Source organism: Janthinobacterium sp. CG_23.3, assembly GCF_046115965.1.
Lineage (GTDB): Bacteria > Pseudomonadota > Gammaproteobacteria > Burkholderiales > Burkholderiaceae_D > Janthinobacterium.
On sequence record NZ_JBJXIB010000030.1, the window covers coordinates 1 to 46,082 of the forward strand.

The 46,082-nt window shown below is 64.3% G+C and carries 43 protein-coding genes and 1 pseudogene; 19 read left to right on the forward strand and 25 right to left on the reverse strand.

Annotated features, from left to right (window positions below; all coding sequences use genetic code 11):
* Positions 1–147: 147 nt before the first annotated feature.
* From ACFDR9_RS09835 to ACFDR9_RS09855, 5 genes and pseudogenes are all read right to left on the reverse strand, one after another.
* Positions 148–650: pseudogene (locus ACFDR9_RS09835) on the reverse strand (DDE-type integrase/transposase/recombinase); the annotation flags it as partial.
* A gap of 19 nt (positions 651–669) precedes the next feature.
* Complete coding sequence (locus tag ACFDR9_RS09840; protein ID WP_409030871.1) at positions 670–1,620, reverse strand: amino acid ABC transporter substrate-binding protein; 951 nt, start codon at positions 1,618–1,620, stop codon at positions 670–672.
* A 350-nt stretch (positions 1,621–1,970) separates the two neighbouring features.
* Positions 1,971–2,363 (reverse strand): nuclear transport factor 2 family protein, encoded by a 393-nt coding sequence (locus tag ACFDR9_RS09845; RefSeq protein ID WP_409030872.1) that lies wholly within the window; start codon positions 2,361–2,363, stop codon positions 1,971–1,973.
* The gene (locus ACFDR9_RS09850) at positions 2,360–3,616 is read right to left on the reverse strand and encodes a cation:dicarboxylate symporter family transporter (RefSeq protein ID WP_409030873.1); all 1,257 of its coding nucleotides are present in this window, start codon (positions 3,614–3,616) and stop codon (positions 2,360–2,362) included. Before ACFDR9_RS09850 ends, ACFDR9_RS09845 begins: the two co-directional genes overlap by 4 nt.
* 60 nt (positions 3,617–3,676) lie before the next feature.
* Entirely contained in the window at positions 3,677–4,102 is a 426-nt protein-coding gene (locus ACFDR9_RS09855) for a VOC family protein (protein WP_409030874.1), read from the reverse strand.
* A 143-nt stretch (positions 4,103–4,245) separates the two neighbouring features.
* Between ACFDR9_RS09855 and ACFDR9_RS09860 the strand changes: the two genes are divergently transcribed.
* Complete coding sequence (locus ACFDR9_RS09860) at positions 4,246–5,127, forward strand: LysR family transcriptional regulator (protein ID WP_409030875.1); 882 nt, start codon at positions 4,246–4,248, stop codon at positions 5,125–5,127.
* Positions 5,128–5,472: 345 nt separating this feature from the next.
* Here the strand turns inward: ACFDR9_RS09860 and ACFDR9_RS09865 are convergent, their stop codons facing one another.
* From ACFDR9_RS09865 to guaB, 3 genes are all read right to left on the reverse strand, one after another.
* On the reverse strand, positions 5,473–5,790 hold the full coding sequence (locus ACFDR9_RS09865; protein ID WP_409030876.1) for a DUF86 domain-containing protein: 318 nt from the start codon (positions 5,788–5,790) through the stop codon (positions 5,473–5,475).
* Between the two features lie 345 nt (positions 5,791–6,135).
* Positions 6,136–7,746, reverse strand: a complete 1,611-nt coding sequence (guaA, locus tag ACFDR9_RS09870) for a glutamine-hydrolyzing GMP synthase (protein WP_409030877.1) — start codon at positions 7,744–7,746, stop codon at positions 6,136–6,138.
* Between the two features lie 125 nt (positions 7,747–7,871).
* Entirely contained in the window at positions 7,872–9,335 is a 1,464-nt protein-coding gene (gene guaB / locus ACFDR9_RS09875; RefSeq protein WP_026132707.1) for an IMP dehydrogenase, read from the reverse strand.
* Positions 9,336–9,496: 161 nt separating this feature from the next.
* Here guaB and ACFDR9_RS09880 point away from each other — a divergent pair, with 161 nt between their 5' ends.
* On the forward strand, positions 9,497–10,018 hold the full coding sequence (locus ACFDR9_RS09880) for a DUF4124 domain-containing protein (protein ID WP_409030878.1): 522 nt from the start codon (positions 9,497–9,499) through the stop codon (positions 10,016–10,018).
* A gap of 43 nt (positions 10,019–10,061) precedes the next feature.
* Here ACFDR9_RS09880 and ACFDR9_RS09885 read toward each other — a convergent pair whose 3' ends face one another.
* Positions 10,062–10,355, reverse strand: coding sequence for an RnfH family protein (locus ACFDR9_RS09885; RefSeq protein WP_409030879.1), 294 nt, complete (start codon positions 10,353–10,355; stop codon positions 10,062–10,064).
* 4 nt (positions 10,356–10,359) lie between these two features.
* The gene (locus ACFDR9_RS09890) at positions 10,360–10,791 is read right to left on the reverse strand and encodes a type II toxin-antitoxin system RatA family toxin (RefSeq protein WP_026132709.1); all 432 of its coding nucleotides are present in this window, start codon (positions 10,789–10,791) and stop codon (positions 10,360–10,362) included.
* A gap of 96 nt (positions 10,792–10,887) precedes the next feature.
* On the opposite strand from ACFDR9_RS09890, the gene smpB reads away from it, so the two are divergent.
* Positions 10,888–11,337 (forward strand): SsrA-binding protein SmpB, encoded by a 450-nt coding sequence (smpB, locus tag ACFDR9_RS09895; protein ID WP_017875984.1) that lies wholly within the window; start codon positions 10,888–10,890, stop codon positions 11,335–11,337.
* Between the two features lie 323 nt (positions 11,338–11,660).
* Here smpB and ACFDR9_RS09900 read toward each other — a convergent pair whose 3' ends face one another.
* The 4 genes from ACFDR9_RS09900 to ppsA form a co-directional block, all read right to left on the reverse strand.
* Entirely contained in the window at positions 11,661–11,969 is a 309-nt protein-coding gene (locus ACFDR9_RS09900; protein WP_409030880.1) for an H-NS family nucleoid-associated regulatory protein, read from the reverse strand.
* Between the two features lie 461 nt (positions 11,970–12,430).
* Positions 12,431–13,378 carry an SPFH domain-containing protein gene (locus ACFDR9_RS09905; protein WP_017875986.1) on the reverse strand — a complete coding sequence of 316 codons (948 nt, stop codon included), beginning with the start codon at positions 13,376–13,378 and terminating at the stop codon, positions 12,431–12,433.
* Between the two features lie 105 nt (positions 13,379–13,483).
* Positions 13,484–13,900: an NfeD family protein gene (locus ACFDR9_RS09910; RefSeq protein ID WP_026132710.1), complete on the reverse strand. Its 417-nt coding sequence runs from the start codon at positions 13,898–13,900 to the stop codon at positions 13,484–13,486.
* 195 nt (positions 13,901–14,095) lie between these two features.
* On the reverse strand, positions 14,096–16,456 hold the full coding sequence (ppsA, locus tag ACFDR9_RS09915; protein WP_035788434.1) for a phosphoenolpyruvate synthase: 2,361 nt from the start codon (positions 16,454–16,456) through the stop codon (positions 14,096–14,098).
* Positions 16,457–16,677: 221 nt separating this feature from the next.
* Between ppsA and ACFDR9_RS09920 the strand changes: the two genes are divergently transcribed.
* Positions 16,678–17,526, forward strand: coding sequence for a pyruvate, water dikinase regulatory protein (locus ACFDR9_RS09920; protein WP_409030881.1), 849 nt, complete (start codon positions 16,678–16,680; stop codon positions 17,524–17,526).
* A gap of 179 nt (positions 17,527–17,705) precedes the next feature.
* Positions 17,706–18,233, forward strand: a complete 528-nt coding sequence (locus ACFDR9_RS09925) for a metal-dependent hydrolase (protein ID WP_409030882.1) — start codon at positions 17,706–17,708, stop codon at positions 18,231–18,233.
* Between the two features lie 29 nt (positions 18,234–18,262).
* On the opposite strand, the gene ACFDR9_RS09930 is transcribed toward ACFDR9_RS09925, so the two are convergent.
* Positions 18,263–19,132: a pirin family protein gene (locus tag ACFDR9_RS09930; protein ID WP_409030883.1), complete on the reverse strand. Its 870-nt coding sequence runs from the start codon at positions 19,130–19,132 to the stop codon at positions 18,263–18,265.
* Positions 19,133–19,342: 210 nt separating this feature from the next.
* On the opposite strand from ACFDR9_RS09930, the gene mfd reads away from it, so the two are divergent.
* Both mfd and serB read left to right on the forward strand, forming a co-directional pair.
* Positions 19,343–22,783, forward strand: coding sequence for a transcription-repair coupling factor (mfd, locus tag ACFDR9_RS09935; RefSeq protein ID WP_409030884.1), 3,441 nt, complete (start codon positions 19,343–19,345; stop codon positions 22,781–22,783).
* A complete protein-coding gene (gene serB / locus ACFDR9_RS09940; protein WP_409030885.1) occupies positions 22,783–23,697 on the forward strand; it encodes a phosphoserine phosphatase SerB in 915 nt (304 codons plus the stop codon). Before mfd ends, serB begins: the two co-directional genes overlap by 1 nt.
* 55 nt (positions 23,698–23,752) lie before the next feature.
* Here serB and ACFDR9_RS09945 read toward each other — a convergent pair whose 3' ends face one another.
* Together ACFDR9_RS09945 and ACFDR9_RS09950 are read right to left on the reverse strand one after the other, a co-directional pair.
* Positions 23,753–26,179 carry a penicillin-binding protein 1A gene (locus ACFDR9_RS09945; RefSeq protein WP_409030886.1) on the reverse strand — a complete coding sequence of 809 codons (2,427 nt, stop codon included), beginning with the start codon at positions 26,177–26,179 and terminating at the stop codon, positions 23,753–23,755.
* Between the two features lie 90 nt (positions 26,180–26,269).
* Positions 26,270–26,785: an Lrp/AsnC family transcriptional regulator gene (locus ACFDR9_RS09950; protein WP_017875995.1), complete on the reverse strand. Its 516-nt coding sequence runs from the start codon at positions 26,783–26,785 to the stop codon at positions 26,270–26,272.
* A gap of 130 nt (positions 26,786–26,915) precedes the next feature.
* On the opposite strand from ACFDR9_RS09950, the gene hppD reads away from it, so the two are divergent.
* Together hppD and ACFDR9_RS09960 are read left to right on the forward strand one after the other, a co-directional pair.
* Positions 26,916–27,992 (forward strand): 4-hydroxyphenylpyruvate dioxygenase, encoded by a 1,077-nt coding sequence (gene hppD, locus ACFDR9_RS09955; RefSeq protein ID WP_017875996.1) that lies wholly within the window; start codon positions 26,916–26,918, stop codon positions 27,990–27,992.
* A gap of 66 nt (positions 27,993–28,058) precedes the next feature.
* On the forward strand, positions 28,059–29,252 hold the full coding sequence (locus ACFDR9_RS09960) for an aromatic amino acid transaminase (protein ID WP_409030887.1): 1,194 nt from the start codon (positions 28,059–28,061) through the stop codon (positions 29,250–29,252).
* Between the two features lie 110 nt (positions 29,253–29,362).
* On the opposite strand, the gene ACFDR9_RS09965 is transcribed toward ACFDR9_RS09960, so the two are convergent.
* Positions 29,363–29,791, reverse strand: coding sequence for a PGDYG domain-containing protein (locus ACFDR9_RS09965; RefSeq protein WP_157406527.1), 429 nt, complete (start codon positions 29,789–29,791; stop codon positions 29,363–29,365).
* Positions 29,792–29,839: 48 nt separating this feature from the next.
* The gene (locus ACFDR9_RS09970; RefSeq protein ID WP_409030888.1) at positions 29,840–31,681 is read right to left on the reverse strand and encodes a hypothetical protein; all 1,842 of its coding nucleotides are present in this window, start codon (positions 31,679–31,681) and stop codon (positions 29,840–29,842) included.
* Positions 31,682–31,790: 109 nt separating this feature from the next.
* Between ACFDR9_RS09970 and ACFDR9_RS09975 the strand changes: the two genes are divergently transcribed.
* Positions 31,791–32,111 carry a hypothetical protein gene (locus tag ACFDR9_RS09975; protein ID WP_409030889.1) on the forward strand — a complete coding sequence of 107 codons (321 nt, stop codon included), beginning with the start codon at positions 31,791–31,793 and terminating at the stop codon, positions 32,109–32,111.
* A gap of 281 nt (positions 32,112–32,392) precedes the next feature.
* Here ACFDR9_RS09975 and ACFDR9_RS09980 read toward each other — a convergent pair whose 3' ends face one another.
* Entirely contained in the window at positions 32,393–33,535 is a 1,143-nt protein-coding gene (locus ACFDR9_RS09980) for a DUF2382 domain-containing protein (RefSeq protein WP_409030890.1), read from the reverse strand.
* 34 nt (positions 33,536–33,569) lie between these two features.
* Positions 33,570–33,995 (reverse strand): YsnF/AvaK domain-containing protein, encoded by a 426-nt coding sequence (locus tag ACFDR9_RS09985; protein WP_409030891.1) that lies wholly within the window; start codon positions 33,993–33,995, stop codon positions 33,570–33,572.
* A gap of 190 nt (positions 33,996–34,185) precedes the next feature.
* Here ACFDR9_RS09985 and ACFDR9_RS09990 point away from each other — a divergent pair, with 190 nt between their 5' ends.
* Positions 34,186–34,674 carry a GNAT family N-acetyltransferase gene (locus ACFDR9_RS09990; protein ID WP_409030892.1) on the forward strand — a complete coding sequence of 163 codons (489 nt, stop codon included), beginning with the start codon at positions 34,186–34,188 and terminating at the stop codon, positions 34,672–34,674.
* Positions 34,675–34,694: 20 nt separating this feature from the next.
* Here the strand turns inward: ACFDR9_RS09990 and ACFDR9_RS09995 are convergent, their stop codons facing one another.
* On the reverse strand, positions 34,695–35,840 hold the full coding sequence (locus tag ACFDR9_RS09995) for a JmjC domain-containing protein (RefSeq protein WP_409030893.1): 1,146 nt from the start codon (positions 35,838–35,840) through the stop codon (positions 34,695–34,697).
* 146 nt (positions 35,841–35,986) lie between these two features.
* Between ACFDR9_RS09995 and ACFDR9_RS10000 the strand changes: the two genes are divergently transcribed.
* From ACFDR9_RS10000 to ACFDR9_RS10015, 4 genes are all read left to right on the forward strand, one after another.
* Entirely contained in the window at positions 35,987–36,634 is a 648-nt protein-coding gene (locus ACFDR9_RS10000; protein ID WP_409030894.1) for a TetR/AcrR family transcriptional regulator, read from the forward strand.
* Positions 36,635–36,648: 14 nt separating this feature from the next.
* Positions 36,649–37,545: an alpha/beta fold hydrolase gene (locus ACFDR9_RS10005; protein ID WP_409030895.1), complete on the forward strand. Its 897-nt coding sequence runs from the start codon at positions 36,649–36,651 to the stop codon at positions 37,543–37,545.
* Positions 37,546–37,616: 71 nt separating this feature from the next.
* Positions 37,617–38,105 carry a hypothetical protein gene (locus ACFDR9_RS10010; RefSeq protein ID WP_409030896.1) on the forward strand — a complete coding sequence of 163 codons (489 nt, stop codon included), beginning with the start codon at positions 37,617–37,619 and terminating at the stop codon, positions 38,103–38,105.
* A gap of 45 nt (positions 38,106–38,150) precedes the next feature.
* Positions 38,151–38,582, forward strand: a complete 432-nt coding sequence (locus tag ACFDR9_RS10015) for an HD domain-containing protein (protein WP_409030897.1) — start codon at positions 38,151–38,153, stop codon at positions 38,580–38,582.
* A 92-nt stretch (positions 38,583–38,674) separates the two neighbouring features.
* On the opposite strand, the gene ACFDR9_RS10020 is transcribed toward ACFDR9_RS10015, so the two are convergent.
* Both ACFDR9_RS10020 and ACFDR9_RS10025 read right to left on the reverse strand, forming a co-directional pair.
* Positions 38,675–38,848 (reverse strand): hypothetical protein, encoded by a 174-nt coding sequence (locus tag ACFDR9_RS10020; protein ID WP_409030898.1) that lies wholly within the window; start codon positions 38,846–38,848, stop codon positions 38,675–38,677.
* Between the two features lie 153 nt (positions 38,849–39,001).
* A complete protein-coding gene (locus ACFDR9_RS10025; protein ID WP_327075955.1) occupies positions 39,002–39,169 on the reverse strand; it encodes a DUF6726 family protein in 168 nt (55 codons plus the stop codon).
* Between the two features lie 222 nt (positions 39,170–39,391).
* Between ACFDR9_RS10025 and ACFDR9_RS10030 the strand changes: the two genes are divergently transcribed.
* The 3 genes from ACFDR9_RS10030 to ACFDR9_RS10040 all read left to right on the forward strand — a co-directional run bounded on the left by ACFDR9_RS10030 (position 39,392) and on the right by ACFDR9_RS10040 (position 43,256).
* Entirely contained in the window at positions 39,392–39,832 is a 441-nt protein-coding gene (locus ACFDR9_RS10030) for a hypothetical protein (protein WP_409030899.1), read from the forward strand.
* Between the two features lie 316 nt (positions 39,833–40,148).
* Positions 40,149–41,729 (forward strand): fatty acyl-CoA reductase, encoded by a 1,581-nt coding sequence (locus tag ACFDR9_RS10035; protein ID WP_409030900.1) that lies wholly within the window; start codon positions 40,149–40,151, stop codon positions 41,727–41,729.
* A gap of 120 nt (positions 41,730–41,849) precedes the next feature.
* Positions 41,850–43,256: a wax ester/triacylglycerol synthase family O-acyltransferase gene (locus ACFDR9_RS10040; protein ID WP_409030901.1), complete on the forward strand. Its 1,407-nt coding sequence runs from the start codon at positions 41,850–41,852 to the stop codon at positions 43,254–43,256.
* On the opposite strand, the gene ACFDR9_RS10045 is transcribed toward ACFDR9_RS10040, so the two are convergent.
* On the reverse strand, positions 43,247–45,214 hold the full coding sequence (locus ACFDR9_RS10045) for a TonB-dependent receptor plug domain-containing protein (RefSeq protein WP_409030902.1): 1,968 nt from the start codon (positions 45,212–45,214) through the stop codon (positions 43,247–43,249). The genes ACFDR9_RS10040 and ACFDR9_RS10045 overlap by 10 nt on opposite strands.
* Positions 45,215–45,518: 304 nt before the next feature.
* On the opposite strand from ACFDR9_RS10045, the gene ACFDR9_RS10050 reads away from it, so the two are divergent.
* Entirely contained in the window at positions 45,519–45,947 is a 429-nt protein-coding gene (locus tag ACFDR9_RS10050) for a TOBE domain-containing protein (protein ID WP_017876016.1), read from the forward strand.
* The last annotated feature ends 135 nt before the right edge of the window (positions 45,948–46,082 follow it).

A 46,082-nucleotide genomic window follows, 5' to 3' on the forward strand; every position in this document is an offset into this window, starting at 1 on the left:
GAAGTCGATCCGCCGCTTGGCTGTATCGAGTTCGACTTTGGTCACCGACCACGGCGCTTGCAGGCCCAGCGCGCTTGTAAACAGGGCTTCAACGGGAATACTCATCAGGCGTTCTTCGTCTTCAAAATGGCAGTGCCCGCTATGGTACTAGATGTCAAGTTCCACACGAAACGGCATAGAGCCGAGTTCCGGACGCAACAATAGGTTCGCGTTTCGCCATTGCCGCTCATAGGAGGCGGGAGGCAGATTGCCCAGTACCGAGTTCAATTGCTTGCAATTGTAGAAGCCGACGAAGTAGTCCGTGACGTCGGCCTTGGCCTCGGCGTGGTTGGCGTATTGGCGCTACCAGACGCGTTCCATTTAAGATTCAAGAAAAACCGTTCGGCGACCGCGTTGTCCCAGCAATTGCCTTTCCGGCCCATGCGGCAAACAAAGCCGTGCTCGCTGAGTAGATCCTGGCACAGCTCGCTGGCGTACTGGCTACCACGGTCGGAATGGACGACCAGGCCTGGGCCCGGCTGCCGCTGCTGGATGCCCATATTCAAGGCGTGCAGACCAGTTCAGTTCGGCGGGCATGCTCGACGCCATGGACCAGCCACGACCTTGCGTGCGAACAGGTCGAGCACGATGGCCAGATACAGCCAGCCGGCGCCGGCATGGCCGCTGATGTTATTTTTTCTTCGTCGTCGCCTTCTGAGCTTCGGGCACGGTCGCATAGTCGGCAGGGTCGCCGGAATCGGTCGGCTTGGCCAGTACCGCCTCAATCTGCGGCGACATGGGAAGGCGCAGGTTGATACCCTTGGGTGGGATCGGCGACATGAACCACTTGTGGTACAGGCGCTGCATGTCCTCGCGCGACTTGTAGGCGCGCGTGAGAGCCTCGTCGACCGCCTTCTTGAAGGCCGGATCGTCTTTGCGCAGCATGATGCCGTAGGGTTCGACCGACAGCGCCTCGTTGCTGATCTCGTAGTCGCCGGGTTCCTTGGCGTTGGCGCGCTGGGACACCAGCAAGATGTCGTCGTTGGCCGCGGCCGCGGCGCGGCCGGTCTCCAGCATCAGGAACGTTTCCGGATGGTCTTTGCCGACCATGATGGTCATGCCCAGGTTGCGTTCCTTGTTGAGGATGGTCAGCTGCTTCAGGGTCGTGGTGCCGGCCGTGACCACCAGGGACTTGCCCTTCATGTCCGCCAGCGTCTTGATGTTGGAGGATTTCTTGACCATCAAGCGGCTGCTCACCACGTACATGGTGGGCGCGAACGCGACCTGCTGCTGGCGCTCGAGGTTGTTGGTGGTCGACCCGCATTCCAGATCGATGGTGCCGTTGGCCATCAGCGGGATGCGGTTGGCGGCGGTGACCGGGTTCATCATCACTTTCAGCTCCCCCAGGCCCAACTGCTTTTGCAGCGCCGTCACGACCTTCATGCACAGGTCTACCGAATAGCCCTGGTATTGCTGCTTATCGTCCAGGAAGGAAAACGGCACGGCGCCGTCGCGCACGCCCAGCGTGATGAGGCCGGTCTTCTTGATCTTGGCCAGCGTGCCGGTCAATTCCTGCGCCTGCGCGCCTGCGCCAAGGAACGCGGCGCCGAGCAGCACCGCCGTGAAGGTCGAAAATTTCATTTAATCTACTCCGATACAGTTAGGTAAACGTCGGCCGTCAGCTGACGGCGCCCGCAAGCGGTGGCAAGGTTGGCGCGGGCAGTGCCGCCAACACCCGCCCAAGCCAAGCACCAGCGGGCCGAGGAAACAGAAGGACAGGCCGGCCGCACAGAACCGGGGGCGAATACCCTTCCGGTTGTTTTAGAGTATGGCAGTCAGGCCTGAGTAAAAAAAACGATATTAATTTGTGTTTTACATCAAAAAAATTGATGCAATACTAGCGGTGTGTGGGGTGTGGCCCGTCGGCACAACCCCACCGCCGCAACGCCGCGGCTCTCCTTGCCCAACGTATGGCTAGCCACTCCAAGGTCTCAATGAACGTCCCGGGCTCCGCTCAGGTGCGCATAGTAGATCTTGCTGACGATGACCCACGTGCCGTCGACCTTCAGCAAATTTAAGAAATCGGTGTAGCGATTGCCCGCCATATTGTCGCTGTCGACGCGCGCGCTCGCCGCATTGCCCGCGATGTCGATACGGGCAATGGCCGCACGCGCGCCGGGATACGGCGGCAAGGCGTCGACGGCGTCGTAGAGCTCCTGGACCTCCGGTCCAAACACTTCCTGGCCGTTCTGTCCGAAGATCGTCGCCTGCGGGTGAAACGCCGGCTTCACCAGCACACTGCCGGCCATCGCGTTGCCTTCAATGTAGTGGCGCAACACCGCGACGATGGCGCCGTGCTCCTCGACATAGCGTGCTTCGCTCATTGCATGATTCCTGATGGGCGTGGTTGTTGACACACTATGTTCTCCTTTTCCCAGCGGGCGATCACCAAGGGCGCCACGGCATTGCCCAGCACATTGAGCGTCGTCGTCCCGCTATCGATAATCCTGAAGATTCCGGCAATCAACGCCACGCCGTCCAGGGGTAGCCCGGCCGATGCCAGGGTGGCGGAAAGAATGATGATGGCGAAGCCGGGAACACCGGCGGCGCCCTTGGATGTCAGCACCATGGTGATCACCAGCAGCGCCTGCTGCGTCGCGCTCAGGTCGATGCCATACAATTGCGCGATGAAGATGGTCGCCACGCCCAAGAAGATCGCGGCGCCGTCCAGATTGAAGGCGTAGCCGACGGGGACAACAAAACTGACGATACGGCGCGGCACGCCATAGCTCTCCAGCTTGGCCATCAGTTGCGGCATGACCGCCGCCGACGCCGCGCTGGAAAACGCGAGGAGCAGTTCGTGCCTGAAATAGCGGATCAGCTTAAACAAATTTTCATCGATTAGATAGCAGATGCCGCCTAGCACGACCACGGCAAAGATGATGAGCGCCAAGTAGACCACGCCGATCAACTTCAACAACGGCAGCAGCGAGGCGAATCCGAAGGCGCAGACGGTGGCGCCTATCATGCCAAAGACGCCGACCGGCGCGTAGGCCATGACGATGCCCACCACCTTGAACATCGCATCCAGCACGCCCTGCAGTACCGCCACCACCGGCGCGCTCCTTTCCCTCGGCAGGGAGTTCAGCGACAGCCCGAACAGCACGGCAAAAAACAGTATGGAAAGCAGCTTTCCCTCCGACAGCGCCACGAAGATGTTCTCCGGGACAATGTTCTGCAGGATGACCAGCGCCCCCTTGGTCGGCTCCATCTTCAGCGCCGACCCGCCATGCGCCATCCCCGAGATGTCGGTGCCGACCCCGGGCTTGAACACATTCGCCAGCAGCAGGCCGACGACGATCGCCAGGCTGCTGATGACGAAGAAATAACCCAGGGATTTCGCCCCCATGCGGCCAAATGACTTGTTGTCGCCGCCGGCGATCCCCAACACCATGCAGCACAGGACCATGGGCACCACAACCATCTTCATCATCCTGATGAAGATGTCGCCCAGCGGCTTCAATATTTCCGCGCTCACCCATGCTTGGTGCAGCGGGTGCGTGTTGAAATGCCATCCGACCAGGATGCCGAGCACCAGCCCGATGACAATTTGATTAACCAAAGAAATCCGTTTCATGCCTGTCCCCCGTATTATTTTGTAGTGGAGTGGCACGGGCCGCAGCCCGCGCCGCGCGCGTCACTTCGCGAAGAGCTGGCCGATGTCCTGGAAGGCCTTGAACTCGAGGGCGTTGCCACAGGGATCGAACAGGAACATGGTGGCCTGCTCGCCTACCTGGCCCTTGAAGCGGACGTAGGGTTCGATCACGAACTTGGTGCCGAACGATTTCAGGCGCTCGGCCAGCGCTTCCCACTGGCCCCAGTCCATCACGACGCCGAAGTGGGGCGCCGGTACATCATGTCCATCCACCGGGTTGGAATGCGCCTGTTCCTGCGAAGCCGTTTTGGGGTGCTCGTGTATCACCAGTTGATGGCCGTAGAAATTGAAGTCCACCCATTGGGCGCTGGAGCGCCCCTCCTCCAGCCCTAAGACTTCGCCGTAAAAGCGGCGTGCGGCTGGCAGGTCGTACACTGGAATGGCCAGGTGGAAAGGCGAAAGTTTCATGAGGAATCTCCTGTTTGACGGTTGTGATGGTTGTACGGCGGCGACATCCGAAGATGTCCACACCCTGACGCAGGCATTGTAAAATGCCGAAAACCAAAAGAAAATCAATATATATTTTTGAAAAACACAAACAGGAATGATGAATGATACGCGAGCTGAAAACACTGGTCGCCGTCGCGCGGGAGGGCACTTTCGCCGCAGCCGGCGACAAGATCGGTTTGACACAGGCGGCCGTGAGCGCCCAGATGCAGCGCCTGCAGGCCGAACTCGGCTTCCCCCTGTTCGACCGCGCGGGGCGCTCGGCGCGCCTCAACAAGATGGGCCACCAGATCCTGGAACAAACGCAGGTATTGTTACTGCTCTACGACAACCTTGGGTCCGCGACGGCCGGCGTGCCCGCCAGCGTGGTGAACATCGGCGCCATCGCCTCGGTGCAGCGCTCCGTGCTGCCGGACGCGCTGGCCGCGCTGCACCGGCAATGTCCGGGCTGCAGGACGCGCGTCCTGCCGGGCTTGTCGATGGAGTTGCTCGACATGGTCGATGCGGGGGAGATCGACATGGCGGCCATCATCCGTCCCCCCTTCTCGCTGCAAAGCGACCTGCTCTGGACCACGCTGGCGCGCGAGCCGTTCCGGCTGATCGTCCCGCGCGATACGCCGGGCGACGACTGGGTCGAGTTGCTGTCGCAACAGCCGTTCGTGCGCTACGACCGCGCTTCGTTCGGCGGGCGCCAGGTTGACCGCTTCCTGCGGAAAATGCATCTCCCGCTGCGGGAAATATGCGAAGTCGACGAACTGGACGCCATCGTCAAGCTGGTGGCCAACCGCGTGGGCGTGGCATTGGTACCGCAAACGGCGGCGCAGCGGCGCTGGCCGGCTGCGGTACGCGCAATCGATCTGGGGCAACACACTTTTCATCGGGACATCGGGCTGGTGCACCGGTCGCTGGCCAGCCTGAGCGGCCCCGCGCACATGCTGCTGCAACTGATCGCAGGCCAAGTCCAGGGACTCCAGCCGGCGCGGTAACGCAGCGAGCTGGCGTGATGTACGTGCTACACGGACCCGGCATTGCCGATACACTCGGCCTCCCCGCACGGCGTCCACGAGAACCAGCGCCAGAAGCTGGCGGCCCCTCTGCTGACGACCTTCTTCCGCTCGACCGCGGCGATCCCCATCGGGGAGGCCGCACCCGGAGCGCTCGGATCGAGCAGCGCAGGTCGCTCAAAGCATCCGCATCCCAGCAAGCCATTCCAATACGCAAAAGCCCTCACCAATGGCAAGGGCTTTTGCGGTTTTTCAGCAGTCTGAACCCTCTGAAAACAGGGCTTCGATATTCGTGCTCGCACATTCAGAAACAGCTCGGGTTCATGCTTACGCCAAGCCAGCAACGACATTTTGCACCTGGACATGCAGCATGGGAAGGTCCGCCTGGATGGTCTTCCAGACGATTTCGTAATTGACATTGAAGTAGCCATGGGCCACCGCATTGCGGATCTGACAAGCGAATGCCAGCGGCAATTCCGGATGCTTCGCGGCGAACTCCGGATAGTGTTTTTGGACGTTATTGCTGGCTTCGCCAAGTATCTCGAGGTTGCGGATTACGGCATCCTGCACCAGCTCGTTTTGCAAAAAAACGACTTCATCCAATTCCTGGGTGTAACGACCGGTCCGCTCCATCGCCTGCAGCATATGCGCCAGTTAATCAGCCAAGCGCCGCTGGTCCTTGCTCATACCGCGATGACTTCAGCCAACACGGCTGCTCGGAATTTTTCCGGCAACGCCTTCGGGCTCAGGACGTCGACCGGCACGCCTAACAGTTGCAGGAGCTCGTGAAGGACCCGTTGCCGGGGTCATCACGCACCGCTGCTATGCGTTCAACAAGCTATGCTGCAGCGCAAGGACGCTTGGCCAAAGACTCACCGCCCTTGCCGCAAAAGCCCGCCATTTACGCTCGATCAGGCAGCCGATACATTCATCGGCCAGCAACGACTCATCCGATTTCACATCTGAGGGGATAACGTTCCTTCAGGAAAGTTATTCCCACTCGATGGTCGCGGGTGGCTTGCCGGAAATATCGTAGACCACGCGGTTGATGCCGCGCACTTCATTGATGATGCGGTTCGACACTTTGCCCAGCAGCGAGTGCGGCAGGTGCGCCCAGTGCGCCGTCATGAAGTCCTGCGTCTGCACCGCGCGCAGCGCCACCACGTACTCGTAGGTGCGGCCGTCGCCCATGACGCCGACCGACTTCACCGGCAGGAACACGGCGAAGGCCTGGCTGGTGCCGTCGTACCAGTTCCGCGGCGCCTGCTCAGGGTCGAGGCCCTCGCCGCCGACGAATTCAAACGGCGCGTTGCGCAGCTCTTCGATGAAGATCGCGTCGGCGCGGCGCAGCAGGTCGGCGAAGTCCTTCTTCACCTCGCCGAGGATACGCACGCCCAGGCCAGGACCAGGGAACGGATGGCGGTAAACCATCTCGTGCGGCAGCCCGAGCGCGACGCCCAGCTTGCGCACTTCGTCCTTGAACAGTTCACGTAGCGGTTCGAGCAACTTCAGGTTCAAGGTCTCCGGCAAACCGCCGACGTTGTGGTGGCTCTTAATGGTCTGGCCCTTCTTGCCCTTGCCGGCGCTTTCGATGACGTCGGGGTAGATGGTGCCCTGCGCCAGCCATTTGGCGTTGGAGAGCTTGCCCGCTTCGACCTGGAACACTTCGACGAATTCGCGGCCGATGATTTTGCGCTTCGCTTCCGGGTCGACGACGCCGGCCAGGTGGCCCATGAATTGCTCTTCGGCGTCGACGCGGATGACTTTGACGCCGAGGTTCTTGGCGAACATGTCCATCACCATCTTGCCCTCGTCCAGGCGCAGCAGGCCGTGGTCGACGAAGACGCAGGTCAACTGGTCGCCGATGGCGCGGTGGATCAGCGCGGCGGCAACCGACGAGTCGACGCCGCCGGACAGGCCGAGGATGACGTCGTCGGTGCCGACCTGGGCGCGGATCTTCTCGACCGCCTCGGTGATATAGTCAGGCATGTTCCAGTCGGATTTGCAGCCGCAGATTTCATGCACGAAACGGCCCAGGATGGCCTTGCCCTGCATCGTGTGCGTCACTTCCGGGTGGAATTGCACGGCGTAGAAGCGGCGCTCCTCGTCGGCCATGGCGGCGATCGCGCAACTGGCCGAGTTGCCCATCAGCTTGAAGCCGGGCGGCATCTCGAGCACCTTGTCGCCGTGGCTCATCCACACCTTCAGCATGCCGTGGCCTTCGTCGGTGACGAAGTCGGCGATGCCGTCGAGCAGCTTAGTGTGGCTGCGGGCGCGCACTTCGGCGTAGCCGAATTCGCGCACCAGGCCGTTTTCAACCTTGCCGCCCAGTTGCGCGGCCATCGTCTGCATGCCGTAGCAGATGCCCAGCACCGGCACGCCCAATTCGAACACGGCCTGCGGCGCGCGCGGCGCGTCGCCTTCCAGCACTGAGCTGTGGCTTCCCGACAGGATCACGCCGGCGGCGCCGTAGTTGCGCACGAACTCGTCGCTGACGTCGTGCGGGAACACTTCGGAGAACACGCCGGAATCGCGCACGCGGCGGGCGATCAACTGGGTGACTTGTGAGCCGAAATCGAGGATGAGGATTTTAGAATGCATGGAGTGGGCACTTTTCAATGAATACATCGGGGAGCAGGCGCTCTGCCCCGGTGGAAAACGGTGGCGCGCCCCGCCGGTGGCGGGACGGCTGCTGGCGCGACGTTGCCGCGCCAGCCCTTGCAACATCAGTCGCCGGAGCGGTAGTTCGGCGCTTCCTTGGTGATCTGCACGTCGTGCACATGCGACTCGCGCATGCCGGCCGACGTGATTTCCACGAATTCGGCTTTTTCGCGCAGTTCGTCGATGGTGGCGCAACCGCAGTAACCCATCGATTGGCGCACGCCGCCGACCAGTTGGTAGATGATCGCCAGCACGCTGCCCTTGTAGGCGACGCGCCCTTCGATACCTTCTGGCACGAACTTGTCGGCCTTCATGGTGGCGTCCTGGAAATAACGGTCGGCCGAGCCGTCCGTCATCGCACCCAGGCTGCCCATGCCGCGGTAGGACTTGAAGCTGCGGCCCTGGTACAGGATCACTTCGCCAGGCGCTTCTTCGGTGCCGGCGAACATGCTGCCCATCATCACGGTCGAGGCGCCGGCGGCCAGCGCCTTCGAGATGTCGCCCGAGAAGCGGATGCCGCCGTCGGCGATGCACGGCACGCCGGTGCCGGCCAACGCTTCGGCAACGTTGGAAATCGCGGTGATTTGCGGCACGCCGACGCCGGCGACGATACGGGTGGTGCAGATCGAGCCAGGGCCGATGCCGACCTTGACCGCGTCGGCGCCGTATTCGACCAGCGCCAGGGCGGCGGCGGCGGTGGCGATGTTGCCGCCGATGACGTCAACGTGGGGAAATTTGGTTTTGATCCAGCGCACCCGATCCAGGATGCCCTGCGAATGGCCGTGGGCGGTGTCGACCACCAGCACGTCGACGCCGGCGGCGACCAGCAGTTCGATGCGCTCCTCGTCCTTGGCGCTGACGCCGACGGCGGCGCCGACCAGCAGCTTGCCCAGCGAATCCTTGGAGGCGAACGGATGTTCGGTGGCTTTCTGAATGTCCTTGACGGTGATCAGGCCGCGCAGTTCAAACGCTTCGTTGACCACAAGCACGCGTTCGAGGCGGTGCTTGTTCATCAGGCGCTTGGCTTCGGCCAGGTCGGCGCCTTCGGTGACGAACACCAGTTTTTCGCGCGGGGTCATCTTGGCGCGCGCTTCGGCGTCCAGTTCCTGCTCAAAACGCAAATCGCGGTTGGTGATGATGCCGACTACTTCCTTGCCCTGCACCACGGGGAAACCGCTGATGCCGTATTGCTCCGTCAGCGCGATCACGTCGCGGATCTTCATTTCCGGCGGAATCGTGATAGGGTCGCGCAGCACGCCCGCTTCGAAACGTTTGACCCGCGCCACTTCGCGCGCCTGGTCTTTCGGATTCAGATTCTTGTGGATAATGCCGATACCGCCTTCTTGCGCCATGGCGATGGCCAGACGGGCTTCGGTCACGGTGTCCATCGCCGCCGACAGCAGCGGAATATTCAGCGAGATGTTGCGGGTCAGGCGAGTCTTGAGGGACGTATCGACAGGCAAAACGTTGGAGTAAGCGGGGACGAGCAGCACGTCATCGAATGTGAGTGCTTTTTGAAGTAGACGCATAGCATTTCCTATTGGCGCAAAAGTGAATTATACAGACAAAATCCCCTCTCGTCTTTGCATACGGGAAAGACATCGGCAAAATGGTCGACATGCGGTGCCGCGATTGACTTCCGTGTGGAAACATGGCGAAATCTGGGCACAAGGCCAACCGAAAGACGCACATGACGACGAAACAAGCAACACCCTGGCCACGCCTGCTATTCGGCGGCGCGCTGCTGGCCGCGGCGGCGCTGGCGCAGGCGCAATACGTATGGCTCGACGACAAGGGTCTGCGGCAGTATTCGGACCGCCCGCCGCCGCCGGCGGTGCCGGCCAAACGCATCCTGAAGGCGCCCGGCGCCGCGTTGCAGGAGGCGGCCGGCGGCGAGGCCGCGGCGGCCGCATCCATCCCTGCGGCCGGCGCGCAGGCGCCCAAGGCGGAGCCGACCACCGCCGAGCGCAACGCCGACTTTCGCAAGCGCAAAGCCGACGAGGCCGAGAAGGAGCAGAAGGCCGCCGAAGCGGCCAAGCGCCAGGCCGACATCGACAGCAATTGCGCCGGCCTGCGCCAGAGCAAGCAGACGCTGGAATCGGGCCGGCGCATCGGCACCACCGACAAGGCCGGCCAGCCCGGCTACATGGGTGACGAAGAGCGCGCGCAGCAAAGCAAAAAAGTGCAGCGCGCGCTGGCCGACTGCAAATAGCGCGGCGCTGTCACCAATTGCCACAACGCCGAAACCGCCTAAATCAGGTCTTGGCTGGCTTCACGCCGGCGCGGCGGCGCCGCGTTTCCTTCGGGTCCGCCAGCAGCGGGCGGTAGACTTCGACGCGGTCGTGCTCGCGCAAGACGGTGTCGAGCGTTTTTTTCTTGGCGTAGACGCCGACGGCCGCGCTGGCCAGGTTGATTTGCGGCACCTCCAGCAGCAGGCCGCTCAAGCGCACAGCCTGCTCCAGCGTCGTGCCGGCGGGCACCTGCAGATCGCGCAGGAATTCGTAGTCGGGCGTCGCGTAGCACACCTGCACCTTGATCTGCTGAGTCATCGCCTCACCCATACACCGTCTCGGCGCGCTTGCAGAAGGAGTCAACCATGCTGTTGGCGATCATGCCGAACACCGGCCCGATGATTTGCTCCAGCACGCGGCTGGAAAATTCGTAGTGCAAGTCGAGTTCGATCTTGCAGGCGTCGGCCCGCAGCGCCTTGAACGTCCAGACGCCGTCCAGGGACTTGAAAGGCCCGTCCACCAGCTTCATCTTGATGCTGGTGGACGGCGCGTTCTCGTTCGATGTCGTGAAGCTTTGCCGCACTCCGTGGTAATGTATCGCCAGGCTTGCCACAACGGTGTGCTCGCCGCGCTCGCGCACCTCGACACCGCCGCACCAGGGCAAAAATTTGGGATAGTCCTCGACTGCCGCCACCAGCGCGAACATCTGTTCCGCGCTGTATCCCAGGAAAACTGATTTATGTACTACTGCCATTGAAGAACCGTTTGCTATGATGTTGAATATCTCAATCGTTTTGATCGCGCTTGCGCGAGACAGTAGTTTAACCGACCCGCGCACATTTACCATCTCATGACCATAGCTGACAATAAAAAAGCCTTTCACGACTACTTCATCGAGGATCGCTACGAAGCGGGCCTCGTGCTCGAAGGCTGGGAAGTCAAGGCGATCCGCGACGCCCGCGTGCAGATCAAGGAGGCCTACGTCGTCGTCCGGGGCGACGAACTATTCCTGTTCGGCGCCCACATCAGCGCGCTGCCGACCGCGTCCACCCACATCCATCCGGAGGCGGTGCGCACGCGCAAGCTGCTGCTGCACAAAGCCGAGATGAGCAAATTGATCGGCAAAGTCGTCCGTTCCGGCTTTACCCTGGTGCCACTCAACCTGCATTACAAGGGCGGCCGCATCAAATGCGAAATCGGCCTGGCCAAGGGCAAGAAGCAGCACGATAAACGCGCTGCGGAAAAAGACCGCGATGGCAGCCGCGAAGTCCAGGCGGCAATGAAGACGCACCGCCGCTAATAAGCCGCCTCCTCGTCCGCCCCGCCCCAAGCCCGGTCGCGCACCGGGCTTTTTCATGTCCGGGCAATGGAACAAGGCCGCGCCGCGCGGAACATCGCAAGGCCGGGGATAGACGATTATTTGATTGGGGTGATTCACAGCCGGCCACCATCTTGTACTGGCGGTGCGCAAGGGCCGGAGGAGCCATCGCAGACTCGACGCCGCGGGGTGGCCGCGTGCATATACAGACCGGATCAGGCGCGTCGGCGGTTTGTTTCCGCTGGCGCCGGCCGGGTCCGGATGCTTGCGGCAGATAAACTGGCAAGCATCCGAATGAACGGTTCTTAAACCTTCAGCAAATCGCGCGATTTGCCGGAATCAGTCCATTCTTTTACCCATTTCGGTTGACGACCGCGACCCGTCCATTGCTGCGACGTGTCGTTAGGATTGCGGTAACGTACCGCTACGGTGCCGGTCTTAGCGCGGATACCGGTGCCAACCAAGTCTTTGACCGAAACGCCAACGCTCTGCGCGATTGCCAGGATTTGTTCCCGGGCTTTGCTCAGATCGTCTTGTTCGCGCTTCTTCATTTGTTTCTTGATGTCGTCTTGCAGTTTACGCAAATCGGCGAGGGATAAAGTGGATAGATCCATGATGTCTCCTGTGGGTGTATGAACGATGAAGGTTAAGAAAAAAGATTCTATCCAATTGTAACGCGCTTTGCGCGTTTTTTGATATTTTTTACATCTAATTCGACTCGCGGCCTTCGCTATCCCGAAATTATAGCGCCGCCCGGCGCCCACGCGCCATTCAAGCCCATCCAATTTCCACACGCCGCCGCCAATGTCGAACCGGTTCAACCAGCGCTAACATAGATAATGCCGGTACCGGATTGCAATATAGCTTCAATTATCTTGCAATTTTTAATAACAGTAAATAGCAATTCCCCTCTGGAGCGCCCCTGATCCACTGCGCTTTGTTTAAATCGGCACCGGCCGGGCGCCGCCGCATTGTTTTCGACCGCGCCCGCCCTTATCCGGCTTATTCCACAGCATTCCCCGACGTCTATGCATGCCTAGACAACTGTTGTTTTAATGCCATAAGCCGTATCTTTTCAGGCCTGCACACCCTCGCCCGGCAGTTTTTTCTGGGTCTTTACGACTTGCATTGCGGTAGCGATCAAGCCGCTGATATCGCCCATATTGGCGGGAACGATAATCGAGTTATTCGTCTTGGCCAATTGCGCGAAGGCCCCGACATATTGCTCGGCCACTTTCAAATTCACCGCGTCGGCGCCGCCCGGCTCGCGAATCGCCGCCGCCACTTGGCGCAGCGCCTCGGCGTTCGCCTCGGCCAGCGCGACAATCGCCGTGGCCTGCCCCTGCGCCCGGTTAATCGACGCCTGCTTTTCGCCTTCGGAGCGGGCAATCGACGCTTCCCGTTCGCCGCTGGCGATATTGATCTGCTCCTGGCGCCGCCCCTCGGAGGCGGCGATCAGCGCGCGCTTTTCGCGCTCGGCGGTAATTTGCGCCTGCATTGCATGCAGGATTTCCTTTGGCGGCGTCAGATCCTTGATTTCATAGCGCAGCACCTTGACGCCCCAGTTCGCCGCCGATTCATCGATGGCGTTGACGATGGTCGTGTTGATATGGTCGCGTTCTTCAAACGTCTTATCCAGTTCCATTTTGCCGATCACCGAGCGCAGCGTGGTTTGCGCCAATTGCGTAATCGCCGCGATGTAATTCGACGAGCCGTAGGACGCGCGCATCGCGTCGGTGATCTGGAAGTACAAAATGCCGTCCACTTGCAGTTGCGTGTTGTCGCGCGTGATACAGACCTGCGGCGGCACGTCGAGCGGGATTTCCTTCAGCGAGTGTTTATAGGCGATGCGGTCGACAAACGGAATGACGATGTTCAAGCCCGGCCCCAGCGTGGCGTGGTATTTGCCAAGGCGTTCGACCACCCAGGCGTGCTGTTGCGGAACGACGTTGATGGTCTTGAATACAAAGACCAGCGCGAAAATGAAGAAAACGATGGTGACGCTACCGAAACTGATGTCCATATGCTGCTCTCCTGGTGTATTAAATGGTATCGCTGAATTCGATTGGCCGCGTGATATCGGCTTACGCTGGCGCTAAGCCGACCTACGGCCCCCTCTAGCATTGCCCTAGCCGACGATCAGGCGGCTGCCGCGCACTTCCTGAATAATGTAGTTGCCGGCCTCGGGATTGGCGCCGGGCGCCAGTTGCACATCCCATTGCGCGCCCCGGTACATCACCCGCGCTTCGCCGTCGACCCAATGCGCCACGTCAATGCGCTGGCCCACGTCCATATTCACGTTGGCGTCGCGCCCCGCCTCCGACGTCGCCGGCTTGCCGTATTTGCTGCGCCGTAGCAGCAGCGTGGCCAGCACGCCGACCGCCGCCGCCACCAGGGTCTGCACCGGCATCCCCGGCCCGGCCAGCGCCACCAGAGCGCCGGCGGCGATACCGATGGCGATCATCAACAGATAAAAGGTTCCGGTAAATAGCTCCAGAATCACCACCACGCCGGCCACCAGGAACCAGCTCATCCAATCCGACATCACGCCTCCCGTTCAAGTAAAACGACTAAAAAAAACCCCTGCAGCCCGATAAGGGCGGCGAGGGTTTTGTCTTGCGAATGGGTATGTATTAATAGTTTTTGCCAGACTCTTATATGCAGCCAGTCTAACGCACATTACCTTGCCGTCAAAACGACAATGTTCATTGTTTGCTATTTATATCCCATTCCGGCGCCATTATTTCTGCAGCGCCGCCAGTTTTTGCCAGGTGTCGATCACCGAGTCCGGGTTCAGCGACATCGATTCAATGCCCTGCTCCATCAGCCAGACCGCGAAGTCCGGATGGTCGGACGGCCCCTGGCCGCAAATGCCGATGTATTTGCCCTGCGCGCGGCAAGCCTTGATGGCCATCGCCAGCAACGCTTTCACGGCCGGGTCGCGCTCGTCGAAGTCGGCGGCCAGCAAGGCCATGCCGGAATCGCGGTCCAGGCCCAGCGTCAGCTGGGTCAGATCGTTCGAACCGATCGAGAAACCGTCGAAATACTCGAGGAACTGGTCGGCCAGGATGGCGTTCGACGGCACTTCGCACATCATGATCAGGCGCAGGCCGTTTTCGCCGCGCTTCAGGCCGTTTTTACCCAGCAGGTCGACGACTTTCGCGGCTTGGCCCAGGGTACGCACGAACGGCACCATGATCTCGACGTTGGTCAGGCCCATGTCGTTGCGCACGCGCTTCATGGCCAGGCATTCCATCTCGAACGACTCGGCGAAGTCCGGCGACAGGTAGCGCGCGGCGCCGCGGAAGCCCAACATCGGGTTTTCCTCGTCCGGCTCGTAGCGCGAACCGCCGATCAGCTTCTTGTACTCGTTCGACTTGAAGTCGGACAGGCGCACGATGACCGGTTTTGGCCAGAACGCGGCGGCGATGGTGGCGATACCCTCGGCCAGCTTGTCGATGTAGAACGCTTTCGGCGAGGCGTGGCCGCGGGCGACCGATTCCACGGCTTTCTTCAGGTCGGCGTCGATGTTCGGATACTCGAGAATCGCCTTCGGATGCACGCCGATGTTGTTGTTGATGATGAATTCCAGACGCGCCAGGCCGACGCCGGCGTTCGGGATCGACTGGAAGTCGAACGCCATCTGCGGATTGCCGACGTTGAGCATGATCTTCGTCGGCAACGGTGGCAGTTCGCCGCGCGCCTCTTCCGACACTTCCGTTTCCAGCAGGCCGTCGTAGATGCGGCCCTCGTCGCCTTCGGCGCAGGACACGGTGACGAAGGTGCCGTCCTTCAGCAGCTCGGTGGCGTTGCCGCAACCGACCACGGCGGGGACACCCAGTTCACGGGCGATAATCGCCGCGTGGCAGGTGCGCCCGCCGCGGTTGGTGACGATCGCCGCGGCGCGCTTCATGACCGGCTCCCAGTTCGGGTCGGTCATGTCGGCCACCAGCACGTCGCCCGGTTGGACGCGTTCCATGTCGGCCGGATCGTGGATCACGCGGACCGGGCCGGCGCCGATTTTCTGGCCGATGGCGCGGCCCGAGGTCAGCACCGTGCCGCTGCTTTTGAGCTTGAAGCGCTGCTGCGCGTCGGTCGATTTCTGTTGCGATTTGACGGTTTCAGGACGCGCCTGCAGGATGTACAGCTTGCCGTCGCGGCCGTCCTTGCCCCACTCGATGTCCATTGGACGGCCGTAGTGGTTCTCGATGATGACGGCGTATTTCGCCAGCTCCACCACTTCGCTGTCGTTCAGCGAGTAGCGGTTGCGCATTTCAACGGGCACGTCGACGGTTTTCACGGAGCGGCCGGCCTTGGCTTCGTTGGTGAATTCCATTTTCAGCAGCTTGGAGCCGATGTTGCGGCGGATCACAGGCGATTTGCCCAGTTCCAGCATCGGCTTGTGGACGTAGAACTCGTCCGGATTGACCGCGCCCTGCACCACCGTCTCGCCCAGGCCGTAGCTGGAGGTGACGAAGACCACGTCCTTGAAGCCGGACTCGGTGTCGATGGTGAACATGACGCCGGCCGCGCCCAGGTCGGAGCGCACCATGCGTTGCACGCCGGCCGACAGCGCCACTTCGGCGTGGGTGAAGCCCTTGTGCACGCGGTAGGAGATGGCGCGGTCGTTGTACAACGAGGCGAACACTTCCTTCATGGCTTCAAGCACGTTGTCGATGCCGACCACGTTGAGGAAGGTTTCTTGCTGGCCGGCAAAGGAGGCGTCCGGCAAATCTTCGGCGGTGGCCGAGGAACGCACGGCAAACGACATCTCGGTGTCCGAATCGGCCACCAGTTTCTCGTAGAACGCGGCGATTTCGCTGGCCAGGCGCGGCTGGAACGGGGTTTCGACGATCCACTTGCGGATTTCGGCGCCGGCCAGGGCCAGCGAACGCACGTCGTCGATGTTCAAGCCTTCCAGGCGGTCGGCGATGCGCTGGGCCAGCGGGGCGCCGCCGTTGGCGCTGTACGACAGGAAGTCGCGGAACGCTTGCGCGGTGGTGGCGAAGCCGCCCGGCACGCGCACACCCGCGCCCGCCAGTTGGCTGATCATTTCGCCGAGCGAGGCGTTCTTGCCGCCGACGGATTCGACATCCGTCATGCGCAAATGGTCGAACGAAGCGACGTACACCGCCTCGTTGTTCTGCTCCTGCAATGCTGCGTTGGTCATAATGACACCTTTACTGATGATAGAAATCGTCGCGAGGCGCACTGACATGTGTTCTTGTTATTCTGGGCGTCGTGCAGCACAATCATACCGTTGCCCCATTTTAACAGCCCGCGACGCAGTTTGACGACGATCAATATTGACCAGAAGACTTTATGACCCCAGATCCCCGCCCCGTTCTGCCCGCCGCCGCCCGCACCGTCTTCTTTGTTTCGGACGGCACCGGCATCACCGCCGAGACCTTCGGCCACGCCGTGCTGACCCAGTTCGAGCTGCGCTTCCGGCAAATCCGCCTGCCCTTCATCGACACGCTCGACAAGGCCTACGACGCGGCGCGCAAAATCAACGAAACCTTCACCACCGACGGCCAGCGCCCGATCGTCTTCTCGACGCTGGTCAAGGAAGACCTGTCGAACGTCATCCGCAAGTCCAGCGGCATGCACATGGACCTGATCCAGACCTTCGTGGCGCCGCTGGAGCACGAGCTGGGCGTGAAATCGACCCACACCATCGGCCGCTCGCACAACATCGTCGACAGCGAGGAATACAAGAACCGCATCGAGGCGATCAACTACTCGCTGGCCCACGACGACGGCCAGTCGCACAAGAACCTGGCCTCGGCCGACGTCATCCTGGTCGGCGTGTCGCGCTCGGGCAAGACCCCGACCAGCCTGTACCTGGCGATGCAGTACGGCATCAAGGCCGCCAACTACCCCTTGATCCCGGACGACTTCGAGCGCGACAAGCTGCCGTCGGCGCTGTACGAGTTCAAATCGAAAATTTTCGGCCTGAGCATCACGCCCGAGCGCTTGTCGGAAATACGCAACGAGCGGCGCGCCGGCAGCAAATACGCATCGATCGAAAACTGCCGCTACGAAGTCAACGAGGCGGAGAAAATGATGAAGCGCGAAGGCATACGCTGGCTCTCGTCGACCACCAAATCGATCGAGGAAATCTCCACCACGATCCTGCAGGAAATCAAGCCGAACCGGCGCGAATACTAGCGTTGGCGCGGGCCGCAACCGGGCATGGCGCCGCCGACATTGTCGGCTTACGCGCCGCGCGCTCAGCCGACCCGCGAAAAGCCCGCACGCGGCGCTAGCATTTCCACATCGAAATACTGTATATTCATCCAGTTACCCACACTCATTGCAGAGGCGCCCGCGCGGCGCCCGATTTTCCTATGGCGTCCAACAAAGCGCACCACGCAACCGGATGGGCCGCCGGCGTCATCGCCGCGGCGCTGGTGGCGCACGCCGGCGAGGGCGGGCCGTACCAGATCGTCAGCTTCCTGAGCTTCGTCGCGGGCGTGCTGGGCGGCACCGCGCCCGACTGGCTGGAGGTGGCCTGGTGGTCGCGCCAGCATCGGCTGTGGATCACGCACCGCACCTGGACGCACTGGGGCATTGCCTGGCTCGCCCTGCTGGGCTACTCCTACCTGGCGCTGGGACACGCGTTTTGGGCGCCGCTGCTGTTCGGTTTCGCCAGCGGCGGCGTGATGCACCTGCTGGCGGACTGGCCCAACCCGCTGGGCGTGCCGTGGATTATCGGGCGCCACTCGCTGAAGCTATGGAAAAGCGGGCGCTGCGACATCATCGTCGTGGCGGCGTCGTGGCTGGCGGCCGGCTTCATCGCCGACCACGTCTTCTTCGAGGACGTGCACGCGCACAAGGCGCTGGCCTTCGTGCGCTCGCTGCCGGCGTGTTCGTAGGCCTAAAGAAGCCGGCGACGCGCTGACGTTTACCGCGTCGGCAGCGGAATCCACTCCGTCTCGCCCGGCACCTGGCCCATGCGCTGCGCGCTCCAGTCCTCGCCGGCCCGGGCGATGCGCTGCTTGCTCGACGAGACGAAATTCCACGAGATGAAGCGGGGCCCGTCGAGCGGCTCGCCGCCGATGACGGCGAACCGCGCCGCGCCGCCGGCGCGCACCAGCGGCGCGCCGCCGGCGGCCAGCAGCACCATCGTGTGCAACGCCAGCGCGACGCCGTCTATCTCCAGTTCGCCGCTGATCGGGTAAATCGCCACCTCGGCCGGCAAGCCGGCCAGCTCGATCACCCGGCCCGCCTGCAAGGCGACGTCCAGGTACAGCGTCTGCATATAGGTCGCCACCGGCGAGGTGCGGCCGAAGGCGCTGCCGATCAGCACCTTGACGACGGCGCCGTCCAGTTCGACCACGGGAATGTCCGCCTGCGGCGTGTGCGAAAAGCTCGGTTCGTCCTCCTCGTGCCGCTGCGGCAGCGCGGCCCACAGCTGCAGGCCGTGGGTGCGGTGCGGCACCCCGGCCAAATCCTTCGGCGTGCGCTCGGAGTGGACGATGCCGCGCCCGGCCGTCATCCAGTTGATCGCGCCCGGCTCGATGCGCTGGAACGTGCCCAGGCTATCGCGGTGGTCCATGGCGCCCTCGAACAGATAGGTCACCGTGGCCAGGCCGATATGCGGGTGCGGCCGGACGTCGTGGTTGGCGTCCGGCGCCACGTCGACCGGGCCGAAATGGTCGAAGAAAATAAACGGCCCGACCGCCTGCTTCGCCGCCGCCGGCAGGTAACGGCGCACCAGCAGGCCGCCGCCCAGGTCCTTTTCGTGGCCCTTCAATACAGTGGAAATAGTCATCGCTCAAGCCAATACGTAGGTAGTTCGTTGGTCACGGCCGTCGTCCAATAGAGCCGGGAAAGCCTCAATTTACACGCTTTGCGCCATCCGCGCACGGCCCGCCGCACGCCCGGCGACCCACTCTTCGCGGACGCTTCGACTATAATGTACGACAGCGGCGCGGCCACTCTCGGCTGTGCGCCTAACCGCTCAATATGTGTCGTCGCCCGCATGTCCTTTGACTTAAAAAAATCGCTTCCGAAACCCGGCAACCGCTTCGCGCTGCCCGCCCTGTACGGCTCGTCGGACGCCTACGCGCTGGCGCTGGCCGCGCTGGAATTGTCGTCGCAGGGCCAGATGCTGGCCGTGGTCGTGGCCAACGCCAGCGACGGCCAGCGCCTGCTCGACGAGATCCCCTGGTTCGCCGGCAAGCTGCGCTGCCATCTGCTGCCGGACTGGGAAACCCTGCCCTACGACGCCTTTTCGCCGCACCAGGACCTGGTCTCAGAGCGCCTGGCCACGCTGTACGAGGTGCAGTCGCGCCAGTGCGACGTCTTGATCGTGCCGGCGACCACGGCGCTGGTGCGCCTGGCGCCGCCGTCCTTCCTGGCCGCCTACACCTTCTTCTTCAAAAAAGGCGAGACGCTCGACGAGGCGCGCCTGAAGTCGCAACTGACACTGGCCGGCTACACCCACGTCTCGCAGGTGATGTCGCCGGGCGAGTATTCGGTGCGCGGCGGCCTGCTCGACCTGTTCCCGATGGGTTCGGCCCTGCCCTACCGCCTCGACCTGTTCGGCGACACCATCGAGACCATCCGCACCTTCGACGCCGACACCCAGCGCTCGCTGTACCCGGTGCACGAGGTGCGCCTGCTGCCCGGGCGCGAATTTCCGATGGACGAGGCGGCCCGCACCACCTTCCGCAGCCGCTGGCGCGAGCAGTTCGAGGGCGACCCGTCGCGCTCGGTGGTCTACAAGGACATCAGCAGCGGCATCGCCTCGGCCGGTATCGAGTATTACCTGCCGCTGTTTTTCGAGCAAACCGCGACGCTGTTCGACTACCTGCCGGCGGACGCCTCGATGGCCCTGGTCGGCGATATCGACAGCGCCATCAAGCGCTTCTGGGTCGACACGCAGTCGCGCTACCGCTTCCTGAAGGCCGACCGCGAGCGCCCCATCCTGGCGCCCGAGGCGCTGTTCCTCAGCGACGAGAACTTCTTCACGCTGGCCAAGTCGCTGCCGCGCTGGGCCATCGCCAAAGACAACGACGCGCTGGCGTCGGAGTTGTCGGCGCCGGTGCCCAACATCGCCGTCAACCGCCGCGCCGACGACCCGCTGGCCAATCTGCGCAACTACCTGCTGCAACCGGGCCGGCGCGTGATGATCTGCGCCGAGTCGAACGGCCGCCGCGAAACGCTGCAGCAGTACTTCACCGAATACGGCCTGGCGCTGGCGCCGGTCGAGGGTTTCGAGGGCTTCCAGTACGCCGACGCCAAGCTGATGCTGGGGGTGGCGCCGCTGCACGCCGGCTTCGAGCTGTTTACCGCCGACGGCAACCTGGTCTTCGTCACCGAGACCGAGCTGTACGCCGGCTCCGGCCGGCGCGTCGGCAAGAAGAAGCAGGAGGGTGTGACCCAGGTCGAGTCGATGGTGCGCGACCTGTCGGAACTGAAAATCGGCGACCCGGTGGTGCACATCAACCACGGCATCGGCCGCTACATGGGCCTGATCAGCATGGACCTGGGCGAAGGCGAAACCGAGTTCCTGCACCTCGACTACGCCAAGGAGAGCAAACTCTACGTGCCGGTGTCGCAGTTGCACGTGATCTCGCGCTATTCCGGCGCCTCGCCGGAGGACGCGCCGCTGCACTCGCTCGGCTCGGGCCAGTGGGAAAAGGCCAAGAAGCGCGCCTTCGACCAGGTGCGCGACACCGCCGCCGAGCTGCTCAACCTGTACGCCCGGCGCGCGCTGCGCCAGGGCCACGCCTTCGAATATTCGGCGCACGACTACGAGCGCTTCGCCGACAGCTTCGGCTTCGACGAGACGCCCGACCAGCAGGAGGCGATCAACAACGTCATCAAGGACATGACGTCGGGCAAACCGATGGACCGCCTGGTGTGCGGCGACGTCGGCTTCGGCAAGACCGAGGTGGCGCTGCGCGCCGCCTTCATCGCCGTGATGGGCGGCAAGCAGGTGGCCATCCTGGCGCCGACCACGCTGCTGGCCGAGCAGCACGCGCAAACCTTCGCCGACCGCTTCGCCGACTGGCCGGTGCGCATCGCCGAGCTGTCGCGCTTCCGCAGCGGCAAGGAGATCACGCAAGCGTTCAAGGGCATGGCCGACGGCACCCTCGACATCGTCATCGGCACCCACAAGCTGCTCTCGGAGGACGTCAAGTTCACCCGCCTGGGCCTGGTCATCATCGACGAGGAGCATCGCTTCGGCGTGCGCCAGAAGGAGGCGCTGAAGGCGCTGCGCGCCGAGGTCGACGTGCTGACGCTGACGGCCACGCCGATCCCGCGCACGCTGGGCATGGCGCTGGAGGGCCTGCGCGACTTCTCGATCATCGCCACCGCGCCGCAAAAGCGCCTGGCGATCAAGACCTTCGTGCGCAGCGAGAGCGAGTCGATCATCCGCGAAGCCTGCCTGCGCGAATTGAAGCGCGGCGGCCAGATCTATTTCCTGCACAACGAGGTCGAGACCATCCAGAACCGCATGGCGGCGCTGACCGAGCTGCTGCCGGAGGCGCGCATCGCGGTGGCCCACGGCCAGATGCACGAGCGCGACCTGGAAAAGGTGATGCGCGATTTCGTCGCGCAGCGCTTCAACATCCTGCTGTGCACCACCATCATCGAGACCGGCATCGACGTGCCGACCGCCAACACCATCATCATGCACCGCGCCGACAAGTTCGGCCTGGCGCAGTTGCACCAGTTGCGCGGCCGGGTCGGGCGCTCGCACCACCAGGCCTACGCCTACCTGCTGGTGCACGACGTGCAGGGGCTGACCAAGCTGGCGCAGCGCCGCCTCGACGCGATCCAGCAGATGGAGGAGCTGGGCAGCGGCTTCTACCTGGCGATGCACGACCTGGAAATCCGCGGCGCCGGCGAGGTGCTCGGCGACAGCCAGTCCGGCGAGATGCACGAGATCGGCTTCCAGCTGTATTCCGACATGCTCAACGAAGCGGTGCGATCGCTCAAGAGCGGCAAGGAGCCGGACCTGGCCGCGCCGCTGTCCTCGACCACCGAGATCAACCTGCACGTGCCGGCGCTGCTGCCGGCCGACTTCTGCGGCGACGTCCACGAACGCCTGTCGATCTACAAGCGGCTGGCCAACTGCGCCGGCCAGGACAAGATCGACGACATCCAGGAAGAGCTGATCGACCGCTTCGGCAAACTGCCCGACGCCGTCAAGGCGCTGGTCGAGACGCACCGCCTGCGGGTGGCGGCGAAAAGCGTCGGCATCATCAAGATCGACGCCCACGGCGAGGCCGCCACGCTGCAGTTCATGGTCAAGCCGCCCATCGACGCGATGCGCATCATCGAGCTGATCCAAAAAAACCGCCACATCAAGCTGAACGGCCAGGACAAGCTGAAGATCACGGCGAACATGCCGGATCTGGCGGCCCGCGTGACGCAAATTAAAACCACCATCAAACAGCTGACAGCGTAATGAAGAACACCACAAACATCACCATGAACCTGACTTTGCAGGGCCTCGACGGCAGCGCCGCCGCGCTGGAGCGCATCGCCGCGCTGGCCGCGCCGGCGCGCACCACGGTGCTGGGCGCCAGCGCCGTGCGCTGCGAGGACATCAGCTACTCGTCCGGCCTGCGCCAGACCATCGAGGTGGCGGCCCAGGCCGCCCGCCTCGACGCCACCTACATGATGGGCGTGCGCCGGCTGAGCGAGTTCAAGCTGGTGGCGATGGACATGGATTCGACGCTGATCACCATCGAGTGCATCGACGAGATCGCCGACATGCAGGGCCTGAAACCGCAGGTGGCCGAGATTACCGAGGCGGCCATGCGCGGCGAACTGGAATTCTCCGAAAGCCTGATCCGCCGCGTCGCCTTGCTCGAAGGCCTGGACGCGACGGCGCTGGAACGCGTCTACGTCGAACGCCTGCGCCTGTCGATGGGTGCCCAGAAGATGCTGGCGGGGGTCAAGGCGGCCGGCCTGAAGACGCTGCTGGTGTCGGGCGGCTTCACCTTCTTCACCTCGCGCCTGAAAGAAACACTGGGCCTGGACTACACCCACGCCAACGAACTGGAAATCGTCGACGGCAAGCTGACCGGCCGGGTAGTCGGCGGCATCGTCGACGCCGAGGAGAAGAAGCGCACCGTCGAACGCGTCTGCGCCGAGATGGGCATTACGCCGGGCCAGGCCATCGTCATGGGCGACGGCGCCAACGACCTGCGCATGATGTCGATCGCCGGCTTGTCGGTGGCGTTCCGCGCCAAGCCGGTGGTGCGCGAGCAGGCCGACGTGGCGCTCAATTTCGTCGGACTCGACGGCGTACTGACCCTGTTCGAGGCCGACGACGGCCACCACCACACGCCGGTGCCGCTGGCGGCCATACCCTAAGGTATTTGGTAGATCGGGTTAGCCCATCAGGGCGTAAGCCGACCTACGAAAAACGCTATGCCTCCGGCCTCGCGGCCTCGCTCGGCGCCGGCGGTTCCGGCGGCGGCGCCTCGGCGCCGCCCTGCCCCGGCTCCGGCGCGCCCTCCGGCTGCAAATCGCCCGGCTCCTCCTCGACCTCCTGCGGCTGCTCTTGGTGGCGCACCGGCGCCGGCCGGCGCCCGCCCGGGAACACCGCGTCGCGTTCGATGCGGCCGCCGTCGAGCGCGGCGCGGAAGAAGTCGCCCACCACCAGCAGCGCGTTGTGGCCGCCCTGGCCCCAGTAATTGCTGCGCATCGTCACGCGGGCGTCGTTGAAGCCGACCCAGGCGCCCGCCACCAGGTTCGGGTGCATCAAGATGAACCAGCCGTCGGTGTTGTTCTGCGTCGTGCCGGTTTTGCCGGCGACGTCGCCGGAAATGCCGAAGCGGTAGCGCACGCCGGTGCCGGTGCCGCGGTTGACGACGCCGCGCATCATGTCGACCAGGGTCGCGGCCGACTCGGCCGACATGGCGCGCTGCGACGACTGCGGCGCGAAGCTGGCGATGGTCTTGCCGGCGCGGTCGGTGATGTGGGTAACGAACACCGGCTTGCGGTACTCGCCCTGGGCGGCGATGCTGGCGTAGGCGTTGACCATCTCCAGCAAGGTCACCGGGCTGGTGCCCAGCGCCAGCGACGGCACCGGCGTCAATTTGCTGTCGCGCACGCCGAGCGCGCGCGCCAGTTTGACGATGGCCGGCAGGCCGACGTCCTGCATCACCTGCGCGGTAATGGTGTTCTTCGAGTAGACCAGGCCGTCGCGCATCGTCATTTGTTGGCCGCTGGTGCCGCTCATGTCGGTCGGGCGCCAGATGGTGCCGTCGCCGGCCTTGATGTCGAGCACGGCGTCGCGGTACGGTTTCTCCGGCGGCAGGCCCTTCTCCAGCGCGGCGCCGTAGACGAAGGGTTTGAAGGTCGAGCCGGGCTGGCGCTGCGCCTGGGCGACGTGGTCGTACTGCTCGCGGCGGAAGTCGCGGCTGCCGACCCAGGCGCGCAACTGGCCGCTGCCCGGGTCCATCGCGACGAAGCCCGCCTCCAGGCGCGTCTTGGCGGCGCGCAGCTGGGCGACGAAGGCGCGGTCGGCCTTCAGGCGCCGCAGCGCGTCGGCCGCCGCCTCGCCGCCTTCGACGGCGCGGCGGTACTCGGGCGACTCGCGCACGACGGCGTCGGCCAGCGCGCCGTGCGTATCCCAGAAGTACTGGAAGGCGCTGTCGCGCGTGCCGGCGTAGGAGCCGGTCGAGGTCGACGACCAGGTTGCGGAGCGGCTCCACTCGGTGTCGGCGACCGCCTGCAGCGCGCCGCCCTGGCGCTCGACGGCGCGCATCGCCGCCTGCTGCAGCGCGTAGTCGAGCGTGGTATGCACCACCAGGCCGTCGCGCTCAAGGTTGTAGTCGTTCTCGTCGGCCCACTCGATCAACCACTTGCGCACGTGCGCGGTGAAGTGCGCGTCCGTCATGCTGCGCTCGGTCTGGCGCGAGAAGCGCACCCGCAGCGGGCGCCGCACCAGCTCGCGATAGCGCCGCTCGGTCATGGCGTTATGCTTGCGCATCTGGCCCAGCACGACGTTGCGGCGCTTCAGCGAGCGCTCCGGGTTGCCGACCGGGTTGTAGTAATGGGTGCCTTTGAGCATGCCGACCAGGGTCGCGCTTTCGAGGATGTCGAGGCGCGCGGCCGGCTTGTCGAAATAGGTGCGCGCCGCCATCTCGATGCCGAAGGTGTTGTACAGGAAGGGCACCGTGTTCAGGTAGGCTTCCAGGATCTCGGTCTTGCTGAAGGTCGCCTCGATCTTCAGCGCGGTGATCATCTCCTTGACCTTGCGGTTTAGGTTGCGCGAACGCCCTATCTCCTCGGGGAACATATTGCGCGCCAACTGCTGCGTAATGGTCGAGCCGCCCTGGGCGTCGCCGCTCAAGCTCGACAGCAAGGCGCCGCCGATGCGCACGAAATCGACGCCGTGGTGCTGGTAGAAGCGGTGGTCCTCGGTGGCGACCAGGGCCGCCACCACCTGCGGCGAAATCTGCGCCAGCGTCACGTGCTCCTGCAAGCCCTGGTCGAAACTGGCCAGCTCCTTGCCGTCGGCCGACACCAGCGTGCTGGCCTGGGCGGCGCGGGCGTGGCGCAGGTCGCTGATGCCGGGCGTGAGCGGGATCAGCACCAGCACATACAGCACCAGCGCCCCCAGCAAGGCGGCGCCCGACCACAGCACCAGCAGCAAGCGGCGGCGCCCGGGCGGGCGGCTTTGCAGGTAGGCGTTGGCGCGGGCGCCCTGCGCCAGCGCCTCGGCGCCGCCGACGCGCACGCCCGCGCGCAGCCGCGCATACGCCGCCTGCGCCCGCGGCAACGTCCACGCCGCAAGGCGCGCGTACAGACGGCGCGCGCGCGCGGCCAATGTTTGATTCTCTTCCATTCTTGATGCCTTGCCCGATGCCGGATGATCCCGTATGGCAAGTATACCCGACCGTGGCGCCGTCCAATGGCAAGATGGCCGCCGATTGCCCTATTTGGTGAAGGTGATTTGCCGTTTGACCTGGGCCGGGCGCTTGATGTGCTCCAGCGGCAGGCTGAAACTCTGCTTGATGGTTTTCAGCGTGACCGTCGATTTGACGTTGGCCACGCCGGGCAGGCGCAGCAGACGGGTCGTCATGAAGTCGGCGAACGAGGCCAAATCGGGCACGGCGATGCGCAGGATGTAGTCGGCCTCGCCGGTCACGGATAGGCATTCGAGCACCTCGGGGATATCGGCGATGGACTCTTCGAAACGCCCGCCCTGCTCGCCCTGCCGCTCCAGCGTCACATGGGTGAACGCCATCACGCCCAGCCCCACCACCTCCGGGTTGAGCACCGCCACGTAATGCGAAATGACGTCGGTCTCCTCCAGGCGCTGGATGCGCCGGCTCACCTGCGACGTCGACAGGTGCACCTTCTCGCCCAGCGCGCTATTGGTGGCGCGGCCGTCGCGCTGCAACGCCTGCAGCAAATCGATATCGTAGCGATCAACGGCTACCTTGTTCATTTAGTTCTCCAATTGGCCGTTTGATAAATATTTTGTGCATGGCAATAGCGTTATTTTACCTACTACGCGCACAATATGCGGCTTTAGCGCACTAAAATATCCTTCATAAATCATAACCAGGAGCGCCACCATGTCCGACCTCTTTGACAACCCGATGGGCCTGATGGGCTTTGAATTCGTCGAATTCGCCTCGCCGACGCCGAACGTGCTGGAACCGGTGTTCGAGATGATGGGCTTTTCACTGGTGGCGCGGCACCGCTCGAAGAACGTGGTGCTGTACCGCCAGGGCGGCATCAACTTCATCATTAACAACGAGCCGGGCAGCGCCGCCGCCTACTTCGCCGCCGAGCACGGCCCGTCCGCCTGCGGCATGGCCTTCCGCGTCAAAAACGCGCACCAGGCCTACGCCCGCGCGCTGGAACTGGGCGCCCAGCCGATCGAAATCCCGACCGGCCCGATGGAACTGCGCCTGCCCGCCATCAAGGGTATCGGCGGCGCGCCGCTGTACCTGATCGACCGCTTCGAAGACGGCAAGTCGATCTATGACATCGACTTCGAATTCATCGACGGCGTCGAGCGCAACCCGCCGGGTGTCGGCCTGAAGCTGATCGACCACCTGACCCACAACGTCTACCGCGGCCGCATGAGCTACTGGGCCGGCTTCTACGAGAAGCTGTTCAACTTCCGCGAAATCCGCTACTTCGACATTTCCGGCGAATACACCGGCCTGACGTCGAAGGCGATGACGGCGCCGGACGGCAAAATCCGCATCCCGCTCAACGAGGAATCGTCCAAGGGCGCCGGGCAGATCGAAGAGTACCTGATGCAGTTCAACGGCGAGGGCATCCAGCACATTGCGCTATACTCGGACGACTTGGTGGCCACGCTGGACCGCTTGAAGGCGGCCGGCGTGCCGATGATGGTGGCGCCGCCGTCGACCTACTACGAAATGCTGGAAGAGCGCCTGCCGGGCCACGGCGAAAACGCCAACGAACTGCGGGCGCGCGGCATTTTGCTCGACGGCACCACCAGCGGTGGCGAGAAGCGCCTGCTGCTGCAAATTTTTTCGGCGACGGTGCTGGGACCGGTGTTCTTCGAGTTCATCCAGCGCAAGGGCGACGACGGCTTCGGCGAAGGCAACTTCAAGGCGCTGTTCGAGTCGATCGAGCGCGACCAGGTCCGCCGCGGCGTGTTGAAGGCGTCCTGAGCACGCCCTGAGCTCTATTTCACCGGCGCAGACGTCGTGCGCCGGCTTCCACCATTGAGGAACCCCATGTTCGAGCACGTTGACATCTATCCCGGCGATCCCATCTTGACGCTGAACGAAACCTTCATCGCCGATCCGCGCGCCGGGAAAATCAACCTGGGCATCGGCGTCTACCTCAACGAGGCGAGCAAGCTGCCGGTGATGGGCGCGGTGCTCAAGGCCGAGACCGCCCTGCTGGCCAACCCGGGCATCCGCCCCTACCTGCCGATGGAGGGCGCGCCGTCCTACCGCAAGCAGGTGCAGCGACTGCTGTTCGGCGCCGACGCGCCAGCGCTGGCCGAGCAGCGCGTGGCCACCGCGCAAACCGTGGGCGGCTCCGGCGCGCTGAAGGTCGGCGCCGACTTCCTGGCCGCGTATTTTAAGCAGGCCGAGGTATGGATCTGCGACCCGACCTGGGACAACCACCGCGCCATTTTCGCCGGCGCCGGCTTCACCGTCCATTCCTACCCCTACTACAGCGCGGCGATCCAGCACGTCGACTTCGCGGCGATGCAGGCGGCGCTGAACGCGGTGCCGGCCGGCGACATCGTGGTGCTGCACGCCTGCTGCCATAACCCGACCGGCGCCGACCTGAGCGAGGCGCAATGGCGCGAACTGGCGAAAACCATCAGCAGCCGCAAGCTGCTGCCGTTCTTCGACATCGCCTACCAAGGATTCGGCGGCGGCATCGACGCCGACGCGTTCGCCATCCGCCACTTCGTCGCCGAGGGCATTCCGCTGCTGGTGGCCAGCTCGTTCTCGAAGAACTTCTCGCTGTACGGCGAGCGCTGCGGTTCGCTGAGCATCGTCTGCGACGACGCCCAGGAAGCGGCCAACGTGCTGGGCCAGTTGAAGGCGGCGATCCGCCGCAACTATTCGAGCCCGCCGACGCACGGCGCGCGCATCGTCGCCACCGTGCTGGAGAACCCGGAGCTGGCGGCCGACTGGAGCGGCGAGCTGGACGCGATGCGCGGACGCATCCAGGCCATGCGCGAAGGCTTGTACGCGCAACTGCGCGCACTGCGCCCGGAGCGCGATTTCGAGTACCTGATCAAGCAAAGCGGCATGTTCAGCTACACCGGACTGACGGTGGCGCAGGTACGCAAGCTGCGCGAGGAATCGGCGATCTACCTGCTCGAATCGGGCCGCGTCTGCATCGCCGCGCTGACGCGGGAAACGCTGGCGCCGGTCGCCGCCGCCATCGCCAAGGTGCTTGACTAAGACGATAGTATGGCGCAGCTCGGATTCGCGCAGCGTAATGCGACGCCGGGCCGCTTCCGACGCCAGTCGGGTGACGCCCTTTGGGCTAACCCGAACTACGGGAATGCGCGTTAGCGTGTCGTAGACGCGCCGCCATCCAACAGCTCATACGTCGCGTCGAAAATGGCCGCGGCGACGACGCCGAAGTTTCCCGGCCCGTACTGCACCAGCCAGTCGCCCGGCTTGCCCTCCACCGGACTGTGCTGCCAGCCGACCTTGACGCTGGCCGGCCGGTCCAGCCTGAGCGCCCACACTTCCCGGTAGCGCTTGCTGTACTGCCCGGGCTGGCCGGCCAGCGTGTCGCCGACGGCCACGTAGGCGGCGTCGAAGCGGTGGCGCTGCACCGGCCACCGTTCCCGGTGCGGCCCCGTCAGCAGCGCGTCGCCGGCGCGGTACGCCACTTCGCCCTCGCGCGTGCGCAGCACGCCGGCGGCCGGCGCGAAGCGCACCGCTACCGGCTGCGCCCGCTTGAAGGCGCGCCGCGCTCCCGCCACTGGCATCAAATCGCCCTTGTGCATATCCGCCCCAATGAAACGCCAGCGTAACACCTACGGCATGGTCACGTATTGCTGCTCCATCAAGCCGGTCCAACTGCCGTGTTCCGCGTACATCGTCGCGGCGGTCTCCAGCGCCAGCGTGCGCAGCGCCATCGGCGTGGCGCAGGCGCCGACCGCGGCGCGCAACGCCCGCAGCCGCGCCGCCGTTGCCTGGGCGCCGCGCGCCACCTGCGGCAGTTGCAGCTTGCTGTTGATGCCGTGCAGCGCCGCCGCCAGCGCCGGGAAAAAGGCCGTGATCAGCAAGGGCCAGCGCTGCGCGTGGAGCCAGTGTCCGAGGTCGGAGTGGCCGTCGGCCAGCGCGTACACGTGCAGCAGCACCGTCGCCAGCACCGCGAAATAGACGGCGGCGGTGACGCCGTGCAAACGCTGGTGCACCGTGCCGGCGTCGCGGTGTGCGCAGTCCTGGAACGCGATCTGCTCGTCGAGCAGCGCCGTCAATGCCAGCTTGTGTTCATCCTGCAGCGCTTCGAGGCAATGCAGCCCGCGCTCGGGCGCGCCGGCTTCCCGCAGCAGTTGCGTCACCAGCCAATGGTAGGGCATGGCCAACTGCTGCGGGGACAAGGGTGACAGCGGCGCGCCCGGCCGGCTGCGCCAGCCGCCGGCGCCGATGCCGCTGCCGCCCAGACTGGCCAGCAGCGGATGCAGCAAGGCGCTCAGGCGCAGCGCCTCGGCCGCCGGCCGGAAGCGCATCCACGCGGCGTGGCTGTTGCGCGCGCGTTTGCGGTTAAGCCAGACCACCAGGCCGATGCCGAGCAAGGCCAGCAACTCCAGCGCGCCCCAGGCCAGGCTCAGCGCGCCCCATTCGATGGCGCCGGCCACCGCGCCCAGCACGGCGAGGCTGCCGCACAATTCGACGAGCACGATCTGGTCGCGGTGCCGGCCGGACGCCCGCATGGCGGCGCGGTCGCAGCGGTCGAACCAGCGCCAGGTGGCGTCCGGCCACGCGGCGGCGCGCTCGAACGCGGCCGGACCGCGCCAGGTCGAGGCCGCCTGCGGCGCAACCCGCCGCGGCCACGGCCCGAACAGCGCCAGAAAGCCGCTATGGAACAGGCCGCTCCAGTTGCGCCGGCCGGCCGTGGCGAGCGCCGGATCGAGCAAGGGCAGGCTCAGGCTGGCCAGCGTGCCGGCCCGCCAAAACGGGCCGAACGCCAGCGCCAGCTGCGCCTGCGGCGCCGCGTCGTCGAGCGCGACGAACAGAGCGCGCAAGAGCGCGACGTTGTCCGGCTCGACATGCAGTGCGGCGAAGGCAGCGGCGTCGAACTGGCCATGGTCGAGCAGGCGCAGCGCCGCCCCTCCTTGCGCGCCGGCGTCGATCCACAGCACCGGCGTGAATTGGCGCAGCGCGGCGAGCAACAGGCGCACCGAGCCGCCGACGTGGCCGGCCGCCGGCTCGCCGTCCCACACCACGAGCAGCGCGTCGGCCAGCGCCAGCTTGGCCTCGTCGGCCGCCGCCACCAGGCTCTCGGGCAGCGGCTCCGCGCAGTGTTTGAGGATGAAGGCGGCGCGGGCGGCCTGCGCCAGCGCGGCCGACGGTTGCGCCGGAGGGCACGCGGCGATCAGGTGCAGCTCCAACCCCTGCGCCTGGGCAACGCGCGCGGCGCAGGCGTCGGCGCCGTCGGCCACGCCGCTGACGACACGTAGCGCCGCGCCGCCGGCCGTCGCCAACCCGGCGATGAGGCGCACCGCGCGGTCCATCGCCTGTTCCAGCTCAGCGAGCCGGTCCGCCGACGCAGGCAGCCGCGCCGGGCGATGGCCGGCGATCAGCAAATTGCGCGCCAGCCTGCGGAACGGCGCGGCCGGAAAGGCAAGAGACGGCGAGTCGCAGGCGTTCATGGTCCCGCCGGTGGTTGGTGAATGGAAGGTCAATACAGATCGATTGTAGCGACGCCCGGACGGACGGCGTTTAATCAACGGCAAACCGGCGCCGCAAATCCGGGCGCAGGTGGAATGCCTGCACCTGGCGCTGCTGATCAGGGCCGGCGTTACGGCCAAGCTCCTTGCCTCATTGAGCGCAACGGATGCCGCCAAGCACGGCGCGGCGCTGGCCGAACTCGGCAAGCAATTCCTGCCCCCTCACTGCGGCTTTGCATGGGAGCGGGCAGGCGTCGACTCTCCCGTCGAGGACAGTTTGAAGGGTACGCGGCCATGCTACTCCAGACACGAAGCGCAAGACTGGTGGAGCAAACTCAAAAGAGCGTTCAACGACCCGAAGGTGGCGGTAATCCGCACCGAGGGCCACAGCAACATCGTCGAGCCAAGGTAACACCGGCTAGCGGGCCGGCAAGGTTAAAAACCAAGCGAAGGCAAAGCGCCGGGGGCGGAGACTAATGCCGCCAAACTTCCGCAGGTCGGATTAGCGCAACGCGTAATCCGACGCCGAGCCGCTGCCGACGCCAGTCGGGTTACGCCCTGGCGGGCTAACCCGACCTACGACAATCCTTCACTTAGCGGCATTTGCATCTTCGGACCCTCAGGGTCCGACTCCAGCGTTACGCCCTTGGTTTTGATTGTGTCGACGCCGCAGCCGCTGAAGGTAAGCCCCGCCTACGAGCTGACCTTTTCCCAACCGTGGCGCACCGCCGCTTTCATCCTCTCCCAGGTCGACCCGGGATTGCGCGCCTCCCAGTCGCTGCGCAAGCGCGGCTCGACGTCGTTCCACCCGCGCCCCTGGTACTGGGCGTCGCCGGCCATGCGCGATCCATAACCATAGGCCGGCGCGTAGTCCTCGTACGCGCCGCCCATGCTGGCCAGGTTGGCGTTGTAGTGGTTGCGGTAGTAGGTGTCGTCACGCTCGCCGCCGCCCAGTTGCTGCACCTCCACCTCGGTGCGCCGCACGGTGTCGGAAATTTCCTCCTGGCGCTGCGTGACTTCCTTGCCGATGACAACCTCCTCGACCACGCGGGCGGATTTCTCGACGACGGCTTCTTCCGCCGACTCGCGCAGTTCGAAGGACTTTTCCTCGAACGCCACGTCGGCGCCGCTGACCGGCTGGTTCACCGGGCGCCGCTCAACGCTGACGTGTTCTTCGCGCAGGTTGACGGTCTCATTGACCGGCGTTTCGACGACGCGCTGGAAGATCCGCACCCCGCCGCGCTGGACTTCACGCTTGCCCACCCTCAGCTCTTCCTGGACCACGGGGATGGCCGTGCTGTCGACGCCGCTCGTTCTCTGCTCCCTCTGCTGCGAGCCGGACAGCGTGGAGCCTTGCATCGCGCCTTGCGAACCCTGCTCGCTTTGTTGCGACATCGACACCGACTGCTGCTGCCCGCCGGAACCCATGCGCATGGCCTCGTCCGACATGCCGGCGCCACGCCATTGCGCCGATTTTTCGTCGATATCGACCGGGCCGTGGCCCTCGACAATGTCGGCGGCGCGTTCGACTTCGGCTTCGTCGTCGGCGCTGACGGTCAGTACATAACTGCCGCGGCTGACGGCGGTGGAATACTTCTGCGCGTGCTCGTCAGTGTCGGTGCCAAACATATTGCTGAAAAAACTCTTGATGCTCGAACCGATGGAGCCGTCGTTGACCGACGCGTCGGCGCCGCTGCGCTGGTCGACGCCGGCAGAGGCGGCGTCGCCTTCGCTCAGGCGTACGTCCTGGCTGGCGAAACCGGAGCTCAACAACTCGTCCTTCGCTTGCTGGGCATCCGCCCGGTTATCAAATACGGCCACTAGTGTGTGTTGCATGATGGTTCCTCCGATTTAAGGTCAGCCCCTTGGTTTAGCGGTCAGAAGTGTCGTCAAAGCGCTCGACGACGACTTCCTCCGACTTCAGTGAAACGGTCTCGGAATGGCGCTGCGCGCGCCGACTCTTGGTGATGTGAATTTCTTCCTTGATCCGCAAGCGCCTCTCGACAACCAGCACTTCCTCCAGGATTGGAACGATAAGCGTGTCGCCTTCGTAACGCGATGCCGGCGCGTCTTCGAGGGACACTATTTTGTCGACCGGCACATGCTCGACGCTGATCACGTCGCTATGCAGGACTTCGTCGATCTGCTGCGGCCGTTCAAGGACCGTCGTGCGCACCCGTACGCCGCGACCGGTATCGACCGTGCGAGTGCCAACATTGAGTTCTTCCCGATGGACGGGAATGCTTACGGCGGGTTCAGCCGCATTAAGCGCGGACTGTTTTGCGTCTTTTTCCATGCCGCTCCCTTCCTAAACAGGCCATGCAGTTTCGACCACTAAGGTTAGCTCAAATTGCGGCGACGACGCGCACCCTAGCCTCTAGGAAACTTCCCGTGAGCGCCGCCGTGGCGCCGGGCAAAAGATTGAGCATGTCCCAACATTGGTGTACCCTTGGCTATCGTCACTAATCAGGCACCTGCGGGCAAGAATGATGCTTAATGTAACAATCAGAAAAGCAGAACGATGCGACGTCGCAAGCTTCCTTGGCATGGTGCGCGCATTGGCCGCCCACGAAGGATTTGAAACCTACGTTCTAACTTCAGAAGAAATCCTGGCGCGAGATGGCTTTGGCGAAAACCCGCAATTTTGCGTTTTTCTGGCAGAAATGGACGGCAAGGCGGTTGGTTTTGCCTCCTACACGGTCAACTATTCGATTTGGAACGCGAACCGGTATCTGCATGTCGACGATGTGTTTGTCGACGCATCGGCCAGGGGTGGCGGAGTCGGCAAGCAACTGATGAAAGCGGTCGCCGGCGAATGCCGGACACGCGGCTTGGCCTTCGCGCGCTGGACGGTTGAGTTGGGTAACGCCCCGGCGGTCGGATTCTACCGTGGCATTGGCGCCGCGGTCAGGGAGAAAGGCGTGTGCTCGTGGATGCCCAGCGAGATGGACGCCTTTCTAGCGTCCGGCGTGTGAACGACAAGCGCGCCGGCTGGTCAGTCTTCGAAATACCAATAGCCGCCATTGACCCACTGCGTTAGGGCGGCAAGGAAGGCCGGCTGGCGCAGCCAGGTCTTCAGCAAAGCGTGGCTCAGGTGCTCGTGGTCGCATAGCGCCAGCACCGCGCCGCGCCCGGCGGCGCCGAATTCGAAGCGCTCGCCATCGACATAGCAAACGCCCTGCGCCACCGTCTGGTCGACGTAGAAACAGCGCAGGCCGCCGATCCGGGTCAGGCCCTGCCGCGCCAGCTCGGCGACCAATTCCGCCTCGACGAAGGGCTGCTCCAACTCCTGCAAGTCGAGCTGGCACTTGGTCTTCGAAAAGTAACTGCCGGCGAAGTCGGCGAGCAGCGCGTCGTCCTCGAGCACCGTGCGCAGGTGCGCCTTGATGCGCGCGAAATCGCCGGCGTCGATGCGGCCCTGCTCGTGGTGGACCGGCCGCCCCGGGTCGCTCATGAGGGCGCCGCCCAGCTCCCGGTCGATCAGGTGGTCGGCCAGGCCGCTGAGCAAATCGCTGGCCGACTTGGCGCGGAAACCCACCGAAAAGCTCATGGAATGCTCGATCGTCACGCCGTCGTGGGGAAAGCCGGGCGGAATGTAAAGGATGTCGCCGGACAGCAGCTCGACGTCGATGATGGGTTCGAACGGCTCGGTGTGCAGCAGCGCCGCGTGAGCCGCGAACTGGCGGTGGTTGCCGCGCTCGCCGACGCGCCAATTGCGCCGGCCCGAGCCCTGGCAGATGAAGACGTCGTACAGGTCGATGTGCGGCCCGACGCCGCCGCCCGGCGTGGCGTAGCTGGCCATGACATCGTCCATACGCCATTTCGGCAAGAAGGAAAACGGCGCGGCCAGCGCCGCCACCTGCGGCGACCAGTGGTTGGCCGCCTGCACCAGCAGCGACCAGTCGCGCTCGCCCAGGCGTTCATACGACTCGAACGGGCCAAGCTCGGCTTGCCATTCACCGTCCTTGCGGTACACCAGCCGCGACTCGATCTCCTCCTCGCAGGCCAGGCCGGCCAGCTCGTCCGGACTAATCGGGTCGACAAAGTGTTGGAAGCCTTGGCGTATCACTACCGGCTTTTGCTGCCAGTAATGCTGAAGGAAGTGTTCGAGCGAAAAGTCGTCTAGATGGAGAGTGAACATGGCTGGCGTGGTGGAAAATTCAAGCCAATGTTGTATCACCGGCGGACGCGCGCGGATATCACCCAGGTCAAGGAAAGCGACATCGGTATGTTTTCCACTGAATCTAGCGCTTGATTAGAACATTATTCTAGAATATTATTCTAGCCATGACTGCGATTCCCGACACCCCCACCTCCGAACCCGCCCAGCCCGCCGACCGCAAGTCGGCGATTCTGGCGGCCGCCCTTGTCGTGTTCTCCGAAAAAGGTATCGAAGCGGCGACCATCGACGACATCCGCCAGCGCAGCCAAGCCTCGGTCGGCAGCATCTACCACCACTTCGGCAACAAGGAGAGCATCGCCGCGGCGCTGTTCGCCCAGGGCCTGGACGACTACTGGGGCCAGGTACTGGTCCGCACCCGCGGCGCACCCGACGCAAAACAGGCCATCCACGCCCTGCTCGAAACCCATCTTGGCTGGATCGTCGCCAAGCCGGATCTGGCGCGCTTTCTATTCGCCCGGCGGCAGGCCGTCGGCCCGGCGCACGAGCAGGCGATCCGCCAGCGCACCGCCGACCATTTCAAGGAATACTTCGAGCTGTTCAAACCGTGGTTCAAGCAAGGCATACTGCGCCGCCTGCCGTTCGAGCTGTACGGGCCGCTGCTGCTGGGTGCGGCGCAGGAACTGTCGCGCCACTGGTTGGGCGGACGCGTCACGCTCGACCCGCGCGAGGCGGTTGACGAATTAAGCCGCGCCGCCTGGCTCAGCCTGGCGACCGACCCCAGCCGTTCCGGCTCCCCTTCCGTTCCATCCTGACAGGAATTATGCATATGACACGCACCTCGCTCATCCTGCACGCCGCCGACGGCCACGCTCTGGCGGCATATTGCCATGCCCCCCTGCAGGCGGTGCGCGCCGATATCGTGATCGCGCCGGGCATGGCGATACCGCAGAGTTTTTATGGCGACTTCGCCGCCTACCTGGCCGGGCGCGGCTACCGCGTGTGGACCTTCGACTACCGCGGCATGGGCGAATCGGCGCGCGGCCCGATGCGCGCCTGCAAGGCCGACATCGGCGACTGGGTCAGGCTCGACTGCGACGCGGTGGTCCGGCACGCCAGCGCGGCGGCAAACGGCGCGCCGGTGTTCCTGCTCGGCCACAGCCTGGGCGGGCAAACCGCGCCGCTGCTGCCCTCGCTGCCGCTGCTCGCCGGCCTGATCAACATCGCGGTCGGCAGCGGCGCGGTGCGCCACAACCAGCCGGGCACGCGGCGCCGCGCGCCGTTGCTGTGGTACCTGCTGGCCCCGCTGTTATGCCCGCTGTTCGGCTACTTCCCCGGCGCCCGCATCGGCATTATCGGCGACCTGCCCAGCCGGGTAATATTCCAGTGGCGCCGATGGTGCCTGAGTCCGGACTACTTGCTATCCGGCGAACCGGGTGCGCGCGCCGCCTACGCCGGCGCCACGTTCCCAGTGCTGGCCCTGACGTTTAGCGACGACGAATTGCTGCTAGAGGAAGGCTCGCGCCTGATGCACCAGGCCTACACCAACGCGACCGTCGACTATCGCGAATTGACGCCGCAGCAATTCGACGTGCCCAGGATCGGCCATTTCGGCTTCTTCCGGCGCCAGCAAGAAAAACTGCTGTGGCCGCTGGTTGGCGACTGGCTCGACCAGCGCAGCGCCGCAACGCTGGCCTGCGCGCCAATAGCGGCAACGCGGCGCTGAGCGCCGGCCGGCGATGATAGACTCAGTGGACCCGCCGGTTCCGTCCGTCCAATGTCGAAAAGCGCGATGCCATGAAAAACCACCTGCTCATTGCCGGTACCTCGATTATCCTGTTGTGCGCCTCGGTGCTCAGCGCGCCCGTGAAACTGCCGCACGGTGAGCAGCTTGCCGCGTTCAAGGCGGCCGGTTTCAAACTCACGGGCAAGCAATGGCGCAACTGCGACGACCCCAGTCCCAGCTACGAGCCGGGGGCGATCGCCGAAGTGCGCGACGTCAACGGCGACGGCCTTCCCGAGGCGCTCATCACGGAGGGCGGCACTGCTTGCTACGGACATACCGGCAGCGGCTACAGCCTGGTCAGCAAGCAAGCCGACGGTAGCTGGAAACTCATCACCAGCGGCACCGGCATGCTCAGCTTCCTGCCCTCCAAGGGGGCGAGCGGCTGGCCGGACATCGAGATCGGCGGCCCGGGCTTCTGCTTTCCGGTGGAACGCTGGAATGGTCAAAAATATGTCTTATATGGGCATCAATACGAGGGAAAACCCTGCCGCCGCAAGTAGCCGGGACGTCAACAAAAACAATCTGCCACTCGCCAGGAGGTCAACATGAGCAGCGTCGCACGCGCCATGGAAATTGCACGGAAAGTACACCAACATCAAGTCGACAAGGGCGGCGCGCCCTATATTAACCATCCGATCCGGGTAGCGCACGCCTGCGCATCGGACGAGGCAAAAATGGTTGCGATGTTGCACGATGTTGTGGAAGACGGCGCCAGCCAGGGCTGGAGCTTCGACAGGTTGCGCGTCGAGGGCTTTAGCGAGGTCGTGGTGATGGCGGTCGAGTCCGTCAGCAAGCGCGACGGCGAGCAATACGAGGCGTTTGTGTTGCGCGCGGCGCAAAACGCGCTGGGCCGGGAGGTGAAGCTGGCGGACATTGCCGACAACATGGATTTGAGCCGCATCGGCACACCGTCGGCCAAGGACTTGGCCCGACTGGAAAAATACCGGCGCGCAAAGGAACTACTGAGCGCAGTTTGAGAATGTGAAACCGGGGGGCAAATCACTGCCCGATTAGATGGTTCGCCCAAAACGCTCTTTGACGAGTGCGCTGAGGGCGAGGTCCAGACCGTTTACTGGCCGCGAGGCCCCTTATCGGCGCCCTTGTGGTCCTTCTGCGCGTCATTTTTGTGGCGACCGAGCACTTCGTCCGCCTCGGCGCGCTGCTGGTTCTTGGTCGCTTCCTGTTGCGCTTGTTCCGCGTCCTTCTGCTGCTGTTCACGCGGATCGTTAGTGTGCTTGGTCATGGCCAACTCCTTAATTAGGTTGAGGGCCAACCTTACGCGCATTTCCCATGCGATACGGTTCGCTAGCGAACATTGCCGGGATAAATTATCCAGCGCTGTGGCATTATTGATCGAGGAAGTCACTCTGCCCGCCATGTCAACTGCTGCGCCGCGTCAATCGATTACGGCCGCACAGGCGTCGGTCGGCAGCGCCGCCGCGTGGCCGACCAGCGGCACCATTTTTAGCACGGCCGAGGTCACCCGGCATGGCGCGGCGACGACGCCGCAACCGCCCAACGAGACCAGGAACAACAGGGAAGCAAGAAGTGATGGTATTTTCAAAATATCGCGCCAAATGAGGATTTGGCCAATTGTAGCGACTCAGGTGCTGAAATGGGTGCTCTTGGGACGAAAGTGTATCGGCTTTACGACATTGATCAATGTGCCATTTCGCTGCCTTGAATACCGAATGCGGAGCCTCAAGTATCGGCAATAATAAAAAGGATCTCAATTGGAGAAGGCCATTGTTCTCCCGGAATTTTTCATCCTTTAGATATGACAACTATGACGCCCGCACAATTTCGCTCCTTACTCGTCGTATGCATGGTATTAACGGTCGCCACTGTGGCTGCGAGCGCCTCGGGCTCGGAAAGCTTTTCCCAGGAACTGGAGGACGCCTATGCCAACTTGCCGAAGACCTGGATTAATGAATACCCTTGGACTGGCATCGTCGTGCTAAGTCCCCTTTTGTTTGCCAAAATAGCTGGCATTGTCGGGCTTTTCCAGCTCAAATCCTGGGGTCGGACGCTGTCCCTTTACGTAACGATTGTCGGTCCCCTTATTTTCTTATTTTCTGGTCCGTCGCTCTGCACACCCCTGCAAAATATGCTGTATGAGGCCTCTACACTGTTGTGGGCGGCGCTGCTGGCAGTGGCATACTGCGCCCCCTTGAGCGCGCATTTCGCGGCGAGCGGGTCAGCGCGGAAGGTCCCTTCCGGCTCATAGGCCGCCCAGATCTCCCCGTCCTCTCTGACTCGCACAGCCATGCGTTTGGCTCGCCAAGTCTAGGCAAAGCCCCCTGCCCCGCGCCGATTTCGCATTAAGATCAAGCCCGAGTCAATTGCAGTATTGATACCGTTTCCTACTGTCATGCGCGCGGGCTGGCCACCGCTTTCCGCGCGCAGCAAACAACTTCTCACAAAGAACGTGGAGCACATCATGGGCAGGGCCGGACCGCCACGGCGGACGCGCGGCACGCGCGGCGCTGCACGATCGAAGGTTGCAAGCATTTAGAGAGACTGAGTAGCCTATGGAACGCGCCTTGAACTACACATTCCCGCCGGCCTCGCCGAGGCGCCGCCACGACGCCGGCGGCGCCGCAGCCGCCGCCGCCGCGGCCAGCTGCACCGGCCCGCTGAACGCCCAGGAGGCCCTGACCGGCAAGCACATCCTGCTGACCGGCAGCACCGGTTTTCTGGCCAAGGTTGTGCTGGAAAAGCTGATCCGCGCGGTGCCCGACGTCGGCAGCGTCATCCTGCTGATCCGCGGCGACCGCCACGGCGCCGACGCCCGCGCGCGCTTCGAGCGCGACATCGCCACCTCGTCGGTGTTCGACCGGCTGCGCGCCGAGCGGCCGCAATTCCTCGCCCGCTTCTTCGCCGAGAAAATCGACTGCGTCACCGGCGAAGTGACCGAGGCCGGCTTCGGCCTGCCGCTGCCGGCCTTCGCGCTGCTGTCGCGCCAGGTCGATCTGATCGTCAACGCCGCCGCCAGCGTCAATTTTCGCGAAGCGCTCGACGAGGCGCTCAGCATCAACGCCTTGAGCGTGCTGAACGTGACTGCGCTGGCGCGCGCCGCCAAGGCGCCGCTGATCCAGGTCTCGACCTGCTACGTCAACGGCTACCACCGCGGCGAGATGTACGAGCGGCCGATCGATCCGGCCCGCGCCATCGTGCCGCGCCACGCCGACGGCCAATACGACCTGTCGCGCCTGCTGGCCCGGCTGCAGCACCGCATCGAGCAGGTCAAGGCCGGCGTCGCCGACCCGGCGCGGCGGGCGCGCCGCCTGACCGAACTGGGCATCGCCGAGGCCCACTACCACGGCTGGAACGACACCTATACCTTCACCAAATGGCTTGGCGAGCAACTGGCGATGCGCGCCATGCGCGGGCGCGCGCTGACCATCGTGCGCCCGTCTATCATCGAAAGCACGCTACAGGAACCGACCGCCGGCTGGATCGAGGGCGTCAAGGTGGCCGACGCCATCATCCTTGCCTACGCCCGCGGCAAAACCAGCGTGTTCCCGGCCAAGCCCGGCGAGGTCATCGACATCGTGCCGGCCGACCTGGTGGCCAACAGCATCGTGCTGGGCAGCGCCGAGGCGCTGGCCGACCCGGCAGCCCAGCGTATCTACCAAGCCTGCACCGGCTCGCGCAACCCGGTCCTGCTGGGCAAGGTCATCGAGCTGGTGCAGACCGAGGCCAAGGAAAACTGGCGCAGCTACGAGCGGCTGTTCTACCGCGCGCCGCGACGCGATTTCCGCGTCGTCAGCCGCCCGACCTTTTTGCTGATGCTGCGCGCCATGCGCACCGGCGTCGGCCTGTGGAGCGGCGCGCGCCGCCTGCTGGGCGCCGCCCCCTCGCCCGCGCTCGACGCGCTGCGCACCACGCAGACGCTGGCACTGACGTTCTCGTTCTACACCGCGCCGCAGTATCGCTTCCACAACCACAAGCTGATGGCGCTGGCGCGCCGCTTTAACCTCGCGGACAACGCCGAGTTTCCGACCGATCCGGCGCTAATCGACTGGCCCGATTACCTGTGCCGCGTCCACATGGCCGGTTTGAACCGCTATGCGCTGCGGCCGAGGGCGGCGCCGGAGCCGGGGCCGGCCGTCGGCGCATAAGAAGGTGATGTCGCAGCTCGGCTTGGCGCGGCCCGGCGGCGGCGTTCATGCATTCAGTGGCGCGCCACACAACCACGCCGACGTCAACAAAGACCGACGCGGCCATAGGAGACAGCAGCAATGAACCATTCTTACGCACCGCTCGCGCCGGCCCAACCGGAGCACGACGCCGCGGCGCTGCCGATGACGCGGCGCGACTACGCCTGGCACCGCATGGACACCCGGCAGAACATGATGGTCATCAACAGCATCTTGCTGTTCGAGGGCGAGGTCGACATGGAGCGCCTAGTGTCGACCATCGCCGACCGTCTACCGAACTACCCGCGCTTCACGCAGAAGGTGCAGCGTCGGCTGGGCCGGCCGCACTGGGTCGAGGATGCCGGCTTCGACATCGCGCAGCACATCAAGCTGGAACGGATGGCGCACGAAGTCAGTCTGCGCGAGCTGCAAAGCCATATGACGCGCATCGCCCACCTGCCGCTGGCGCCGAACCAGCCACTGTGGCACATGACGGTGCTCGACCGTGTCGGCGGCGGCCACGCCATCGTCTTCCGCGTGCACCACTGCATCACCGACGGCCTCGGCCTGGTGCACGTGCTGAACCACCTGACCGACGACAACGGCCGCCACGGCAAGGCGCCGTCGCCGGTCGGCCACCCGCACCGCGCCCTGGTGGCCGGCAACTCGGTCTGTTCGACGCTGGCGCGCGGCCTGTCGTGGCTGAAAATCGCCGCCCACGTCACGCGCCTGTCGCTGCTGTGGCCCGACGCGCACAGCCAGTTCAAGGCGCCGCTGGCGGGCGACAAGCAACTGGTCTGGCTGCCGCCGCTGGAAATGGCGCGCGTGCGGGCCATGGCCAAGCGCATGGGCGTGACGCTCAACGACGTCTGGGTCGCCGCCGTCTCGGGCGCGCTGCGCCAGTACCTGGCCGAGCGCGGCCAGGGCGTCGACGGCCGCGCGCTGCGCGCCGCCGTCACCTTCAACCTGCGCGAAAAGGCCAACGCCTTCCAGCTCGGCAACGAGTTCGGCCTGGTCGCCATCGAACTGCCGACCAACGTCGACGACCCGTGCCAGCGCCTGCGCCAGTCGAGCGCGCGCATGAGCGCCATCAAACGCTCGCTGCAACCGCAGGCGACGATGGCCTTCCTGTCGATCGCCGGCTGCCTGCCGACGGCGTTGCAACACTTCGCGCTGAACCTGTTCACCTCGAAAGGCTCGGTGGTGCTGACCAACATCGAAGGCCCGCTCAGCCGGCGCTACCTGGCCGGCTCGAAAATGACCGACTTGATCTGCTGGGTGCCGCAGGCCGGCAGGCTTGGCGTCGGCCTGGCCTTTATCTCCTACGCCGGGCAGATCCAGCTGGCCCTGTTCGTCGACACCGACCTGGTGCCCGACCCGCAGCGTTTGATGGCGCTGACCCAGGACGCTTTCGGCGAGCTGGAGCGCGCCACCCGCGCCGGCGCCGAGGTGGCCGCGCCGCAGGCCGGCGCCAGCCTCGGCGCGCCGGCGCCCCTCACTTATAGCTGATAGCGGATGTTGGCAAACCACAGCCGGCCCGGGCTCGGGAAACCGTCGGCGAGCGCGTAATTCCGGTCGGTGGCGTTGTTGACGCCCGCCTCCAGCGTTACGCGCGCCGTCGGCTTGTACGCCGCCTTCACGTTCAAGGTCGTGAAGCCGGGCAGCGCCAGCGTATTCGAAACCCAGCGGCCACTGTCGTGTTCGGCGAAGGCGAGCAATTCGACGGCGTCGGCCGGACGCAACAGCAGGTGCGCGGTCAGCTTGCGTTTCGGCACGTCGGTCAGCTTTAGCGTCGGCGCGCCGAGGTTTTTCAGCTCGGTCAGCGTGACATTGCCGCCCCACTCCAGCCACGCGGCGGCCCGGCCGTTGAGGCCCAATTCGAGGCCCGACGCCCGCACCCGGCCGACGTTGCGCATCTGCGATTTGGCGCCGGCGACATGGGCCACCGGCTGGATCTTGTCGCTGATATCGCTGTAGAACACCGCCGCCTCCGCCTTGACGCCCGCCCAGGCGCGGCCCTGGTAGCCAATTTCATAGTTCAGCGAGCGCTCCGCCCGCAGCGCCGGATTTTCAATATAGGTGCCGAGGCGCTGGGAGTAGCGGTCCTTCAAGGTTGGCATGCGCGTCTTGCCGGCCACGTTCGCGTACACACGGCCCGCGCCGGCCCAGTCGTGGAACAAGCCGGCTTGCGCGTTGTTCGCGTGCTGCGTGCCGGGCAGCGCGTACGGATTGCCGAGGCTGTACACGCTCGCCGGCTTCAGTTGGTGGCGCGCCGCGCCCAGCGATAGCGTCCAGGCCGGGGCCAGTTCGACCGTGTCCTCCAGCGCATACGACAGCAAGCCATCCTCGAAAACGGTATTGCCGACGCCGTTGCCGTCCAGTTCCTGGTGCTTGTCGGCCTTGTAGTGCGCCACCAGGCGCAGCGTGTGGGCTTGCCAGCGCGCCGATTCCAAGGTGATTGAACCACCGACGGTGCGGTCGTGATAAATGCTGCGGCCGGTGCCGACGCTGCCCGCGCCCGCGGTTTTCAGGCGCGTGTAGGCGCCGTTGGTGTACGTGTCGACTTCGTTGTCGTAGCTGTCGTGGTACAGCCGCAATTGCAGCAATTCAACGGCGCCCAACGCCGTCTTCGAAATGAAGTACAAGCTTTCCTTGTCCCAGAACGGCCATTTCCAGTAACGCGCGGCGGCCGCGTCGGTCGACGGCGGCTGCCCCTTTTCACCGTCCTGCCGGTAATAACTGAGCGCGTATTCGTCGCGCCCGTTCGGCGTCAGGCCCAACTTGAACGACAGCTTGCCGTCCTTGCGGTAGGCGTTGTTGCGCTGGCCGCCGTCTTCGCTGGCGCTGCGCGCGACATCGGCCGACAGCGGGAAACCGTCGCCCTCCAGGTAGGACACGCCGGCCTGCACGTACCACAGGCCCTGGTTGCTGCCGAGGTTGGCGGAAACCTGCCGTTCACGGCCGTCGGCCGCGCCGGCCGTCGCATCGGCCTCAAGGCGCCGCAGCGGTTTGCGCGAGATCAGGTTGATGGCGCCGCCCAGCGCGTTGGCGCCGTAGGCGACCGAGCTGAAGCCTTTGGCGACCTGGATCGCGGCCAGGTCGGCCGTCGTAAAACGGTTGAAATCGACATAACCGTCGTACGGTACGTAGACGGGAATGCCGTCGATAAAAAGCGGCACCTGGCGCGCGTCGAAGCCGCGCACCGCAATGGTCTTCTCGTTGCGCGCATTGGTCGACAAGCTCACGCCCGACAGCAGGTTCAGCGCATCGCCGACGTTGTCGCGGTTGAACTTGCGCATGTCCTGGCGGGTAAGCACCGACGCGACCTGATGGTCGCCAACCTCGCCAACCTCAGCAACTTCGCCGGCCTGCGCGCGCTGGCCCACCACCGTCACCGCGCCCAGTTCAAACGCCGCCTGCGCCCAGGCGTAGCCATGGCCCAGCGCGGCCAGCGCGGCGACTGCCAACGCGGTTTTGCGCGCGCCGTTCCGGCCTTGTTTCCTATTTCGTTGACTGTCTTGTTTCATCGCGTTCCCGCTCTCCCTTGCCGTCGTTATAGTAATAAGGATATAGCGCCCGCCGCAATCCAACCTTCTTACAGCCCGGCAATCACCATCGTAATATATAATTGAATATAGCGAGTCACTATATATGGCGAGATATATCGGTTATTCCAGATGTTGACCGGCCGAGGGGAAATGCTCCGCTAATATGTTGCGCCGCACCCGCGCCTCATGGCGGGTGCACCCAACAATCACCAGGAGTTAAATCATGTTTACCAGCGCGCGCAATCAACTCAGCGGAAAAGTCACTGCCATCCAACGCGGGGCGGTCAATGATGAAGTCGAAATCGGCTTGCCGGACGGCCAGAAAATCGTCGCCGTCCTGACCCACAGCAGCGCGCAATCGCTCGGCCTGGCGGTCGGCTCCGAGGCCTTCGCCCTGATCAAGGCTTCCTGGATCATTCTGCTGACCGATACGGCCGGTGTGCGCCTGTCGTCGCGCAACCAGCTCGCCGGTACGGTGGAAAAAGTCACGATCGGCGCGGTGAATGCCGAAGTCACCCTGAAACTGGCCAGCGGCGACGTCATAGCCGCCATCGTCACCAACGACAGCGTCGGCAACCTGGGCCTGGCTCCGGGCAAGGCCGCCAGCGCCGCGTTCAAGGCGTCGAGCGTTATCGTCGGCGTCAAAGTGTAATTCCGTACTTCCCGCCCCCGCCGCGCGGTGGGGGCAAATGCACCTCGTTATACACAACTCTTGAGCGCCCCCATTTCGCGTAGGGTGCGTATCGTTTCCGCCGCCACGTGAACATCCTTCAATCCAAGCCAGATC

Bases quoted from the DNA above. Each gene is read 5' to 3' on its own strand.
- ACFDR9_RS10030 (WP_409030899.1), top strand. From the start codon at position 39,392: ATGACGCCCGCACAATTTCGCTCCTTACTCGTCGTATGCATGGTATTA.
- ACFDR9_RS09845 (WP_409030872.1), bottom strand. From the start codon at position 2,363: ATGAGCGAAGCACGCTATGTCGAGGAGCACGGCGCCATCGTCGCGGTG.
- ACFDR9_RS09900 (WP_409030880.1), bottom strand. From the start codon at position 11,969: ATGGATCTATCCACTTTATCCCTCGCCGATTTGCGTAAACTGCAAGAC.
- ACFDR9_RS09865 (WP_409030876.1), bottom strand. From the start codon at position 5,790: ATGCTGCAGGCGATGGAGCGGACCGGTCGTTACACCCAGGAATTGGAT.
- ACFDR9_RS09995 (WP_409030893.1), bottom strand. From the start codon at position 35,840: ATGTTCACTCTCCATCTAGACGACTTTTCGCTCGAACACTTCCTTCAG.
- ACFDR9_RS09920 (WP_409030881.1), top strand. From the start codon at position 16,678: ATGACCCCAGATCCCCGCCCCGTTCTGCCCGCCGCCGCCCGCACCGTC.
- ACFDR9_RS09980 (WP_409030890.1), bottom strand. From the start codon at position 33,535: ATGCAACACACACTAGTGGCCGTATTTGATAACCGGGCGGATGCCCAG.
- ACFDR9_RS10000 (WP_409030894.1), top strand. From the start codon at position 35,987: ATGACTGCGATTCCCGACACCCCCACCTCCGAACCCGCCCAGCCCGCC.
- hppD (WP_017875996.1), top strand. From the start codon at position 26,916: ATGTCCGACCTCTTTGACAACCCGATGGGCCTGATGGGCTTTGAATTC.
- ACFDR9_RS10015 (WP_409030897.1), top strand. From the start codon at position 38,151: ATGAGCAGCGTCGCACGCGCCATGGAAATTGCACGGAAAGTACACCAA.
- smpB (WP_017875984.1), top strand. From the start codon at position 10,888: ATGACCATAGCTGACAATAAAAAAGCCTTTCACGACTACTTCATCGAG.
- ACFDR9_RS10050 (WP_017876016.1), top strand. From the start codon at position 45,519: ATGTTTACCAGCGCGCGCAATCAACTCAGCGGAAAAGTCACTGCCATC.
- ACFDR9_RS09965 (WP_157406527.1), bottom strand. From the start codon at position 29,791: ATGCCAGTGGCGGGAGCGCGGCGCGCCTTCAAGCGGGCGCAGCCGGTA.
- ACFDR9_RS09945 (WP_409030886.1), bottom strand. From the start codon at position 26,179: ATGGAAGAGAATCAAACATTGGCCGCGCGCGCGCGCCGTCTGTACGCG.
- ACFDR9_RS09850 (WP_409030873.1), bottom strand. From the start codon at position 3,616: ATGAAACGGATTTCTTTGGTTAATCAAATTGTCATCGGGCTGGTGCTC.
- guaA (WP_409030877.1), bottom strand. From the start codon at position 7,746: ATGCATTCTAAAATCCTCATCCTCGATTTCGGCTCACAAGTCACCCAG.
- ACFDR9_RS09905 (WP_017875986.1), bottom strand. From the start codon at position 13,378: ATGGACATCAGTTTCGGTAGCGTCACCATCGTTTTCTTCATTTTCGCG.
- ppsA (WP_035788434.1), bottom strand. From the start codon at position 16,456: ATGACGGATGTCGAATCCGTCGGCGGCAAGAACGCCTCGCTCGGCGAA.
- serB (WP_409030885.1), top strand. From the start codon at position 22,783: ATGAAGAACACCACAAACATCACCATGAACCTGACTTTGCAGGGCCTC.
- ACFDR9_RS09860 (WP_409030875.1), top strand. From the start codon at position 4,246: ATGATACGCGAGCTGAAAACACTGGTCGCCGTCGCGCGGGAGGGCACT.
- ACFDR9_RS09930 (WP_409030883.1), bottom strand. From the start codon at position 19,132: ATGACTATTTCCACTGTATTGAAGGGCCACGAAAAGGACCTGGGCGGC.
- ACFDR9_RS09970 (WP_409030888.1), bottom strand. From the start codon at position 31,681: ATGAACGCCTGCGACTCGCCGTCTCTTGCCTTTCCGGCCGCGCCGTTC.
- guaB (WP_026132707.1), bottom strand. From the start codon at position 9,335: ATGCGTCTACTTCAAAAAGCACTCACATTCGATGACGTGCTGCTCGTC.
- ACFDR9_RS10005 (WP_409030895.1), top strand. From the start codon at position 36,649: ATGACACGCACCTCGCTCATCCTGCACGCCGCCGACGGCCACGCTCTG.
- mfd (WP_409030884.1), top strand. From the start codon at position 19,343: ATGTCCTTTGACTTAAAAAAATCGCTTCCGAAACCCGGCAACCGCTTC.
- ACFDR9_RS10010 (WP_409030896.1), top strand. From the start codon at position 37,617: ATGAAAAACCACCTGCTCATTGCCGGTACCTCGATTATCCTGTTGTGC.
- ACFDR9_RS09855 (WP_409030874.1), bottom strand. From the start codon at position 4,102: ATGAAACTTTCGCCTTTCCACCTGGCCATTCCAGTGTACGACCTGCCA.
- ACFDR9_RS09910 (WP_026132710.1), bottom strand. From the start codon at position 13,900: ATGTCGGATTGGATGAGCTGGTTCCTGGTGGCCGGCGTGGTGGTGATT.
- ACFDR9_RS09880 (WP_409030878.1), top strand. From the start codon at position 9,497: ATGACGACGAAACAAGCAACACCCTGGCCACGCCTGCTATTCGGCGGC.
- ACFDR9_RS09925 (WP_409030882.1), top strand. From the start codon at position 17,706: ATGGCGTCCAACAAAGCGCACCACGCAACCGGATGGGCCGCCGGCGTC.
- ACFDR9_RS09960 (WP_409030887.1), top strand. From the start codon at position 28,059: ATGTTCGAGCACGTTGACATCTATCCCGGCGATCCCATCTTGACGCTG.
- ACFDR9_RS09990 (WP_409030892.1), top strand. From the start codon at position 34,186: ATGATGCTTAATGTAACAATCAGAAAAGCAGAACGATGCGACGTCGCA.
- ACFDR9_RS09885 (WP_409030879.1), bottom strand. From the start codon at position 10,355: ATGACTCAGCAGATCAAGGTGCAGGTGTGCTACGCGACGCCCGACTAC.
- ACFDR9_RS09890 (WP_026132709.1), bottom strand. From the start codon at position 10,791: ATGGCAGTAGTACATAAATCAGTTTTCCTGGGATACAGCGCGGAACAG.
- ACFDR9_RS09985 (WP_409030891.1), bottom strand. From the start codon at position 33,995: ATGGAAAAAGACGCAAAACAGTCCGCGCTTAATGCGGCTGAACCCGCC.
- ACFDR9_RS10020 (WP_409030898.1), bottom strand. From the start codon at position 38,848: ATGACCAAGCACACTAACGATCCGCGTGAACAGCAGCAGAAGGACGCG.
- ACFDR9_RS10040 (WP_409030901.1), top strand. From the start codon at position 41,850: ATGAACCATTCTTACGCACCGCTCGCGCCGGCCCAACCGGAGCACGAC.
- ACFDR9_RS09950 (WP_017875995.1), bottom strand. From the start codon at position 26,785: ATGAACAAGGTAGCCGTTGATCGCTACGATATCGATTTGCTGCAGGCG.
- ACFDR9_RS09840 (WP_409030871.1), bottom strand. From the start codon at position 1,620: ATGAAATTTTCGACCTTCACGGCGGTGCTGCTCGGCGCCGCGTTCCTT.